Here is a 55,425-nt window from a genome sequence, read left to right on the forward strand (position 1 = left end):
GCGACCCGGGCTTCCGGCGGTAAATCGCCGCTTCGCGGTGCCTTCGGCATATTCCTTCCGGCTTATCGGGGACGGGCGGAGGTAACATCCCTGTAAAGCCCGCCCTCTCGGCGCATCCCTGCGCCTCGCCCCGGCCTACAGGAAACGCCTCAGCGATTTACAGCCGGACCGAGGCATCGCTGAAAGCCCTCAGTTATTCTGAGGCAACGTTATCGCTTTTGCTTTCAAATTACTTGGGATCCCTCAGCCCACGGGGAGAGGGAGAAAACATTAAAAAAGGCAACTTGCGTTGCCTTTTTGCGTTTATTTTGCGTCAGTCGCCGTGCCGTTGGCATGCCAGTCAAACACGCCGAACTCGAAGCCCTTCAAATCGCCCTTCTCATCCCAGGACAGCGGCCCCATCACGGTTTCCACCGAGTTCGCTTTCAGCCAGGTGGCAATCTCCGCCGGATCGGCTGACTGGTTCAGGCCCGCTTGCAGAGACTGCAACGCTGCGTAGGTGGTCCAGACGAACGCACCACTTGGATCCTGTTTCTTCGCCTTGATGGCATCGACAACAGGTTTGTTCGCAGGCACCTGGTCGTAGTTCTTCGGTTTGGTCACCAGCAGCCCTTCAGCGGATTCACCCGCGATATTAGACAGGGAAACGTTCGCGACACCTTCTGGCCCCATGAACTGCGTCTTCAGACCCGCCGCACGCGCCTGGCGCAGGATCTGCCCCATTTCCGGGTGGTAGCCGCCGTAGTAAACGAAATCGATATTTTCTTTCTTCAGACGCGCGACCAGGGTCGAGAAGTCTTTCTCACCGGCGGTGATACCGTCAAAGAACACCACGTTGGCGTTCGCTTTTTTCAGGTTATCCTGCACCGCACGGGCCAGGCCTTCGCCGTACTGCTGTTTGTCATGAACAATCGCGATGCGCTGCGGCTTCACTTTTTCCACGATGTATTTCGCGGCGGTTGGCCCCTGATCGGAGTCCAGACCGGTGGTACGCAGGATCAGCTTATAGCCGCGCGCGGTCAGCTCTGGCGCCGTCGCGGCCGGCGTGATCATCAGAATGCCTTCGTCTTCGTAGATGTCAGACGCGGGCTGGGTGGAAGAGGAGCACAGGTGACCGATAACGTATTTGATCCCGTCGTTTACCACTTTGTTCGCCACCGCGACCGCCTGTTTCGGGTCACAGGCATCGTCATATTTTACGATTTGCAGCTTTTCGCCCTTGATGCCGCCCTTAGCATTAATGTCTGCAACCGCCTGTTCCGCGCCGGTAAATTCCTGGTCGCCGTACTGTGCTACCGGACCGGACATCGCGCCCACCACAGCCACTTTAATATCGGCCTGGGCCATAGTGCTGAATGCCAACGCGATACATCCTGCCAGTAACGCTTTACCCTTCATGTTCATCCTGAGATTCCCCATTATTATGGTTATAACGATTGTTGTGATGTTGTTGTGTAGCGCTTTATTTCAGTTATAGGCGTGCTGTTCGCGCTTTTTCAGCATACTCTGCTAAAACATACCCCATTTTTATGATTTTGGAATAGCTAATTTGAAATGAAAATATGATAAGCCCAACTGTCATTTCAGCCGGGCTTTTGGCTTTATCGTGTCAGCGAGGCGGAAATAATATCCAGCGCTTTACGGAACTGCACTTCGGGGATGGTGAGCGGGTAGAGGAAGCGAATAACGTTGCCGTAAACGCCGCAGCTCAAAAGCAGCAGCCCTTCGTTCAACGCGCGCTCCTGAACCTGACGGGTAAATTCGGGCGACGGCTGTCCGGTTTGCGGATCGGTAAATTCTACCGCCACCATCGAGCCCTGCCCACGGATATCGGCGATATACGGACAGCCATCCTTCGCTTTATTCAGCACCTCGACCAGATGATGCCCGAGATGCGCCGCGCGGGTGCAGAGATCGTCCTCGTCAATCACATCCAGCACCGCATGGGCCGCCGCAATCGCCAGCGGGTTACCCGCGTAGGTTCCGCCCAGCCCGCCCGGGGCGGGCGCATCCATCACCTCCGCCCGGCCAGAGACGGCAGAGAGCGGCATCCCGCCCGCCAGGCTTTTCGCCATGGTGATCAGATCGGGCTTCACGCAGTGGTTTTCCATGGAGAACAGCTTGCCGGTACGGGCGAAGCCGGTTTGCACTTCGTCGGCAATCAGTAAAATCCCGTGGGTATCGCACAGGGCACGCAACGCCTGCATAAAATCAGCGGGCGCGACGTTGAACCCGCCCTCGCCCTGAACCGGTTCAATAATGATTGCCGCCACCTGATCGGGCGCGATATCGGCTTTGAAGATGCGCTCCAGGCTTTTTAGCGCTTCGGCGGTACTAACCCCGTGCAGGCTGTTGGGGAATTGTGCGTGGTACACCGAGCCGGGGAACGGGCCGAAGCCGAGCTTATAGGGCGCCACTTTGCCGGTCATCGCCATGGTCATAAAGGTACGGCCGTGGAACGCGCCGCCGAAGGTGATAATGCCGGGACGTCTGGTGTACGCGCGGGCGATTTTCACCGCGTTTTCGACCGCTTCCGCCCCCGTTGAGAAGAAGGCGGTTTTGGCTGGCCCCTCTATGGGTACGCGCTGGTTGATGCGCTCGGCAAGCGCCACATAACCTTCATAGGGGACGATTTGATAAGCGGTATGGGTAAAGGCGTGAAGCTGTTTTTCGATGGCGGCGATAACTTTAGGATGGCGATGCCCGGTATTCAGCACGGCGATCCCGGCGGCAAAATCAATATACTCGTTACCTTCCACGTCCCACACCGTGGCGTTTTCGGCTTTATCGGCATAGAAGTTACACATGACGCCGATACCGCGCGGCGTCGCCTGTAAACGCCGGTCGTTCAGTTCGTTATTTTTCACCCTGTCACCCTCTGAAAGTCGCCTGCTTAGCGCATCAGTAAGTGTTTGCCAGGGGGAAGAAATTCGCCAGAGCGGGCGCTAAAAAAACAAAACCCCCGAATTTGCATTCGAGGGTTCTCGGTGTACTTCGCGGAAATTACGCTTCGATAGCGGCGCGAAGTTTTTTCATGGCGTTTTTCTCAAGCTGACGCACACGTTCAGCGGAGACGCCGTAGCGGTCGGCCAGTTCCTGCAACGTGGACTTGTTATCTTCGTCCAGCCAGCGGGCACGAATAATATCCTGGCTACGCTCGTCGAGGCCTTCCATCGCGAAGGTCAGCTTGTTCGCCGCCTGGTCTTCCCAGTTATCCTCTTCAATGCCGTCAGCAAAGTTAGAGGTTTTATCCTGTAGATACAGAACCGGGGCCATCGGCTGGCTGTCGGACGCGTCGTCGTCGGCAGACATATCAAACGTCATGTCCTGCGCGGCCATACGGGATTCCATCTCGCGGACGTCTTTGCTGGAAACGCCCAGCTCGCGCGCCACCATTTCCACTTCATCCTGATTGAACCAGCCCAGACGCTGCTTGGTTTTACGCAGGTTGAAGAACAGTTTGCGCTGCGCTTTCGTCGTGGCGACTTTCACAATACGCCAGTTACGCAGGACGTATTCGTGAATTTCCGCTTTGATCCAGTGCACGGCGAAGGAGACGAGTCGCACACCCACTTCCGGGTTAAAGCGACGTACCGCCTTCATCAGGCCAATGTTACCTTCCTGAATCAGGTCCGCCTGCGGCAGGCCGTAGCCCGCATAATTACGAGCAACGTGAACAACAAAGCGCAGGTGAGACAGGATCAGCGTTTTAGCTGCTTCCAGATCGCCCTGGTAATGCAGCTTTTCAGCAAGCTCCTTTTCTTCCTCAGCCGTTAACATCGGCCAGGTGTTCGCAGCCCGGATGTAAGATTCCAGGTTACCAACAGGGGCTAAAGCTAAAGTTTGCATTTCTTTGGTCATTCATTCCTCTCAATGTTTCTTCTGGTCCAGGTTGTCCCCGTCAGGCAACAACCATGCCAAAGCGTTTGAGCAACGAGATTAGCATTCACTCTTTTATCAGACAGTGATTTTATCCACAAGTTCCAGGTGCAACAGTGAATAAATTACGCACAAAATGTGACATGAAGATGATTACAGGGGAAGTGACAACAGGGACGCTTTCCCTGCAAGCGAACATCTCGGTGCAGGGAAAGATTATATCACGCTTTTATTAGTCGGGAGTAAAGTGGCGTAAATGTTGAACCGTTGCCAGCCATGCCGCCACCCAGCCGATCATGGAGCACACCAGCAGCAACAGCAGGCACTCATCGAACCCTAAGCCACTGATATCAAACTTAGTTCCGAAAACCTGCGCCACTTCAGTCACGGCAGACGACAGCCGCATCACCAAAATTTCTGACAATATCAATGAAAGAAATGCACCAGAAAAACCTAATAACGCGCCGCCGTAAAGGAACGGGCGGAGGATGAAACCATCCGTTGCGCCAATCAGTTTCTGCACGTTGATGGTATCGCGACGGGCGAAGATGCTCAGGCGCACGCTATTACCGATGACGAGGAACACCGCCGCCACCATCAGCACGCCGATCATCGCCGACACGCGTCCTACCAGCCCGGTCAGGGCGGCAAGACGGGCAAACCAGCTGTCGTCCATGCGCACTTCATCAATCCCGTTAATGCGGGTAATGCGGTCGCGCAGGGTGTTGAGCGAATCCGTGCCCTGGAAATCGAGTTTCGGGATCACCACCGCCACCGCGGGCAGCGGGTTCTCTTCAAGCATATCCAGCGCGCCGCCGAATCCGGACCAGTTGCGGAACTCACCCAGCGCTTCATCGCGGGAAAGATAGTTCACCTTCTCCACGCCCTGCTCGGCCTGAATCTGCCCCACCACCTGAGCCGCCGCGTTATCGTCGAGGGCTTTATCCAGATAAACGGTGATCTGCGGCGACGGATAGTACTGGGACGCCGCCTGGTTTACGTTTTTGTAAACCATGTAGCAGACGCTGGGCAGCGTCAGGGAGATGGCAATCACCATCACCGTCAGGAACGTCGCCAGCGGTTTGCTTTTCAGATCCTGCAACGCGCCCTGGAAGGCGTACCGCACCTGCTCGTTAAAGACGTTGGTTTTGCGGGAGTTCGGTTTCGGTGCCGCTTTGGCACGCTTAGGCGCATTGCGATTGCCGTCCCCGCCGCCCTGAGGCTTGCGGAAACGGTCAAACCGGTTGCTGAACTGCCGAATCTGGTTCATTGCATCACGCTTATTCACCGTGGCCTCCGTGCAAATGCCCGTCGCTCAGGGTCAGCATGCGGTACGAACGGCGGGAGATCAGCCCCATGTCGTGCGTCGCCATCAGTACCGTGACCCCCACGCGGTTAAATTCCTCAAACAGACGCAGGATCCCTTCAGAGAGGGCATCGTCCAGGTTACCGGTCGGTTCATCCGCCAGCAAAACGGCAGGCTTGTTCACTACCGCGCGGGCGATACCCACGCGCTGCTGCTCACCGCCGGAGAGCTGGATCGGGAAGTTCTTCGCTTTGTCCAGCAGCCCGACCTTATCCAGCGCCGCAGAGACGCGACGGCGGATATCATCGTAACTGGCGCCGGCAATAATCAGCGGGATCGCGACGTTATCGAAAACCGTGCGATCCATCAGCAGGTGGTGATCCTGGAAAATCATGCCAATCTGACGACGCAGGAACGGCACTTCACGGTTCTTAAGACGGCTAATTTCATGGCCGCTGAACCAGATTTTCCCGGCGCTTGGCCGCTCGATCCCACAGATCAGCTTGAGCAGGGTACTTTTCCCCGCGCCGGAATGGCCGGTCAGGAATGCCATCTCGCCTGGCTGGAGGTGGAATGTCACCCCCTGTAGCGCTTGTCTCCCGCCGAGATAGGCCTTGCTGACGTGTTCAAAGCGAATCATTGTTAGTCCTCTCGGGCAAATAGTGCCTCAATAAAGTCGTCCGCTTTAAACGGACGTAAATCCTCAATACGCTCGCCCACACCGATGTAACGGATAGGAATGCCGAACTGGTCGGCCACGGAGAAGATCACCCCGCCTTTCGCGGTCCCGTCCAGCTTGGTCAGCGCGATCCCGGTCAGTCCTACCGCTTCATGGAACAGTTTCGCCTGGCTGATGGCGTTCTGTCCGGTGCTGGCGTCGATAGTCAGCATAATTTCATGCGGTGCATCTTCGTCCAGCTTCTTCATGACGCGAACGATTTTCTTCAGCTCTTCCATCAGGTGCGATTTGTTCTGCAAACGCCCTGCGGTATCCGCAATCAGCACGTCCACGTTACGCGACTTCGCCGCCTGGATGGCATCGAAAATCACGGACGCGGAATCCGCGCCGGTGTGCTGAGCAATAACCGGAATATTGTTGCGCTGGCCCCACACCTGAAGCTGTTCCACCGCTGCCGCACGGAAGGTATCGCCCGCCGCCAGCATCACCGATTTGCCCTGCTGCTCAAACTGGCGCGCCAGCTTGCCGATGGTGGTGGTTTTGCCCACGCCGTTGACGCCAACCATCAGGATAACAAACGGCATTTTGCCTTCAATATTAAGCGGTTCGTCAACTTTTGCGAGAATTTCACCCATCTCGTCTTTCAGCAGGCCGTACAGCGCCTCGGCGTCACGCAGCTGTTTGCGGCTCGCCCCTTCGGTCAGGTTGGCGATGATCTTCCGGGTGGTTTCCACGCCCACGTCCGCAATCAGCAGTTGCTCTTCCAGCTCCTCAAACAGATCGTCGTCGATCTTTTTGCCGCGGAACAGACTGATAAATCCGGAACCTAAGTTTTCTTTGGTTTTGAGCAGGCTGCGCTTCAGGCGCGCGAAGAAACCTTCTTTGGTCGGTTTTTCCTGCTCCTGAACGATCTCTTCTTCGGCCTGCGCTTCCACCGGCACGACGATGACCGCTTCTTCAGCCGCTTCCGCCGCCAGCGCCTGGGCTTCCAGCTCTTCGTCGGTCAGCTCTGGCTCAAGGGCCGCTTCTTCTTCCACCGCCTCAACAATTTCAACGGTTTCCGCTTCGGCCTGCCACTCTTCGGCAGAAACCTCTTCAGCTTTCACCTCTTCCGGCAGCGGCAGCTCTTCGTGTTCGATAGTGGCCTGCGGCGCTTCGTTAAGGGTTTCAACGATAACCGGCTCTGGTTTTTCGCTCTCCTGAACCTGTTCAGTAACCTCAACCACCTCTTCGGCAAAGGATTCAATCTCTTCTTTGCTGTGGGCTGGCTCTTCCGCTTCGACAACCGCAGCGGTTTCGACAGGCGTTTCAGGCTGTGACGGCTCTTCTACAACCTGCTGTTCTTCGGTTTTCTGTTCTGTTTCTTGCTCTTTTTCACCGAAACCCAACCAGGAAAAGAAGCCACGTTTTTTTTGTTTTGCCATCTGCGACTACACTCCTCGCGGCGCTATATACAGGGAAGCTAAAAAAATGATGAAATAGTCTAACACTTTACTTAATTGACATCACCGCCCGCAATCGCAGGGCAATGGTTAACAGAGCTTTCCTGAGATGAAGAAACCCACCCGCGCCCCGGCCGGTCAAATTCGCATTATCGGCGGTCAGTGGCGAGGCCGGAAATTACCGGTGCCGGACAGCCCCGGTTTACGCCCCACCACGGACCGCGTTCGCGAGACGCTGTTTAACTGGCTCGCCCCGTCTATGGTAGACGCCAACTGCCTGGACTGCTTCGCCGGAAGCGGTGCATTGGGGCTGGAAGCGCTGTCGCGTTATGCCGCCAGCGCCACGCTGCTGGAGATGGAGCGCGGCGTCGCGCAGACGTTGCAGCAAAATCTGGCTACGCTGAAGGCAACCAACGCGAAAGTGGTGAATACCAACACGCTGAGCTTCCTCGCCCAACAGGGGACGCCCTTCAACGTGGTGTTTGTTGACCCGCCGTTCCGTAAAGGGCTGCTGGAAGAGACATTATCGTTGCTGGAAAAAAATGGCTGGCTGGCAGACGACGCGCTGATTTACGTTGAAAGCGAAGTGGAAAATGGCCTGCCGCCCGTTCCCGTTCACTGGGATCTGCACCGCGAGAAGGTCGCCGGCCAGGTGGCTTATCGTCTGTATCACCGTCAGGCACAAGGAGGATCCGATGCCAGTACTGATTAACGTAGGGCGCGTGCTGATGCTGGGCGTCTGGGCATTTTTGATTTTGAATCTGGTGCACCCGTTCCCGCGTCCGCTGAATATCTTTATTAACGTGGCGCTGATTTTTACCGCGTTCATGCATGCCTTGCAGATGGTGATGCTGAAAAACGGTCTGCCGAAAGATGGCCCACCGATGACCGGCTGGCAGCAGCTGCGGGTGTTTATTTTCGGCGTGTTTGAGCTGCTGGTGTGGATGAAGAAGTTTAAGGCGCAGGTGAAGAAGTAAGGTGCGCTATTGCCCGGTGGCGCGCAGCGAGCCGGGCCTACGAAACACCATCACTGTGACGATACACCGTCCAGCTGGTCATTCAGTTTTTTGATATCTCTGGCTCTTGTTTTAAGCAGGTATTTCACCTGCGTGCAAATCTCTTCCGTTCTGGTGTAATACGTTCCCGAAAAGGGCCCTGGACGTTCACATAAGACATAGTTGGTTCCCAGGGGATAAAATATGACGATAAACGAGAGTAGCATGCCAATAATGAATACTACACCGAAATAGTGATAAGCAAGGGTTATTCCTTTCGCCAGGAGCTTGGGAGCCTGAAGGTTTTTCGTAAAAAACACAAATACAAACACAAATGCAAAATAACAAAGAGCAGGAATGAATAGCATGCCAATAAAGGAGCCCCAAAAATAATAAACAATGCTTCTTGATTCAACCAAATCAATGACATCAGGCATACTCGTATAGTAAGCCAACCATATAAACCCACAATAGAAAGTAATAACCAGAAATAAAAAACATCTTTTTTTTATGTTATCAAAACTAATTTTAACGTCCATATCATTAATTCCCATGGGAAAATGAATTTCCATATACCGAGTTTCGAGCGTTCCATGCTGCGATTTTTTGCTGCCCTTGCAGCGCATAAGCAATAATTACACCTAATGCAACCACACAGACTATTTGTCCCCAAACCGGAACAGCTGCACTCGCTATAAATGGTGATATAGCCAACGAGGAAATACTCCAAACCAATCTCGAAACAAAAATACCCACAATCACTTTCGCCACATCCATCGTCACATTCCCCCTCACTGCGTCGATACGCCGTCCAGTTGGTCATTCAATTTTTGGATATCTCTGGCTCTTGTTTTAAGCAAGTATTTTACCTGCGTGCAAATCTCTTCCGTTCTGGTGTAATACGTTCCCGAAAAGGGCCCTGGACGTTCACATAAGACATAGTTGGTTCCCAGGGGATAAAATATGACGATAAACGAGAGAATGTTGCCAATAACAAATCCTGCACCGATAACGTGAAAACCGACGATAATGCCTTTGGCGAAGAAGCTGGGTGGCTCCATGTTTTTCGTAAAAGTCATATAGACAATAACCAAAACGAAACAACAAGCAACCGGGAAAACAAACAACATAATAAAAGAACCCCAAAAAAAAATAAATAATGCTTCTGGATTCAATGATATCGGTTATATCTGGTACGCTAGCCCAATAAAAACCCCAAGAAAAAATACCAAAAAAGAAGATACAGAAAAATAAAAAGCACCTTCTTTTAATTTTATTAAGATTAATGTTAACGCTCATATCAGTAATTCTCCCAGTAAAATGAACTACCATTTACTGAGTTTCGGGCGTTCCACTCTGTGATTTTTTGCTGCTCTTTCATACCCTTTTCTATACAATCTATAAGTTTGTTTGATAAATCATACTGTTTGTCCAGCCCATTGAGCGCATTGGCAATAACTATACCTAATACAACCACACAAACTATTTGCCCCCAAACCGGAACAGCTGCACTGGCTACAAATGTTGATATAGCCAACGAGGTTCCTCCTCCAGCCAATCTCGAAACAAATACACTCACAATCACTTTCGCCACATCCATCGTCACATTCCCCAGGAATGCGGCGACGCCATGGTCAGATTTGAAGATCAACTCAACCAACCGCCAGCATGCGGAAAACCAGATGCAGAATCGGGCTCCTGACATAATGCCGTTTTGAAACCCGACGCTACCAATACCAACCTCAAGCACTTTGGGATGATTAATCCGGTAACGGGTTCCGTTAAGAATGCGTCGCAGAGAAGGGTAGCCCGTAATCTTCACATACATTTTTCCCTGATAAGCATACTGCGTTGCTTTGATCCCAAGACCTTTTAAAGTAAAAACAATCTTTCCGGCCTGCTGATAAGAAAATAGCTTCGACAGATTCTTAGTCGCAGAAACCGTCTCTTTGATGTTACCGGCATAGGTAGTAGAAAAGCCAACAGGCTGACTACCTAACAAATCGTCAATCACACCCTGCGCCTCGTCAGGCGTGAGCAGCATAATGTGGTTGGCATTGTTGCCCAGGCTATTTTTCAGCTGCTTGATTTCATTTTCGAAACGCAAATTACGCTGCCAGTTATTTCCTCTGAGAATATCTTCACGATGATCCCCTATCCAGTCATTATAACCTTCCATCATGGGTCCTTAAAAAATTCGCTCATGCCAGATACTGTAGGCGCTGGTTCCAGCAATACGATGCTCCCAGGCAATAGATTCGTATGACAATTCGATCATTTCTTCTGGCTGACCCGCACTGTCATCAATGGTATGCGGCACCTGTAGATGGAAGCTGGATATTCTGGCATTAATCAGTTTTAGTGAGTAATAGCATTCGTTTAAACCAGTCTGACTGGTGCGATAAAAGCTAAATTCACAGCTTAGCGTTTCATTGTCAGTAATGGCTTTCCCCAACAACGGCGAGGATTTATCCACAGGTTTAATAAACGTCAAACACTGATGATTTACGTTTTGCGCCCGACTCATTCCATGATTAATTGCCATGACCATAATCTGATCTCGATGGGCAGGCTGTGATTTATTCCCTATTGAATCTATCGAAGCACATCCAGCAGAAATCATTCCCTGCGATTGTCCCTTCAACGTCAACCACATTGTATTCGCCATCTAAATACCTTATCCATTTGAATTATAAATTTATATATTCATACAATAACAATGATAAGATCATATTAAGAAATGCTGGGTAAGATAGTGATGCAAACGATATTTTAAGTCACTAATGGGAATATAAAACAGAATATTTTTTATAAAACATAAACCACAATTATATTTACTCCACGCTATATATATCTATTGAATTTACGATCGGCACTGGTAAGAAGACTCAGCGCCGATCAACAGATTACTGCTCCGCCATGAACCCTTCAAACCGCGACCCTTTGTAGCTCAGCGTGCCTTTCTCCCCCACCGTCAGCTGGTGGTACTGCTGCGCCTCCAGGCGGAAGGTCATCTCCAGCCCGCCGGTTTCCGGCTTAAAGCTCGCTTCATAGCGCATCGTTGTGCCCGCTGGCGTCACCTGCTGCTGGCGGGAGCGGCGGTCGTTAAGCGGCTTCTCACGCTTGTTCGTCACCACCACGCGCTTTTGCATCAGCGGCGCGGCGTCATTGTCGGCCTTCTCACGGCGCTGCTGCACGAAGCGAAACGAGGCGGCAATGACGATAATCGCCACCACGATAATGAAAAACAGCGGCATCTTGCTCATTGAAAAATCCCATCAGATTATGCGGAATTCAGGATACCTCGCCTGCCCCGGCATTGCCAAACGCCCGCTCGCGTCACTACACTGGATCAGGAACTGATCATTCAGCCTTAACAGTTACAGGGAGTTAATATGCTTTGGTCATTTATCGCTGTCTGTTTTTCCGCATGGCTTTACGTCGATGCGTCTTACCGTGGCCCAGCCTGGCAGCGCTGGTTGTTTAAACCCGTCACGCTATTACTCCTGCTGTTGCTTGCCTGGCAGGCCCCGATGTTTAACGCCGTTAGCTATCTTGTCCTCGCGGGGCTGTGTGCTTCCCTGATTGGCGATGCCTTAACCCTGCTGCCGCGCCAGCGCCTGCTGTACGCCGTGGGGGCGTTCTTCCTGTCGCATCTGCTCTATACCATCTACTTTGCCAGCCAGATGACGCTCTCCTTCTTCTGGCCGCTGCCGCTGGTGCTGCTGGTGATTGGCGCCCTGCTGATCGCGGTGATCTGGTCGCGTCTGGAAGAGATGCGTCTCCCGGTCTGTACGTTTATCGCCATGACGCTGGTGATGGTGTGGCTGGCGGGCGAGCTGTGGTTCTTCCGTCCGACCGCTCCGGCAATGTCTGCGTTCTTTGGTGCCGCACTGTTGCTGTTGGGTAATATCGTCTGGCTGGGCAGCCACTATCGCCGCCGCTTCCGTGCGGATAATGCGATTTCCGCCGCCTGTTACTTTGCCGGACACTTCCTGATTGTGCGTTCGCTGTATATCTAAATAACGCTTGACTCTGGAGTCGACTCCAGAGTGTATGCTGCGGTTAATGAGAAAATTATCATTACCGGAGACTGCCATGTCGACTCCAGAAATACCTAAAAAAGTTCCCCAATTCTCGGCACTTAAGCTCAGCCCGGTTCCGCCAAAAGAGGACTGCTGCTGCGAGGGGGCGTGCGAAACCCGGACCGAAGCGCTGCCTGAAAACGGCAATCACTACAGCTGGGTGGTCAACGGCATGGACTGCGCGGCCTGCGCCCGCAAAGTGGAAAATGCGGTGAAGCAGGTGCCGGGTGTGAACCACGTTCAGGTGCTGTTCGCTACCGAAAAGCTGCTGGTCAGCGCCGAAAACGACGTCAGCAGACAGGTTGAAGCCGCCGTCAGCAAAGCGGGTTATACCCTGCGCAGCGAAACGGCGCCCGCAGAAAAAACGTCCCCGCTAAAAGAAAATCTGCCGCTCATTACCCTCATCATCATGATGGCCCTGAGCTGGGGGCTGGAGCAAATCAACCACCCGTTCGGCAACCTGGCGTTTATCGCCACCACGCTGGTTGGCCTGTTCCCGATTGCGCGTCAGGCGCTGCGTCTGATGAGAAGCGGCAGCTGGTTTGCCATCGAAACGCTGATGAGCGTGGCGGCTATCGGGGCGCTATTTATTGGCGCGACGGCGGAAGCGGCGATGGTGCTGCTGCTGTTCTTAATTGGCGAACGCCTTGAGGGCTGGGCGGCGAGCCGGGCGCGTAAAGGGGTGAGCGCGCTGATGGCGCTGAAGCCGGAAACCGCCACTCGCGTGATAAACGGTACTCGTGAAACGGTCGCCATCAACACCCTGCGCCCGGGCGACGTGATTGAAGTGCCCGCAGGCGGACGTCTGCCAGCCGATGGGACCCTCATTACCGCCACCGCGAGCTTTGACGAAAGCGCCCTGACCGGGGAATCCATCCCGGTAGCGCGCGCGGCAGGTGAAAAGGTGCCTGCGGGCGCCACCAGCGTCGACCGACTGGTGCAGTTGACGGTCCTTTCCGAACCGGGCGACAGCGCCATCGACCGCATCCTCAGGCTGATAGAAGAAGCCGAGGAGCGCCGCGCGCCGGTAGAACGCTTTATCGATCGCTTCAGCCGGATTTACACCCCCGCCATCATGCTGGTGGCGCTGCTGGTCACCGTCGTCCCGCCGCTGTTCTTCGGCGCGCCGTGGGAGGGCTGGATTTACAAAGGGCTGACGCTGCTGCTGATCGGCTGTCCGTGTGCGCTGGTGATCTCCACCCCGGCGGCGATTACCTCAGGGCTGGCGGCGGCGGCACGTCGCGGGGCGCTGATTAAGGGCGGCGCGGCGCTGGAACAGCTGAGCCAGGTTCAGCACATCGCCTTCGATAAAACCGGCACGCTGACCGTCGGCAAGCCGCAGGTGACCGGCGTGTATCCGCAGGACATCAGTGAAGACGCCCTGCTGACGCTGGCCGCTGCCGTGGAGCAGGGCTCCACCCACCCTCTGGCGCAGGCGATTGTGCGTGAAGCGAAGGGGCGCGGGCTGACCATCCCTCCGGCAACCGCCCAGCGAGCGCTGGTCGGGTCAGGGATTGAGGCTGTGGTCGAAGGCAAAAAAGTGCTGATCGCCGCGGCAGGCGCGTTCCCGAATCCACAGGTTGAGGCATTAGAGCAGGCCGGGCAGACGGTCGTTGCCGTGATGCAGGGCGGTGTACCGATGGGCATGCTGGCGCTGCGCGACACCCTGCGTGACGATGCGAAAGACGCCGTCGACGCGCTGCACAAGCTGGGGGTACAGGGCGTGATCCTGACCGGTGATAACCCGCGCGCGGCGGCGGCGATTGCCGGCGAGCTGGGGCTGGAGTTTAAGGCCGGATTGTTGCCTGTGGATAAAGTCAGCGCGGTAACCGAGCTGAACGGTCATGCCCCGCTGGCGATGGTCGGGGACGGGATAAACGATGCCCCGGCAATGAAGGCTTCCACCATCGGCATTGCGATGGGCAGCGGCACCGACGTGGCGCTGGAGACCGCCGACGCGGCGCTGACGCACAACCGCCTGACCGGGCTGGCGCAGATGATAGATCTTGCGCGGGCGACGCGGGCCAATATTCGGCAGAACATCGGCATTGCGCTGGGTCTGAAGGGGATTTTCCTGGTCACCACGCTGCTCGGCATGACCGGACTGTGGCTGGCGGTACTGGCGGATACGGGGGCGACGGTGCTGGTGACGGCGAACGCGTTGCGGCTGTTGCGCCGTCGGTAAAAATGCCCGGTGGCGGCTACGCCTTACCGGGCCTACAACATCTCCGAACCGTAACCGTAGGCCGGGTAAGGCGTAGCCGCCACCCGGCATAAAACGGCGTCACTGCATCCCTAGCACCCCCGGCAACCACAATGATATCGCCGGGATGTACGTCACCATCCCCAGCACCACCAGCAACATACCGTAAAACGGCAGCATCGCCCGCACCACGTGCTCGATCTTCTGCTTACTCACCGCGCTCGCCACGAACAGCACCGACCCGACCGGCGGCGTGATCAGCCCAATCCCCAGGTTCACCATCATGATCATCCCGAAATGCACCGGATCGATCCCCAGCGAGTTGGTCACCGGCAGCAGCACCGGGGTCAGGATCAGGATGATCGGCGCCATGTCCATCAGCGTGCCAATCAGCAGCAGCATGATGTTGAGGTACATCAGGATCACGTATTTGTTATCGGACAGCGACGTGAAGAATTCGGTGATGCGCATCGGCAGCTGCATGTAGGTCATTACCGCGCCAAACGCCGCGGCAAAGCCAATCAAAATCATCACGATGGTGACGGTTTTCACCGTGCGACACATTAGCTTCGGCAGTTCATTCCACTTGTAATCGCGGTAAATGAACATGGTGACGAAGAACGCCCACAGGCAGGCCACGGCGGCAGATTCGGTCGCCGTGAATATCCCGGACAAGATCCCGCCGAGGATAATCACCACCGTCATCAGCCCCCACAGAGCATCGAGCATGATTTTCAGCGCCTGCCTGAACGGGATTTTGTCCCCCTTCGGATAGCCGCGCTTGCGGGCGAAGCACAGGCAGAGCACCATCAGGCTCACGCCCAGCAGCAGGCCCGGCAGCACGCCCGCGATAAACAGCGTGGCGATGGAAACCGTTCCCCCTGCCGCCAGGGAGTAAATCACCGAGTTGTGGCTGGGCGGGATCAGGATCGCCTGCACCGACCCGCTGGCCGTCACCGCCGCCGCGTATTCGCGCGGATAGCCCTTCTTCTCCATCTCCGGGATCATCACGCTGCCGATAGACGCCGTATCCGCCACCGACGAGCCGGAAATCGCGCCGAAGAACGTTGATGCCACGATGTTCACCAGCGACAGCCCGCCGCGAATAAAGCCGACAAAAACGTACGCGAAGTTGACCAGCCGTCGGGCAATGCCACCTTCCGCCATGATCGCCCCGGCAAGAATGAAGAACGGGATCGCCAGCAGGGTAAATTTATTCACCCCGCTGGTGATCTGGATCATCAGCGCCTCCAGCGGCAGGTCAATCCACAGCGCGCCCGCCACGGCGCTTAAGCCGACGGCGAAGGCCACCGGCATCCCCAGCGCCAGCAAAATGGCGAGGGTGAATAACAAAACAAACGCATCCATTGTTCACCCCTTAACTGTGATTGCCGATCAGCACGACCGGACGGTTTTCCTGCGAGCCAAACAGCAGGCGTTCAAGCACAAACAGGATCAAAATGGCCGATCCGACAGGTAGCGGCAGATAGCTTTCGCCGGAGGTCAGAAGCGGAAACTCCGCCACCGGCTGCTCCCACAGCTCGACGCACAGCCAGTAGCTGTACCAGCACATCAGGCCTGAAATCATCAGCATCAGCAGATCCACCATCCGCGCGCACACTCTTTGCAGCGACGCGGGCAGGCGGTCGGTGAGCATGTTGACCGCAATATGCGACCCGGCGCGGTAGCTCACCGCCGCGCCGATAAAGGTAAACGTCACCATGCAGATAATGGCGATCGGCTCCGGCCAGGATTCGCCGCGATTAAGCACGTAGCGTGAAAAAATGCCGATGGGGATGACAATCGTCATCACCAACAGCGAAATACCCGCCACCGCCATGGCGAACAGATACAGACGGTCCATCCACTTCAGGTAGAGTTCGGACATACGTACTCCGGTTTACTGGACGTCAGCGATGGCTTTCATCAGATCCTGATGCTTATCGCCATACTGCGCGCGCACCGGCTCTGTCGCCTTGATAAACACCGTTTTATCGATGTCGTGGAACTGCACCCCGCCGGCCTTCATTTTCGCCAGCGCCTGGTCGTTATACGCATTCCACAGCTTGCGCTGCTCGAACTGCGCTTCGCGGGCCAGCGCCAGGATCTTTTGCTGTTCGTCAGCGCTGAGCTTGTCCCATTTCACTTTGGAATAGAGCAGCATTTCCGGGGTGATGAAGTGGCCGCTCAGCGTGTAGTTTTTGGCGACCGGCATATAGTTGTGGGCGATAAAGGTTGGCGGGTTGTTCTCCGCGCCGTCGATCACCCCGGTCTGCATGCCGCTGTAAACCTCGCTGACGCCCATCGCCACCGAGTTCGCCCCCATCGCTTTCAGCGTGGCCAGCGCCACCGGGCTGCCCTGCACGCGGATTTTCTTCCCTTTCAGATCGTCCGGTTTGACGATCGGCTCTTTGGTGATCAGGTTACGGGTGCCGGAATCCATCCAGCCAAGGAAGACCAGACGCGATTTCGGGTTGGCGGTGAGTTTGTCGCCGATCTGCTTGCCGATATCCCCGTCGATCACCTTGTGCATGTGGTCTTCATCGCGGAATACGTAGGGCAGCGTAAACACTTCGATATCCGGCAGAATGGCAGCCACCGGCGCCATAGAGACGCGGATCATGTCGATCGCCCCCATCTGCGCCTGCTCAATCATCTGCTTTTCATCCCCCAGCACGCCGCCGGGGAAGACCTTAATCTCCAGCTTGCCATCGGTTTGTTGTTTGAGTTTTTCACCCATGTGCTGAACCGCCACCACGTTCGGGTAGCCTTCGGGATGCACATCGGCGGCTTTGATGGTCTGGGCAGAAACGGAGCAGGCAAAAGCAGACAGGCACAGCGCGGCCAGTAACGGCTTGAGGGTCGTTTTCATTGAGTCAACTCCAGGGTAGTGAGATAAGCGTTAAAACGATGTTTTAGTTTTTGACGCTTAAAAATTAGACTACGGCTGGAAAAGGGAGGGTGAAGCGCCTCACAAAAGCGCGAAATTTTGAAACGATGGTTCGAAATTGTGATGAGTACTTGTCGGGTGGCGGCTGCGCCTTACCCGACCTACTACACCCGTAGGCCCGTGCAAGCGAAGCGCCGCCGGGCGTCAGGCCGCACTTACCCCTTACGAATCAAATACCGGTACGGCAAGGTCTCGGTTTGCTGCGCCACCAGTTCATGTTCCATAAAGGTACAAAAGCCGGGGATATCACGGGTGGTAGCCGGGTCGTCAGCGACGATCAGCAGCGTTTCGCCGGTCTGCATGTTGCGCACGGTTTTGCGCACCATCATTACCGGCTCCGGGCAGCGGAGGCCCTGAGCATCAAGCGTGTGGTCTGGGCTGGAAAACAGGTCGGTCATTTTCTTCTCGTTCAGGTAAAAACGGCTGTAGTTTACGCCCCGCTATCGCCAATGCAAACCAGGTTAACGATTGCGTGAAAATTAGCCATTGCAAAGTGTCGTCAAAGCAGTATCATGCGGCGGCTTTATTGGGTTCCCTCACCCCAAATATTAATCAAAAAGGTACAATATGAACTCCTTTACACAATCGCAGCGCGTCAAGGCGTTGTTCTGGCTTTCGCTATTTCATCTGCTGGTGATCATCTCCAGTAACTATCTGGTACAGCTCCCCATCTCCATTTTTGGTTTCCATACCACCTGGGGCGCGTTCAGTTTCCCGTTTATTTTCCTCGCGACGGATTTAACCGTGCGTATTTTTGGCGCACCGCTGGCGCGGCGGATTATTTTTGCGGTGATGATCCCGGCACTGTTTGTCTCCTACGCCATCTCCTCGCTGTTTTACATGGGCAGCTGGCAGGGCTTCGAAGCGCTGACGCACTTCAACCTGTTCGTCGCGCGTATTGCCACCGCCAGCTTTATGGCTTATGCCCTGGGGCAGATCCTCGATGTCCACGTGTTTAACCGCCTGCGTCAAAACCATCGCTGGTGGATGGCACCAACGGCCTCCACGCTGTTCGGTAACGTGAGCGATACGCTGGCCTTCTTCTTCATCGCCTTCTGGCGCAGCCCGGACGCCTTCATGGCAGAACACTGGATGGAAATCGCTCTGGTGGACTACGCCTTTAAGGTGCTTATCAGCCTGGTTTTCTTCCTGCCGATGTACGGCGTACTGTTGAATATGCTGCTGAAAAGGCTGGCAGATAAATCTGAAATCTCCGCATTGCAGGCAGGTTAAGGGTTCGCTTTATCAGTTGTGATAAGATGAACGAATGAGCCGTTATGGCCGTTTATCGAAAGGAAGAAGTCAATGCGCAATCTGGTTAAATATGTCGGGATTGGCCTGCTGGTTGTTGGCCTTGCAGCCTGTGATAACAGCGACACCAAAACGCCTGCTCAGGGCGCGTCAGCAGAAAGCAACGCCACCGGTCAGCCGGTGAGCCTGATGGATGGCAAACTCAGTTTCTCTCTGCCTGCGGACATGACCGACCAGAGCGGTAAGCTGGGCACCCAGGCGAACAATATGCACGTCTATTCCGATGCCACCGGCCAAAAAGCGGTGATTGTGATCGTCGGTGACGATACCAGCGAAGATCTGGGCGTGCTGGCCAAACGCCTGGAAGATCAGCAGCGCAGCCGCGACCCGCAGCTTCAGGTGGTCACCAACAAGTCTGTTGAACTGAAAGGCCACACGCTGCAACAGCTGGACAGCATCATCTCTGCCAAAGGCCAGACCGCGTACTCCTCCGTGGTGCTCGGCAAGGTGGACAATAAACTGCTGACCATGCAGATCACCTTGCCGGCAGACAATCAGCAGAAAGCGCAGACCGCCGCTGAAAACATCATTAACACCCTTGTGATCCAGTAATCGTTCACCGGGATGCCGTGGCCTCCGTCGCTTGCGCCGGGGGCCATTTTTTTGCCACGACTTTCAGACTAACACGCCAGACGAAGCCCATCCGGCGCACTACAATTAACACGCCCCCCGGAAAAAGGAATTCTTATGACTGCCAGCCCGCCCGACAAAGCCGGACTTCATATTTTATTAAAACTTGCCTGCCTGGTGGTTATCCTTGCGGGTATCCACGCGGCGGCGGATATCATTGTTCAGCTTCTGCTGGCGCTGTTTTTCGCCATTGTGCTCAACCCGCTGGTGACATGGTTTTTACGCCGGGGCATCAGCCGCCCGGTCGCGATTACCATTGTGGTGATGGTGATGCTGGTTGTCCTGACGGCGCTGTTCGGCGTGCTCGCCGCCTCGCTGAGCGAATTTTCCACCATGCTGCCGCAGTACAATAAAGAGCTGACGCGCAAGCTGGTCGATCTTCAGCGCATGTTGCCGTTCGTGAATCTGCATATCTCACCGGAACGGATGCTGCGTCGGATGGATTCCGAGAAGGTGATGACCTACGCCACCACGTTGATGACCGGGCTTTCCGGGGCAATGGCCAGCATTCTGCTGCTGGTGATGACGGTGGTGTTTATGCTGTTCGAAGTGCGCCACGTGCCGTATAAACTGCGTTTTGCCCTGAACAATCCTCAGATCCACATTGCCGGCTTGCACCGTGCGCTGAAGGGCGTATCAAAATATCTGGCTCTGAAAACGCTGTTAAGCCTGTGGACCGGCGTGATCGTCTGGCTGGGGCTGGTACTGCTGGACGTGCAGTTCGCGCTGATGTGGGGCGTGCTGGCCTTTTTACTGAACTACGTACCCAATATCGGCGCGGTGCTTTCCGCCGTTCCGCCGATGATCCAGGCGTTCCTGTTTAACGGTTTTTACGAGTGCATGCTGGTAGGGGCGCTGTTCCTCGTCGTGCATATGGTGCTGGGTAACATTCTCGAGCCGCGCATGATGGGCCATCGTCTGGGCATGTCGACGATGGTGGTGTTTTTATCGTTACTGATCTGGGGATGGCTGCTGGGTCCGGTGGGCATGCTGCTCTCCGTGCCGCTTACCAGCGTCTGTAAAATCTGGATGGAAACCACGAAAGGAGGCAGTAAACTCGCCATTCTTCTGGGTCCGGGTCGGCCAAAAAGCCGTTTGCCGGGATAACCGGGTGGAAAGGGTCAAAAGTGACGTTTATTCGCCAGCGCGACGACAACATTGTACGATGTGCGCAGCAAATCGCGCTGGCGAAGAAAAAGTCACAGAAACAGGTTTATCGCGGACGCGCGTAGATGAAATTTACACTTACCCTTATCGACTGGCAGGCAAGAGCGCCAGGACTCAGCGATGCCGACGAATGGCAGGCATGGTCACGCCGGTCTGACGCCATCGATCCCGCTGCACCGCTGGCGAAACTGACCGATCTGCCGATGATGACCGCCCGCCGCCTGAATTCAGGCAGCAGGCTGGCCGTCGATCTTGGCCTGATGATGCTGCGCAAACACCGCATCGATGCCGTCGTCTACAGCAGCCGTCATGGGGAGCTGGAGCGCAATTTCCGTATTCTCCAGGCCCTGGCGGCAGAACAGCCCGTTTCCCCCACCGATTTTGCCATGTCGGTACACAACTCGGCTGTCGGCAATCTCACTATCGCCGCGCGTCAGCCTGTTGTCTCTTCGTCGGTTTCCGCCGGTATGGATACCTTCCAGCAGAGCTTGTGCGACGTGCTGAGCCTGCTGCATGCGGGCTACTCCCGCGTGTTGCTGGTGGATTTCGACGGTCTGCTGCCTGATTTTTATCACGCCGGGCTGCCGCCGCAGATGCCCGTCTGGCCCTACGCGCTGGCGCTGGTGATTGAGGCGGGAAATACGCTCAGCTGTGAAACGCACGTCAACCGCACGCCTGAAGAGCCCGCGCTGCCGCAAAGCCTCCAGTTCCTGCGCCATTACCTGCGGGACGAGCGCCAGTTTACCCTGCCGGGCGAGCGCCTGCTGTGGCAATGGACGCGCCAATGAGAGGGTTACGTTCCCGCCTCGATCGGATATGGCGGATGCTGATGACCGGATTGTGCTTCGTCCTGTTCGGCCTCGGCGGGCTGACGCTGTCGCTGGTGTGGTTTAACCTGCTGCTGATTTTCCAGCGCGACCGCACTCAACGTCGCCGCCTGGCACGCCGCACTATTTCTGCCAGTTTTCGCCTGTTCCTCGCGGTGGTACGCGGTGCAGGGGTACTGGATTACCGTTTCAACAACCTGGACGTTCTGCGCGCCGAGCGGGGCTGTCTGGTGATTGCGAATCATCCCTCGCTGCTGGACTACGTTCTACTGGCGTCGGTGATGAACGAAACCGACTGTCTGGTGAAAAGCGCGTTGCTGCGCAACCCGTTCGTCAGCGGCGTGATCCGCGCGGCTGACTATCTGATTAACAGCGAAGCCGACACGCTGCTTGCCGCAAGCCAGCAGCGTCTGTCCCAGGGCGACACCCTGCTTATCTTCCCTGAAGGCACCCGCACCCAGGTGGGGGAAGCCATGACCCTGCAACGTGGGGCGGCGAATATCGCCGTTCGCTGCAACAGCGCCGTGCGCGTGGTGGTGATCCACTGTAGTGAACGGATGCTGGATAAACAGAGCAGCTGGTATAACGTGCCCCCCAACAAACCTGTTTTCACCGTGGATGTTCGCGAACGCATCAACATTCATGATTTTTATGATGCGAGTCAGCACGAACCCGCGCTGGCAGCAAGGCAGTTAAACCGGCATATGCAGCATCAGTTAACAACCGGTCTTCAATCTTTGTCAGGAACGAAAGATGCAAGCGCTCTATCTTGAAATTAAGAATCTCATTATCTCTACGCTGAATCTGGAAGAACTTACCCCAGAGGATATTGATACAGACGCCGCGCTCTTTGGCGACGGCCTCGGTCTGGACTCAATCGACGCCCTTGAGCTGGGGCTGGCGGTAAAAAATCAGTACGGCGTAGTGCTTTCTGCCGAAAGTGACGAGATGCGTCAGCACTTCTATTCCGTTGCCACGCTCGCGGCTTTTATCCATCAACAACGCGCCTGAGAATGACCGCTATGACAGAACAACAAACGATTTATCAGGAAGTCTCTGCGCTTCTTATTACGCTGTTTGAAATCGCCCCGGAGGATATTACCCCTGAGGCACGTCTTTACGAGGATCTGGATCTCGACAGCATTGATGCCGTCGATATGGTGGTGCACCTGCAAAAGAAAACGGGCCATAAAATCAAGCCCCAAACCTTCAAAGCGGTGCGCACGGTGCAGGACGTCGTGGACGTTGTGGAACAGCTTCAGCGCGACGCGTAACGTGCGTTCGATTCCAGTTCTTCCCGCCCTGACGGGGCTGATGCTGCTGGCATGGCCGTTTTTGATCGGCTTCGGGCTGGCGAATAATAGCCTGCACGGGATAGTGGCCGTGATGGCGCTGGTGCTGCTGTTGCGCGTCTGCCAGGCCCGTCGGCAGGGCGGCCCCCTGGGTTATCTGTTCGTGAGCGTGGCGCTGGCCGGCATAGCACTTTGCGCGGCGAGCTACGTCCTGCACGCGCACCAGTGGGTGCTGTTATATCCGGTGGTGGTGAATCTGGTGATGCTGGTGGTGTTTGGCGGTTCGCTGTGGACGGCAATGCCTGTTGTTGAACGGCTGGCGCGCCTGCGTGAACCGGATCTCTCCCCCGTCGGGGTACGTTACACGCGCCGGGTTACCCAAGTCTGGTGCGGCTTTTTTATTATCAACGGGGCGATCGCGCTGTTTACCGTATTACACGCCGATATCCGTCTGTGGACGCTGTGGAATGGGATGATTGCCTATCTCCTGATGGGCACGCTGATGGCTGGCGAGTGGCTGGTGCGACAACGGGTGATTAAAAACGATGCTTAACCCTCTTCCGCTTAGCCAGTGGCTCAGTGCGCCCCGCCCTGACGACTCCCCTGTCGCCTGGCAGGACGACCGCCTCTGGACGCTTGGCGATCTGCGCCACGACGTCACTCAGCTGGTCGACACGCTGCGTCGTGAAGATGGCGAACGCTGGGCGTTGTGCATCGAAAACGGTTATCTGTTTATTGTCGCGCTGCTGGCGACGCTGCATGCGGGTAAAACGCCGGTCCTCCCCGGGCACAGCCGGGCGGCGCAGCTTAACGAACAGCGGGCGCTGTTCAGCGGCGTCCTGAGCGACACCACGCTCGATTTTCAGGGGCGACAGCTGCGGGTGGCTTCCGCGCAGCGGGCAGGCCATCCCTTTTCACCGCTGCCAGCCATCGGTGAGACGCGCACGATCGAGCTTTACACCTCCGGCTCGACCGGCACGCCGCAGCGGGTAAGTAAGCCGGTGGTCAGCCTTGATCGTGAGGCTCGTCTGCTGGCGGCGCATTTTGGCGAGCGTCTGGCGGGCTGTCACGTCGTGGCTTCCGTGGTGCTGCACCACCTGTATGGCCTGACGTTTCGTGTTGTCTTACCCATGGCGCTCGGCCTGCCGCTGCATGCCAGCCTGCTCAACTATGCCGAGCAGCTCTCTGCCCTTCCCGACGATAAACGCTACCTTTTCATCAGCAGTCCGGCGTTTCTCAAGCGGCTGGACGCGTCGCTGACGCCGCCCCCCGTCAACCTGCTCGTCTCCGCCGGCGGCGCGCTGCCCTGGCAGGAGGTCGCCGCGGTTCAGGCCTGGCTCAACGTCTGGCCGGATGAAATATACGGCAGCACGGAAACGGGCGTAATGGCCTGGCGCTACCGTCAGGAGGAAAGCACGCGCTGGCAGCCTTTCCCCGGCGTGGCGTTTCACGGCGATCGCGTGACGTCGCCGCTGATCCCCGAGGCGGAGGGAATCGTGCTGGATGATATCCTGCACTTCACGGCTGACGGGCAGTTCAGCCTCGTCGGGCGTCGTGGTCGGGAGGTCAAAATTGAAGATAAGCGCATTTCACTCGATGACATTGAGCACCGCCTGCTGGCGCTGGACGGCATCCGCGAGGCCGCCGCGCTGACGGTGACGCGCGGCGGGCGTCAGGGCATTGGCGTATTGCTGGTGCTGAATGAAGCGGTGCGTCAGCAACACGAACAGAGCAAAACAGCGCAGGAGCTCGCCTGGCGACGCGCCCTTCGCCCCTGGCTTGAACCGGTTGCCGTACCGCGCTACTGGCGGATCGTTGATGAAATCCCGGTCAACAGCATGAACAAGCGCGTGACTGCGCAGCTACAGGAGTTGTTTCATGAAGATCCCTGAAATCGGGCGCCTCCAGCCCGATCCACAGCATCTGGAGATAACCTTTTATCTTGATCCTGACCTGCTCTGGTTTAAGGGACATTTCGCCGTACAGCCGCTGCTGCCGGGCGTGGCGCAGCTCGACTGGGTGATGCATTACGCCGCCGCGCTGGCGTCGGGCTACCGTTTTCACAGTATTCAGAACGTGAAGTTCGCCGCCCCGCTGTTGCCGGAGAACACGGTCACGCTGCTCCTTGCCTGGCAGCCTGAACGCCAGTTGCTGACCTTCAGCTACCAGCGCCATGCGGGTAACCAGCGCCACACCGCCAGCAGCGGGAAGATTCGCTTATGTCAGTAACCTTCCGTCCCTGCGTGCTGATCCCCTGCTACAACCACGGGGCGATGATGGCTTCGGTGCTAGCGCGCCTGGCACCTTTCGATCTGCCCTGTCTGGTGGTGGACGACGGCAGCGATGAAACCACGCGCCGCACGCTTGAAGCGCTGGCGGCGGATCGTCCGCAGATCACACTGCTGCGGCTGGCCGAAAACAGCGGCAAAGGCGCAGCGGTGATGCAGGGGCTGAAAGCCTGCGCCGATCGCGGCTTCACCCACGCCGTTCAGGTGGACGCTGACGGCCAGCACGCTATCGAGGACATTCCCAAACTGCTGGCGCTGGCCGGGCGTCATCCCGATGCGCTCATTTCCGGGCAGCCCGTTTACGATGACTCAATCCCCCGTTCGCGCCTGTACGGGCGCTGGATAACGCACGTCTGGGTCTGGATTGAAACCCTCTCCCTGCAACTGAAAGACAGTATGTGCGGGTTTCGCGTTTACCCGATAGCCCCGGTTCTGCGCCTTGCAGCAACCACGCCGCTCGGCAGGCGAATGGATTTTGATACCGAAGTGATGGTGCGCCTCTACTGGCAGGGCAACACCAGCTATTTTCTGCCCACCCGCGTGACCTATCCGCCGGACGGGGTATCCCATTTCGATGCCCTGAAAGACAACGTGCGCATCTCGTTGATGCATACCCGTCTGTTTCTCGGCATGCTGCCGCGCATTCCTTCCCTGCTGATGCGTCGCCGCTCACAGCACTGGGCGCAGCAGCAGGAGGTAAAAGGATTATGGGGCATGCGCCTGATGCTACGCGTCTGGCAGCTGCTGGGGCGAAAGGCGTTTACCGCCCTGCTGTGGCCGGTTACCGCCGTCTACTGGCTGACCGCCCGCTCTGCGCGTCAGACGTCGCAGCAGTGGCTGACGCGGGTTAAAACGGTGATGGCACAGCGGCAAATGCCGCAACCCGCGCGGCTTAACAGTTTTTTCCACTTCCTGCGCTTCGGTCATGCCATGCTGAACAAAGTGGCCAGCTGGCGCGGCGAAATGAAACTCCATCGCGATCTGGTCTTTGCGCCAGGCGCGCAGGAGACGCTGGGGCTCGACGATCCTCAGGGCAAACTGCTGCTCGCGTCGCATCTTGGCGATGTGGAAGCCTGTCGGGCGCTGGCCCAGCGCGAAGGGGCGAAAACCATCAACGCGCTGGTCTTCAGCGACAACGCCAGACGCTTTAAGCAGGTGATGGAGGAGATGGCACCGCAGGCGGGCATTCACCTGATGCCGGTCACCGACATTGGCCCGGAGACTGCGATCCTCATTAAAGAGAAGCTGGATCGCGGCGAATGGGTGGCGATCGTGGGCGATCGCATCGCCGTCACCCCGCAGCGCGGCGGTAGCTGGCGGGTGATATGGAGCGAATTTATGGGCCAGCCCGCGCCGTTCCCGCAGGGGCCGTTTATCCTGGCGTCCATTTTGCGCTGCCCGGTGGTGCTGATTTTTGCCCTCTGCCAGCAGGGAAAGCTGACTCTGCACTGCGAGCCGTTTGCCGACCCGCTGCTGCTGCCGCGCGGCGAACGCCAGCAGGCGCTACAGCAGACCGTCGACCGCTATGCGCAGCGGCTGGAGCATTACGCGCTCTTGTCGCCGCTCGACTGGTTTAATTTTTTCGATTTCTGGCAGCTGCCAGAGGTCAACGAGAAGGAGTAAAGGGTGCTGACCGATCCCCGCTTTACGGCTGAAGTTGAAATCACCGTTCCGTTCCACGACGTCGATATGATGGGCGTGGTGTGGCACGGCAACTACTTCCGCTACTTTGAGATTGCCCGCGAAGCGCTGCTCAACCAGTTTGATTACGGCTATCGCCAGATGAAAGCGTCCGGCTACGTCTGGCCGGTGGTGGATACCCGGGTGAAATACCGCGACGCGGTGACCTTCGAGCAGCGCATTCGCGTCCGCGCCCACATTGAAGAGGTTGAAAACCGTCTGCGCATCGCCTATCAAATCTTCGACGCGCAAACCGGGAAACGCACCACCACCGGCTACACCATTCAGGTGGCGGTGGAAGAAGCAAGCCGGGAGATGTGCTTTGTCAGCCCGGCCATTCTGTTCGAACGCATGGGGATCGCGCCATGAAATGGATAACGCTACTCGCGCTGCTGGTAAGCCCGCTGGTGAACGCGATCACGCTGGATGAACTGCAACAGCGGTTTGCGGAGCAACCGGTAGTGCGCGCACACTTCGAACAGATCCGCACGATCAAGGATATGCCTCAGCCCCTGCGCTCGCAGGGGGAGATGCTGATCGCCCGTGACAATGGCCTGCTGTGGGATCAAAAAGCGCCGTTCCCGATGACGCTGCTGCTGGATGACAAACGGATGGTGCAGATCGTCAACGGTCAGTCGCCGCAGACCATTACCGCCGACACTAACCCGCAGATGTTCCAGTTCAACCATCTGCTGCGGGCGCTGTTCCAGGCCGACCGCAAGGTGCTGGAAGAGAACTTCCGCGTCGATTTCAAAGGCCTGGGCGAAGGCCGCTGGTCACTGGTGCTGACGCCCGTCACCACGCCGCTGGACAAGATTTTCTCCACCCTTGATTTGAAGGGCGCGATCTATCTGGAATCCATTCGCCTGAACGATAAGCAGGGCGACACGACGGATATCGCCCTCTCCCGCCACCAACTGACGCCCGCCCGCCTGACCGATGCAGAACGCCAGCGCTTTGCCGCACCGTAACGCCCTGCGCCCGGCGCTGCTGTGGGCCGCGGTATGCCTGATCCTGCTGGGCGTGCTGCTGTCGCTGCTGCCCGGCGCGCGGCTGAACAGCAGCGTGCTCGCCATGCTGCCGAAACAGACGCTCGGCGCGATCCCTCCCGCTCTCAACGACGGATTTATGCAGCGCCTCGACCGCCAGCTCATCTGGCTGGTCAGCCCCGGCAAACAGCCGGACCCGCGCGTGGCGCAGCAGTGGTTAACCCTGCTGCAACGCAGCCAGGCGCTGAGTGTCGTAAAAGGTCCGCTGGACGCCGCCGGGCAACAGGCCTGGGGAGATTTCTTCTGGCAACACCGCAATGGCCTGGTCGATCCGGCCACCCGCGCCCGCCTGCAAAACGGCGGTCAAGCACAGGCCCAGTGGATCCTGTCCCAGCTCTACTCCGCCTTTTCCGGCGTGAGCGGCAAGGAGCTGCAAAACGATCCGCTGATGCTGATGCGCGGCGCGCAGCTCGCGCTGGCGAAAAACAGCCAAAAGATGCAGCTGATGGACGGCTGGCTGGTGACAAAAGATGCGGCCGGGAACTACTGGTATCTGCTGCACGGCGAGCTGGCGGGCTCATCGTTTGATATGCAGCAAACCCACCAGCTGGTGACCACCCTTAACGCGTTGCAGCAGACGCTGAAAAGCCAGTATCCACAGGCGCAGCTGCTCTCGCGCGGGACGGTGTTCTACAGCGATTACGCCAGCCAACAGGCTAAAAACGATATTTCCACACTTGGCGTCGCCACGGTGCTCGGGGTGATCCTGCTGATTGTGTCGGTGTTTCGCTCCGTGCGTCCGCTGCTGCTGAGCCTGCTCTCCATTGCCATCGGCGCGCTGGCGGGGACGGTCGTGACGCTGCTGCTGTTCGGTGAACTGCACCTGATGACGCTGGTGATGAGCATGAGCATCATCGGCATCTCGGCGGACTATACGATTTACTACCTCACGGAGCGGATGGTGCACGGCGCGGAACACTCGCCCTGGCAAAGCCTGGCGAAAGTACGTAACGCGCTGCTGCTGGCGCTGCTGACCACCGTCGTGGCGTATCTCTTCATGATGCTGGCCCCCTTCCCCGGCATTCGTCAGATGGCGGTGTTCGCCGCCGCAGGGTTGAGCGCCTCGTGCCTGACGGTAATGTTCTGGCATCCGTGGCTGTGCCGGGGCATGCCGGTCCGCCCGGTCCCCCTGAGAGGGATGATGCAGCGCTGGCTGAACGCCTGGCGCGACAGTAAATCCCTCTCTGTCGGGCTGCCGGTAGCGCTGGCGCTGCTCTCCGCCATCGGGATCGCCAGCCTGCGGGTGGATGACGATATCGCCCGGCTTCAGGCGCTGCCGCAGGACATTCTGGCGCAGGAAAAAACCATCACCGCCCTGACCGGGCAAAATGTCGATCAGAAGTGGTTCGTGGTGTACGGCGCGTCGGCTCAGGAAACGCTGGAGCGGCTGGAGGCGTTTACCCCGGCGCTGGCGCAGGCGCAAAAAGCCGGTGAATTAACCCGCTGGCGCACCCTGCCGCTGAACTCGCTGGCGCGGCAGAACAGCGATCTGCATCTTCTGCGTAACGCCGCGCCGACGGTGATGAAAATGCTGCAAAGCACGGGGCTGAACGCCGTCCCACCGAACCTGAACGCCATGCCTGTCAGCGTGGAAGCGTGGCTCGCCAGCCCGGCCAGCGAGGGCTGGCGTTTGCTGTGGCTGACGCTGCCGGACGGCAAAAGCGGTGTGCTGGTCCCGGTCGATGGCGTCAGAAACAGCGCCGCGCTCGGTGAGCTGGCCGCCCGCCATCCCGGGGTCGTCTGGGTTGACCGTAAGGCCAGCTTCGACAGCCTGTTTGCGCTCTACCGCTCGCTGCTGACGGGGCTGCTGGGCGTGGCGCTGGCGGTGATTGCCTGCGGCGCGATGCTACGCCTCGGCTGGCGAAAAGGGCTGGTGGCGCTGGTGCCGTCCGTGCTGTCGCTGGGCGGCGGGCTGGCGGCGCTGGCCGTGACGGGCCATCCGGTGAACCTGTTTTCCCTGCTGGCGCTGGTGCTGGTCCTCGGCATTGGCATTAACTACACGCTGTTTTTCAGCAACCCGCGCGGCACGCCGCTGACCTCCATGCTGGCGATTACCCTCGCCATGATGACTACCCTGCTGACGCTGGGGATGCTGGTGTTCAGCACCACTCAGGCCATCAGCAGCTTTGGCATTGTGCTGGTGAGCGGTATCTTCACCGCGTTCCTGCTCGCCCCGCTGGCGATGCCGTCTAACAAAGAGAACTTACCATGACCCGTTTCATTCGCCTGGCGGCAGTGATGATGGCCCTGTTGCTGGCGGGGTGTAGCCATACGACGAACCGCGATGACGCGCGCCCTCAGGCCTGGCTCCAGCCCGGCACCCGCGTCACGCTGCCCCCGCCGGGCATCACGCCTGCCATCCGCGCGCAGCAGTTGCTTACCGGCAGTTTTAAAGGCCAGACCCAGTCGCTGCTGGTGATGCTGAACGCCGACGGAGATAAAGTGACGCTTGCCGGCCTCTCCTCCGTCGGGATCCGCCTGTTCCTCGCCACCTACGACGACACCGGGATCCACACCGAGCAGTCGGTTGTGATGCCACAGCTGCCGCCCGCCAGCCAGGTGCTGGCCGACGTGATGCTGAGCCACTGGCCGCTCAGCGCCTGGCAGCCGCAGTTGCCGAAAGGCTGGACGCTGAACGATACTGACACCAGACGCGAACTGCGCAACCCCGAGGGCAAACTGGTCACGGAAATTGTCTACCTGAACCGTAACGGCAGGCGCGATCCGATTAGCATTGTGCAGCACGCTTTTCACTACCACATCACCATTCAATATCTGGGTGACTGAGATGATTTACCTTTCTGCCGTTGGCATGGTCAACGCGCTCGGCAACTCGGCTGATGAAATAGCGGCAAACCTGATCGCTGGCGTGGCCCCCGGGATGCGCCAGCGTGCGGGCTGGCTACAGGGCTTACCCGAGGCCGTGCTGGGAGGTGTGGAGGGTGAACTACCCCCTGTCCCCGAGTCTTTTTCCGCCCATCGCAGCCGTAACAACCAGCTGCTGCTGGCGGCGCTGGCGCAAATCCGGCCCGCCGTCGATGCGGCCATTGCGCGCGTAGGGCGCGACCGCGTGGCGGTTGTGCTGGGCACCAGCACCTCCGGGCTGGACGAGGGTGATGAGTACGTGCGCCGCGCGCAAAACGGCGAGAGCAGCCCGCAGTGGCAATATCCGCAGCAGGAGCTGGGCGATCCGTCGCGCTTTCTCGCCCGCTGGCTTGCGCTGGACGGCCCGGCGTATACCATCTCAACCGCCTGCTCCTCCAGCGCGCGGGCGATCGTCAGCGGTCGTCGTCTGATTGACGCCGGGCTGGTGGACGTCGCCATCGTCGGCGGGGCCGACAGCCTGAGCCGCATGCCGGTCAACGGCTTCAACAGCCTGGAGTCCTTCTCCCCAACCCTGTGCGAACCGTTTGGCCGCCACCGTCGGGGGATCACCATTGGCGAAGCGGCGGCACTGATGGTGCTGACCCGCGAGCCGGGCGAGGTTGCGCTCCTGGGCGCGGGGGAATCCAGCGATGCGTACCATATTTCCGCCCCGCATCCGCAGGGCGAAGGGGCGATCCGCGCCATCAACCAGGCGCTGAACGAGGCGGGCATGACGGCGGCGGACGTCGGCTATATCAACCTGCACGGCACCGCTACGCCGCTGAACGATCGCATTGAGGCGCAGGTGATCCACGATCTCTTTGGCGACCGCGTGCCGTGCAGCTCCACGAAACATCTTACCGGCCACACTCTGGGCGCAGCGGGGATCACCGAGGCCGCCCTGAGCTGGCTGATCCTGACCCGAGACCTGCCGCTGCCGCCGCAGGATTTTTCCCGCTACGCGCCAGACGACACCCTGCCAGCCTTCGGCCTGCTGCACCAGAGCGCACCGCTGAATAAACCGGCGATCCTGTCAAACTCCTTTGCGTTTGGCGGCAACAACGCCAGCCTTCTGCTGGGGAGGGTATGATGCGCTACTTACCTCCCGGGGATTATCTTCCTCACGACACGCCGATGCTGCTGCTTGAGAGCGTGGAAAACGTCACCGATGACCGCGCCGTTTGCAGCGTGACGGTGAACGATCGGGGCGTTCTGGCTCCGTTCCTGGACGCGGACGGCAACCTGCCTGGCTGGTTTGCGCTGGAGCTGATGGCCCAGACCGTGGGCGTCTGGTCTGAATGGCACCGGATGCAAAAAGGGCTGCCGCACTGTGCGCTGGGCATGGTGCTGGGCGCGCGCGAGCTGGTGTGCGACGCAGGGCATTTTGCCGCAGGCAGCACGCTGAACATCACCATCGAACGTCTGATGCAGGATGAACGCTTTGGCAGCTTCGAGTGCGCCATTCATGCGGATAGTGTCTCCCTCGCCACGGGCCGCGTGAACACCTTCCAGCCGAGCGAAGAAGAATTAACATCACTTTTCAATCAGGGAACGCCATCATGAGATCCGTACTGGTCACAGGTGCCAGCAAAGGCATTGGCCGCGCAATTGCCCTTCAGCTTGCGGCTGACGGTTTCACCGTGGGTGTGCATTACCACCGCGATGCCGCTGGCGCACAGGAGACACTCGATGCGATTGTTCAGGCGGGCGGCACGGGCCGTTTACTTGCTTTCGACGTGGGCAACCGCGAGCAGTGCCGCGCGGTGCTGGAACAGGAAATGGCGGACCACGGCGCATGGTATGGCGTGGTCAGTAACGCAGGCATCACCCGCGACGGCGCGTTTCCGGCGCTCAGCGAGGATGACTGGGACAGCGTGATCCACACCAATCTCGACAGTTTCTATAACGTTATCCATCCCTGCATTATGCCGATGATCGGCACCCGCAAGGGCGGGCGGATTATCACCCTGTCGTCGGTTTCTGGTCTGATGGGCAACCGCGGGCAGGTGAACTACAGCGCGGCGAAAGCCGGGATCATCGGCGCCACCAAAGCGCTCGCCACCGAGCTGGCAAAACGCAAAATCACCGTCAACTGCATCGCGCCGGGGCTGATCGATACCGGCATGATCGAGATGGACGAAGCTGCGCTGCACGCGGCGATGTCGATGATCCCGATGCAGCGTATGGGCCAGGCCGAGGAGTTCGCCGGGCTGGCGAGTTACCTGATGTCGGATAAAGCAGGCTATGTGACGCGTCAGGTGATTTCGATTAACGGAGGCATGCTATGACCCGCCGGGTAGTGATTACGGGCATGGGCGGCGTCACCGCGTTCGGCGAGGACTGGCCGACCATCTCGCGCCGTCTGCGCGAGTATGAAAATGCGGTGCGTACCATGACGGAGTGGCAGGCGTATGACGGCCTGCAAACCCTGCTCGCCGCGCCGATTGAAGACTTCACTCTCCCCGCTCACTATACCCGTAAGCGCATTCGCGCCATGGGCCGGGTGTCGCTGCTCTCTACCCGCGCCACCGAGCTGGCGCTGGAGCAGGCGGGACTGATCGACGACGCGGTGCTGACCAACGGTCAGACCGGCATCGCCTACGGCTCGTCGACCGGCAGCACCGGGCCGGTCAGCGAGTTTGCCTCTATGCTCACCGAAAAGCACACCCACAACATCACCGGCACCACCTACGTGCAGATGATGCCGCACACCACGGCGGTGAATACCGGGCTGTTCTTTGGCCTGCGCGGACGGGTGATCCCCACCTCGAGCGCCTGTACCTCTGGCAGCCAGGCGATTGGCTACGCCTGGGAAGCGATTCGTCACGGCTACCAGACGGTGATGGTGGCAGGCGGCGCGGAAGAGCTGTGCCCGTCGGAAGCGGCGGTTTTCGATACCCTGTTTGCCACCAGCCAGCGTAACGACGCGCCAAAAACCACGCCGTCGCCGTTTGACGTTCAGCGCGATGGTCTGGTGATTGGCGAAGGGGCGGGCACGCTGGTGCTGGAAGCGCTGGATCACGCCAGAGCGCGCGGGGCGACAATCTATGGCGAGATCGTGGGCTTTGCCACCAACTGCGATGCGGCGCACATCACCCAGCCCCAGCGTGAAACCATGCAGGTGTGTATGGCGCAGTCGCTGGCGATGGCGGGCCTTGGCCCTCAGGAGATTGGCTACATTTCTGCCCACGGCACGGCAACCGATCGCGGGGACATCGCCGAGAGTCAGGCGACCGCCGCCATTTTCGGCGACAGCGTGCCCATCTCATCCTTAAAGAGTTATTTCGGCCATACCCTGGGCGCCTGCGGCGCGCTGGAAGCCTTGCTGAGTCTGCACATGATGCGGGAGGGCTGGTTCACGCCAACGCTCAATTTAAGACAACCGGATGAGCAATGCGGCGCTTTAGATTATATTATGGGGGAAACCCGCCCGATTGATTGCGAATTTATTCAGAGCAATAACTTTGCCTTTGGCGGCATCAATACCTCGATAATCATTAAACGCTGGGCGTAACTATGTACCAGTTTGTACTGGGAAAGATCTCCACCCTTAGCGCGGACCCGCTGGCGTCAACGCTCGCAGACATGGCACCTCAGGGTGCACGACACGCTTCCTGGCTTGCAGGCCGGACGCTGCTCGCCAGAACCTTATCCCCCTCACCGCTTCCCGAGATAATTTACGGCGAGCAGGGAAAACCGGCCTTCGCTAACGGCCATCCGCTGTGGTTTAACCTGAGCCACAGCGGGGACGACATTGCCCTGCTGATGAGCGATGAAGGTGAAGTGGGCTGCGATATCGAAGTGATCCGCCCGCGGGAGAACTGGCAGGCGCTGGCGAATGCCGTTTTCAGCCTCACCGAACATGACGAGCTGGAACGTGAAGCGCCGGAAGAGCAGCTTTCCGCATTCTGGCGCATCTGGACGCGCAAAGAGGCAATCGTCAAACAGCGTGGCGGCAGTGCGTGGCAGATTGTCAGTATTGACAGCACCGCCCAGACCCTCCCGGTCAGTCAGCTACGCTTCGGCTCGCTGAGCCTGGCGGTCTGTACCCCTACGCCTTTCACCTTAACGGCGGAAGCGGTTACTTACTCCGGTATTTCTGCGGCATAAAAATGACCAGCACGCCGAGTATAATCAAGCCGACGCCCGCCAGCCCGCGCCAGGAAAAGTGTTCTCCCCAGCCGGGCAGTAAAATTGCAGCACTCCACACCAGGATGTAACTGAGGCTAAGCAAGGCATACGCTTTGCTGAGCGCCATACGATGCAATGCCAGATACCAGCAGCCCATTGAGGCGCAATAGCCTGTCAGCCCCAGCATCAGCGCGCCCGTACCGGGGGCTATATGCCAGAGGGCTGCCCAGAAAGCGTCGCCCATCGGGGGCAGCGTTAACATCGCATGACGCAGCAGCAGCTGCGCCACGCTGACTAACACTACGCTGCATAACGCCCAACACGCACCGTTCACAGGCTTCCTCCCAGCAAAATAACCCCGACGATAATCAACCCGACGCCCAGCCAGTGACGTAGCGGGACAGGCTCATGCCAGACGATTTTTGCCGCCAGCGTTACCCAGACAAAGTTAAGGCTCAGCATGGGGTACGCCACCCCGACGGGCAGATGCTGCAATACCACCAGCCAGGCAACCATCCCGCCACCCAGCATCAGAAGGGCCAGCCCAAGCCACAGGGCGACCTGCTGACCGCCGCCAGCCCGGGTCGCCTGTTTCTGGCACAGTTGACCTGCGCAGCTCAACAGGCTTGCCAGCACCAGCCAGATCCAGGCCATCACTGCGGCAGATATTGCAGGTAAGCCAGACGCCCCTGAATCGTCAGGTTGTCCGGTTTTGGCAGCCCGGCGCGGGCCAGGTCGTCGTTTTTCGACAGCAGGATCACCAGCGACACCGGTCCCTGCTGACGATGCGCTTCAAGCCAGTGCGCGATATCATCTTTGCTCACAAAACGCCCCTTAGCGTCCGGATAATCCAGACCGTATTTCAGCTCACCGCTCTGCCCATACAAAATGATGTCATTACGCTGAAGCTCCCACGCCAGCCCGGAGGCTATACCAACGTTGTTCGCCAGGACGAATTTACTCATCTGCAATGGCTCGCGAACGGAATCCACCAGCGACTGCGGCTGTTTGGAATCCACTACCCGGTCCGGGATCGCAAAACCCACCAGCAGGGCCAGCCCGGCAGGGCAAAGCGCCGCCAGCCACCAGCGCTGCGGATTTTTAAGGGTAAACCAGCCCACCGAGGCCCAGACCAGAAACGCCACCACGGCACAGAAGACTTTGTACAATTCGACCGGTGTCCAGACCGGATGTTTAGCAAGCCCCCATGGCGATACCACCAGCGCCGCCAGCATGCCAAGCACGCCAAACGCGATATTGATCCCACCGTTAATACGTAACGCTTTTTCGGCGACGGTGCAGGCGTAGCGCGCCATCAGGATCGCCAGCGGCGCAAAGCACGGCAGGATATAGGTCGGCAGCTTGCCTTTGGCGATGCTGAAGAACAGCAGCGGCATCACTATCCAGCCCAGCAGATAAAGCCCCGCCCTCTCGTTTTCTCTGTCTCGCCATCCCAGGCGTAGCGCGCCCGGCAGCATCGCCAGCCACGGCAGACTTCCCGCGATGAGGAACGGCAGATAGTACCAGAACGGCGCTTTATGCTGGGCATCGCTCCGGGCAAAGCGCTGGATATGCTCCACCCAGAAGAAGTAACGCCAGAAATCGGGTTCACGCTGAGCGATTGCCAGCCCCCAGGGCAGGACGATAAGTACGCAGCTGAGGATCGCCAGCCAGCCGAAAACCAGCACCTCCTTCCAGCGTCGTTGCGCAATCACCCACGGCAGCACGCCAATCACCGGTACCGCCAGCGCCAGGAAGCCTTTGGTCATGACGCCCATGCCGCAGGCCAGCCCCAGCAGAATGTAGCCCCCCGCTTTTCCGGCTATCGTTTTCGCCTGCGAAGCCAGCCAGAAGCTGCACATAGCCGCCACCAGCCAGAGGGTGATAATGGGATCCAGCACGGCGTAGGTGCCGATGCCATAGACCAGGAACAGGGTTAAGAAGATCAGGCCGGAGAAGATCGCCACCCGCTTATCCTGCCAGAGACGCCAGGCCAGCCAGATCACCAGCAGCGCCGTCAGCCCGGTGCAGAATATCGCCCCCGCGCGAACGGCAAAATTGGTGTGTCCAAATAGCCATTGCCCGATGCTGTTCACCCAGTAACCGGCAATGGGTTTTTCAAAGTAACGCAGCCCGAGGAAATGCGGGACCACCCAATCGCCGGAGGCCAGCATTTCGCGGCTGATTTCCGCATAGCGCGTTTCATCAGGCTGCCATAACAGGCGAAGGTTGACCGGAAGGAGGTAGTAAACGACAAACAGGGCGAGAAGCATCAGGCCATAGCGGACTGTTTTCATAGTGCCGGGCTCACGGTTTGTTGATAGCCAAGCCAGCCTTCCCGGCCAGCCATTTCACGACGGACGATTTTTCCCAGGGGCAGCGTGCCAGGATCGTCCGGCAACAGCTGGCTTAACGGGCAGAACTGAATGCCCTCCTGCGCCGCCAGCGCAAGCAACGCGTCAAAATCCTGCTGATACGCAATGCCTTCCACTTCGGCATGGATGGTATAAACCGGCGTACCGGCATCGCGGTGCATCGCATCCAGAATGTAACGGTTAAACCTGTCGGCACTCACCTCGCGCCCGACCACTTCATCCCACGTCGGAAGAGTGACCGGAATCTGCACCGTGCCGGTTCGGTTTTCCCCCAGCAGCGGTAAAAACGGTCCGGTGCCCCGGCAATCGCTGTTGTAGCGAAAGGCAAAGTGTTCTTTGGCCTTCACCACGCGCTGGTCGGCCCGCCATCCCGCCACGGCGGAACAGCGCACAGGCTGGCCGGTAATGGCTTCCAGCTCCAGCACGCCGCGCTCAACCTCACGCGCCAGGCGGGGGATATCCCACACGCCCGCCCAGGCCTGCCAGGCATGGTGATCCCAGGCGTGCAGCCCCACTTCATGATGCTGCGCGGCCTTGCAGATGATCGCTTCATTTTCCGCGCCGATGCGCCTGCCGGGCCATGCGGTTCCGGCCAGCAGGATATCCCAGCCGTAGAGCGATGCCGCGCGCGAGCGCAGCATTTTGAACAGAAAGGCCGGTTTAACCAGGCGCCACAGGTGACGCCCCATGTTGTCTGGCCCGACGCTGAAGAAAATGCTGGCACGCACGTCGTGCTTGCTCAGCAACTCCAGCAGCCGCGGCACACCCTCGCGCGTGCCGCGAAAGGTGTCGACGTCAATGCGTAAACCGACCTTTTTCATGATGCCTGTTCCGACAGCTCCACGGTGCGCAGGAAGAAGTCGAGCGTTTCATCAATGGTCTGCTCCATCTTCACCGTCGGCGTCCAGTTCAGGCAGCGCTTCGCATTGCGGATGCTCGGCTTGCGGTGCTCAACGTCCTGATAACCCTTGCCGTAGTAGCTGCTGCTCTCCACTTCGCGGAAACCGGCAAACGGCGGGAACTGGCTGCGCAGCGGGTGACGTTCAAAGCTTGCCAGCAGCATTTCCGCCAGCTCGCGGATGCTCGCTTCGTTGTCCGGGTTACCGATGTTGATGATCTCTCCGTTACAGCGGCCGTCTTTGTTTTCGATGATGCGGAACAGCGCTTCAATACCGTCGCTGATATCGGTGAAGCAACGTTTCTGTTTGCCACCTTCAATCAGCTTAATGGGCGAACCTTCCACCAGGTTGAGGATCAGCTGGGTGATGGCGCGGGAGCTGCCGATACGCGCGGCGTTCAGGTTGTCCAGGCGCGGCCCCATCCAGTTAAACGGACGGAACAGGGTAAAGCGTAGCCCCTCTTTCTCGCCGTAGGCCCAAATCACGCGATCCAGCAGCTGCTTGGAGACGGAGTAGATCCAGCGCTGCTTGTTAATCGGCCCGACCACCAGACTGGAGGTGTCTTCATCGAAGTTATTGTCGGTACACATGCCGTACACTTCCGACGTCGACGGGAAGATGATGCGCTTATCGTATTTCACGCAGTCGCGGATAATCTTCAGGTTCTCTTCGAAATCGAGTTCGAACACGCGCAGCGGGTTACGGGTGTATTCAATCGGGGTGGCAATCGCCACCAGCGGCAGCACCACGTCACATTTTTTGATGTGGTACTCGATCCATTCGGAATGGATGCTGATGTCCCCTTCAACGAAGTGGAAACGGGGATTAGTGAGGAATCGACCGATCGCATCGGGTCCGATATCGAGACCGTAGATCTCGTAATTGTCGTCTTCCAGCAGCCGTTCGGTCAGATGGTTACCGATAAACCCGTTTACGCCGAGGATTAAGACGCGCGTGCGGCGTTTGATCGCCACCACCGGCGCGCTGGTGATCAGCGCCCCCGCCACCAGCCCCAGAGACTGCGCCAGCTGCGCCCCCTGCACGTACAGCCCGTTATCCGTTTGTCCGGTGACGATCTCCAGCGCCTGCTCGCCGCAGCTCACAATCAGCGGAGAGACGGAGACGACGGTGCCCGGTTTTGCCGCCGGAATGTCCTCACGCACGCGGGATTTCCAGACGATAAATTTACTGACCCCGGCGAAGCTGTACGCGCCCGGCCACGGGTCGGTCACGGCGCGCACCAGGTTATGCAGCTGACGCGCCGGTTTCGCCCAGTCCAGTCGCCCGTCCTCCGGCGTGCGGCGACCAAAACTGCTTGCCTTGCTTTCGTCCTGCGCGGTTTCGGTAAAAGTCCCCTGACGGATCGTCGGCAGCGCGTCGCGAAGCAGGCTTTGCGCGGCGATGCAGAGCTTGTGGTGCAGCTCCAGCGCCGTTTCATCAGCGCCAATGCCCACTTTCAGCTGTGCCACGATACCGCCCGCATCGGCACGGCGTACCATTTTGTGCAGCGTTACGCCGGTTTCCATTTCACCGTTAACCAGCGCCCAGTTCAGCGGCGCACGGCCACGGTAGGCAGGCAGCAGCGAGCCGTGCAGGTTAAATGCGCCTTTTGTCGCCACGCTCAGGATGTCGTCGCAAAGCAGATTGCGGTAGTAGAAAGAGAAAATCACGTCCGGCGCAAGCTTCTGAATACGATCCACCCACAGCGGATGGTTCACATCGTCCGGGGCGTAAACCGGAATACCGTGTTCAGCCGCAATACGCGCCACCGAGCCGAAGAAGTGGTTTTCCCCGGCAACATCCGGATGGGTGAAGATGGCGGTAATGTCGAAGCCTGCGTCCAGCAAGGCTTGCGTGCCCGTGCAACCCATATCGTGATAGGCAAAGACGACGGTTTTCATGGGTGGTTTTCCTCTTGAGATGCCAGGTGCTCCTGACGGACAACACGTTGAATAAAATAGCGCGGACGCGCGCGAACATCGTTGTAAATACGGCCAATGTACTCACCCAGCAGACCCATACCGATGAACTGGGCGCCAATGAACGTGAACAGCACGGCAAACAGCATAAAGACCCCTTCCGCCGCCCACTGGGGACCAAAGACCAGCCGCAGAACGACCAGCAGAACGGAAAGCGCAAACCCGGCCAGCGCGATAACGCTGCCGAACACGCTCAGCAAGCGCAGCGGCGTGGTGGTCAGGCAGGTGATGAGGTCGTACATCAGGTTGATCAGACGCATAAAGCTGTACTTTGACTCCCCGTGCTCGCGCTCGGCGTGCAGCACCGGGATCTCCGTCGCTTTACGGGCAAAGGTGTTCGCCAGAATCGGAATGAAGGTGCTGCGCTCATGGCAGTGCAGCATGGCGTCGACGATGTGGCGGCGATAGGCGCGCAGCATGCAGCCGTAGTCGCCCATCGCTTTACCGGTGGTGCGCTGGATCAGACGGTTGATGGTGCGAGACGCCAGCTTACGGAACAGGCTGTCCTGGCGGTTTTGCCGCACGGTGCCGACCACGTCGTAGCCTTCGTCGGCTTTGGCGACCAGACGCGGGATCTCTTCCGGCGGGTTTTGCAGATCAGCATCCAGGGTAATCACCAGATCGCCCGTAACGTGGCTGAACCCGGCCATAATTGCCGAGTGCTGGCCGTAGTTACGGTTGAGCAGTACGGCAACAATGTGGCTGCCCTCCGCCTGCGCGGCGTCGGTCAGCATCCGCGCGGAATTGTCGCTGCTGCCGTCGTCCACCAGCAGAATTTCATAAGCTTTGCCGAGCGTCTCGCAGGCGGCAGTCGTGCGGCGGATCAGTTCCGGCAGGCTCTCCTGCTCGTTATAGACCGGGATCACCACGGAAACTTTTTGTACAGGCGGCGCACTGAACATATCAATGTCCTGCAAGCTGATGGAGCGCGGTAATGACGCGGGTTGTGTCGTCATGGGTCATGTCCGGGAAAAGGGGGAGAGAACAAATGCACGCGCTGTTCCATTCAGAGTTCGGAAGCGACACATCAGGGAAACGCTCGCGGTAGTATTTTTGCGTATGTGCCGCACGGAAATGCAGGCCCGTACCGATGCCCTGCTCCTTCAGCGCGGCCATCAGGGCATCGCGCGAGAGGCCGCACCGGGCCTCATCCACGCGAATTATAAACAGGTGCCAGGCGTGCAGATGCGGCCATGACGGAATGCACAGCGGCTGGAAAGGGGTATCCGAGAGTTCAAGCAGGTAGCGGTCGGCAATGTCGCGACGGCGCCTGTTGGCTTCGCCCAGCTTGCCGAGCTGCACCAGCGCCAGCGCGGCGTTGATATCCGCGAGGTTGTATTTAAAACCCGGGGTGATGACCTCGGCCTGCGGCGCGCGGCCATGGGTCTGGCGGTCATAGGCATCAACGCCCAGACCGTGGAATTTCAGGCTACGGATGTTTTGCGCCAGCTGCTCGTCATCCGTCACCACCAGCCCACCTTCGGCGCAGGTCATGTTTTTGATGGCGTGGAAGGAGAATATTGCGGTGCCCCGCCAGCCTACATGACGGCTGTGGTAGTACGTTCCGGCGGCATGGGCCGCGTCTTCAATGACAGGAATACCGTGACGTTCACCGACGGCGCGGATGGCGTCAATATCGCACGGCGCACCCGCATAATGAACCGGCACAATGGCTTTGGTGCGAGGCGTAACGGCGGCGTCGACCGCTTCAGGCGTCACCATCAGCGTGTCTCTGTCGACGTCGATCATCACCGGTATGGCACCCAGCAGCACGATCATATTCAGCGTCGATACCCAGGTCAGGGAGGGCGTAATCACCTCATCGCCGGGACCAATCCCCATCGCCATCAGGGTGACGTGCATCCCCGCCGTGGCAGAGGAGACGGCAATCGCATGACGGTTTCCCGTCAACGTACAGAACGCCTCTTCAAGCATCTGATTTTTCGGCCCGGTGGTGATCCAGCCGGAGGTTACTACCTCCTGTACCGCGGCGATTTCCTCCGCGCCCATTGAGGGCCGGGAAAAAGGCAAAAAATCACGCATTATTAATTTCCTTGAGTTATGCATGGCAACTTTTTGATATTAACCAAATGCCGATGCGTTTATTTCAACGAACCATAAACTCATCTCAAGGTAACGTTCATTTCTTAGGGAAAAATTAAGATGGTGATAAAAAGGAGGGGTGAATTGATATAAATTCATTATTAAACAATAGGTTAAGTAATTATGAATTATTTATTATGTGATTCCGCTCACCGTATTAAAGTCAATTATCTAAACCAAACATCAACAAATAAAAAAATCCCCGACCATTTCCAATAAATATGAAATAAGTCGGGAACTTTTCTTTTTAGTTAATTGTCGCGCTTATTTTAAATTATCAGGAAAGTTTTTTGGCAACTCGCTGGCCGCGCACGCAATAACGCTATCGTCATTCGCACCGCAGTCGCGCACGAAGGTGATGGTGGCAAATTCATCAATCACTTCGGTTGGATACGCTGGCCCGGCATCACGGTAGCTATTCATCAGTGGAATGTGATCGTTCTGGAAGCAGACGGTTTTTTCCGGATTATTCATGACCCAGCGCGGGAAGAAGATGGTGCCGTGGAACAGGCTGTCGCCCAGGTTCACGATCAGGCTCACGTCGGTACCGGTTGGCTCCGTCCAGGAAATTTTATAGATGCTCTCCCCAACACGAACAATGTAGGCCTGCTGATCTTTCACCCAACGGTTGCCCACCAGACCGCTGTGAATACGGTAGTCCAGGGTGTTTTCGTTTTTAACGTAAATTTCGTAGTTCCAGCCATTATCGTAGGTATATACCAGATGTTTGCCGACGAAGCCGCTTAAATCATGTTTATCGAAGGTGCTCATACGATGTCTCCTTTGTTTTGATGAGACGATCGTACCCCTTCAAAAAATGAATGAATAACGCTATGTTTGAATCAAATTCATCCAAAATTTAGATTAATTATGCACAAGACGACGCTCGAACAGTGGGCCTTGCTGGAGAGAGTCATCGAGGCTGGCAGCTTCGCTAAGGCGGCGGAAGAGACCCACCGCAGCCAGTCCTCGGTCAGCTATAACCTGTCGCTGTTGCAGGAGCGGCTGGGCGTGGCGCTCCTGATGACAGAGGGACGGCGTGCCGTGCTGACACCGGCGGGTGAGCTGTTGCTGAATCAGGTTAAACCGCTGCTGAAAGCCTTCGCCTATGTTGAAACGCGCGCTGCGACCCTGCGCAGCGGGATGCGAACCCGTATCGACCTGATGGTAGACAGTATTTTTCCGCGCAGCCGGCTGTTCGCGATTTTGCGCCAGTTTCAGCAGCTGTACCCGCAAACGCAGGTGCGGCTTACCGAGGTGCTGGAAAACAGCCGCGCGGATGCGCTCAATGATGAAGCCGACGTGATGGTCTTAACCCGCCGCCAGGACATTACCGGCCTGGGCGAATGGCTGATGAATATCGATTTTGTTGCCGTCGCGCATCACGCTCACCCGCTGTTTGCGCTGGATACACCGCTTAACGACGAGATGCTACGACCGTGGCCGCGCATTCAGATCGCAGACAGCCAGCCCACCGCTCACCCTACCGGGGAGTCTTGGACCTTCTCCACCATCGATGCCGCGATCGAAGCGGTGATGTATCAGGTTGGATACGGCTGGTTACCGGAAGAACGCATTCAGACCCCGCTCCAGCAGGGCATCCTTAAAACGCTGCCGCTCAGCCACGGCGTACGTCGCGCCACGCCGCTGCACCTCATCGTCAAACGCTCCCTCAGCCCGCTGGACGAGCAGGTTGAGACGCTGTTGCGCCTTTTTAAACAGGAGCCGTCATCGTCAAGTGCTACGCTTTAAGTTTTGAACCATAAGATGACAAGGAGCGAATGATGAAAATTGATTTAACGGGGAAAGTAGCGCTGGTGACCGCGTCCACCGGCGGTATTGGGTTTGCCATCGCCCGCGGGCTGGCGGAGAGCGGTGCGGAAGTGATCGTGAACGGGCGCAGCGTCGACTCGGTGAACAAAGGCATTCAGGCGCTACAGCAGGTGGTGCCGGGCGTACAGGTCCGTGCCGCCATAGCCGATCTAAGCTCGCAGGAGGGCGTTGACGAACTGCTCAGGGTCGCCTCGCACGTCGATATTCTGGTGAATAACGCCGGGATCTATGGCCAGCAGGATTTTTATTCCACCGACGACGAGACCTGGGAACGCTACTGGCAGACCAACGTGATGTCCGGCGTGCGCCTCTCCCGTGCCCTGCTGCCAGGCATGGTACAAAAGGGCTGGGGTCGGGTAGTGTTTATCTCGTCAGAATCGGCCTGCAATATTCCTGCGGATATGATCCACTATGGCGTGACAAAAACCGCCCAGCTCTCGCTGGCGCGCGGTCTGGCGAAGTTCGTGGCAGGCAGCGGCGTGACGGTGAACAGCGTGCTGCCGGGCCCGACAATGTCGGACGGTTTTGCCGCGATGATGAAAGACGAGATCGAAAGAACCGGTAAATCGCTGGAACAGCTGGCGAAAGAGTTCGTGATGGCGAATCGCCCCAGCTCGGTGATCCAGCGCGCCGCCACGGTGGAAGAAGTGGCAAATATGGTGGTATATGTCTGTTCCATGCAGGCCTCCGCGACTTCCGGCGCGGCGCTGCGCGTTGACGGCGGCGTGGTGGATGACATTGTTTGACCCGTCAGGCCACAGGTTCAGGAAAAAATGCGACCTGATATAAGGACTGTGAAGGTAAAGCAGGTAAACTAGTGAACAGAATGTGTATTTCAGCTAAGACGTATTTATGACCAATATGATTGCCGACGAAGCCGTGTCGAAGTCCAGCGTGCTCTCTGTCTTTGACTTTGATGGTACGTTGACGCACCACGACAGTTTTATCCCGTTCCTGCGCTTTGCCTTTGGCAAGCGCTACTTTGCTGGCCGACTGGTGCGCATGGCCCTGCCTACGCTGCACTGTGTGCGCCGCAAGCTGACGCGAGATGAGCTGAAAGAGGTGTTGATCAAAACCTTCCTGACGGGGGTGGATGAGCACTGGTTACGTCAGCAGGCGGAAGCCTTCTGTGAAAAATACTGGAACAAGCTGATGCGCCCGGAAGGTGTGCTGGCCGTCGCCAACGAGGTCAATTCCGGTGCGGAAGTGACGATTTGCTCTGCTTCCCCGGCGCTGGTATTGCAGCCGTGGGCCGATAAGCTCGGCATTAAGCTGATTGGCACGCAGCTGGAAGTGAAAGACGGCAAGCTGACCGGGCGGATCACCGGCCACAACTGCCGTTGTGCCCAGAAGGTGGCGAGGCTGGAGAAGGTGTATGGGGATTTGAACGCGTATCACCTGCGCGCCTGGGGCGACACGCGTGGCGACCACGAGTTGCTGGCGGCGGCGCAGGATCCACACTGGCGGCATTTTCATCATCCGAGCAAGCGCCGAAATTCACCAATTAAGGGTTAGGTGCGGCCCGGTGCCCTCACCCCGGCCCTCTCCCACAGGGAGAGGGAGAAAAGCGGTACATCAGGCCTCACGTTTTCCCGGGAACATCACGCTCGCAATAATCCCCAGCGCCAGTACCCCCAGCACCACAAACAGGCTTGCCGTGGCGCCGATGTTATAACCGTGATGCCAGAAGTGGTCGGTCGCATTCAGCCCCAGCTTGAACGCCACGAAGAACAGCAGTAACACCACCGCTTTCTCCAGATGCACCAGATACTGCTTCAGCGCTTCCAGCACGAAGTAGAGGGTACGCAGGCCGAGGATCGCGAACATCATTGCGCTGTAGATAATCAGCGGCTCACGGCTGACGGCAATGATTGCGGGTACGGAATCGAAGGCGAACATCACGTCGGACAGCTCCACCACCGCGACGCAGAGCAGCAGCGGCGTCGCGTAGCGCTTCGCCTTCTTCACGCGGCCTACCATCACATCCTTGTTTTCAGGTTTCTCCAGTTCGGCATCCACCTCTTTCTGGGTCAGGATAAACGCATGGCTGCTGATTTTTGGCCACACCGGGTAGAAGCGTTTCACCAGGCGGTACGCCAGATGGTTGGAGTAATCTTCTACTTCATCGCTCTCTTCATTGCGTTTCAGCATCATCACCGCCGTCCAGCCGACGACCAGCGCAAAAATGACCTCAACATACGGTCCCAGGCTCAGCAGGCTGGTGCCAATGGCAACAAAAATACCACGGAACACAATCGCCCCGAGCACGCCCCAGTAGAGCACGCGGTGACGATATCTATCCGGCACGCCAAACCAGGCGAAGATCGCCATCATCACAAACAGGTTGTCGACGGAGAGCACCTCTTCCAGCGCATAGCCGGTCAGGAACAGACTGGCCATCTCCGCGCCGTGGTGCACGTATAAGAATCCGGCGAAGGCCATCGCCATCATGACCCAGAAGATGGACCACATGACCGCGCTTTTCAGCGAGATCGGTTTATCGTGACGGTGCATGAAGAGGTCGATAAACATCGCCCCAACGGCCATCACCACGAAGACAACAACGGTTTCCGTCGGGAAACCGAGATGAGCAGCAGACATAGACAACCCTTTTAAGAAGACAAAACACCATGCACACAATAAAAAGCGTGGACCCGATAAGGACGCAGCACGCTAAAAAAATAAATATTAACCGTTCTTTTCAGCGAGTGCCTGCGCGCATGCCCAGGCACTCGCCCACGCCCACTGGAAGTTATACCCGCCGAGCCAGCCGGTCACGTCCATCACTTCACCAATGAAATAAAGACCCGGCACGTTGCGGGCTTCCATCGTGCGGGATGAGAGTTCGTTTGTATCCACGCCGCCCAGCGTCACTTCCGCCGTGCGGTAGCCTTCGGTGCCGTTTGGCTGTACGCGCCAGTTCGTCAGCGTCTCCACCAGCGTTTCCTGCTCGCGGCTGTTGAGCTGCTTGAGCGCGACATCCGGAATTTGCCCTAACACCTGCAAGCACTCCACGAGACGCTTCGGCAGCTGCATCGCCAGGGTATTTTTCAGGCTTTGATTCGGGTGCGCAGCGCGTTGCTCGTTAAGGAAGGCGTCCAGATCGCAGTCCGGCACCAGATTTACGGAGACAAACTCCCCCGGCTGCCAGTAGCTGGAGATCTGCAATACCGCCGGTCCCGAGAGTCCGCGATGGGTAAAGAGCAGATTTTCGCGGAACACCGTGCCGTCTTCGGCCGTAATGACCGACGGCACAGACACGCCGGAGAGCGTCTGAAGCTGTTCCAGCAGGGGCTTATGCAGCGTGAACGGTACCAGCCCGGCGCGGGTGGGCAGTACCTTCAGGCCAAACTGCTCGGCAATTTTATAGCCGAACGGTGAAGCGCCCAGCCCCGGCATCGAGAGGCCCCCGCTGGCGATCACCAGGTTATCGGCGCTGACGGTTTCACCGTTGAGTTGCAGCGTGTAGCCCTCCTCGTCACGGGCGACGTCCAGCACTTCGGTGCGCAGGCGCATAACTACGCCGCCATTCTCGCACTCGGCCACCAGCATATCGACAATTTGCTGCGCGGAGTCGTCGCAGAACAGCTGCCCCAGCGTCTTCTCATGCCACGCGATACCGTGTTTACCCACCAGCTCGATAAAATCCCACTGGGTGTAGCGCGCCAGCGCAGATTTGCAAAAATGACGGTTTTGGCTCAAATAGGCCGCAGGCTCGACATAAAGATTAGTAAAGTTGCATCGCCCGCCGCCAGACATCAGGATCTTGCGGCCAGGCTTTTTTCCGTTATCCAGCAGCAGCACGCGACGACCCGCTTGTCCGGCCATCGCCGCACAAAACATACCCGCCGCACCGGCGCCAATTACTACGGCATCAAACCTTTCCACGTCAAAATCCTCTTCGTTAACTGCCGCGGATTGTAAAGTTTCCTCAGTGGTCGCACCAGCGTAAAAAGATATTACAAAGCCATTTCATTGATATTTAAAGATTATCCTTTCAGGCACATTTCTCAAATCAGGTGGTATGTCAAAAAAAGTCTATATTTCACTTTGCCCGTTGCGCATTTGTCCTGGATAATGCGCCGCGTTCATGTCCTCAAAATGGCGTAACGTCCTATGCTACATTTGTTTGCCGGCCTGGATTTACATACCGGGCTTTTATTATTGCTTGCTCTGGTTTTTGTGCTGTTTTACGAAGCGATCAACGGCTTCCACGACACTGCAAACGCAGTAGCAACGGTTATCTACACTCGCGCAATGCGATCGCAGCTTGCGGTCGTGATGGCGGCGGTATTTAACTTTTTTGGTGTCCTCCTGGGCGGACTGAGCGTTGCGTATGCCATTGTGCATATGCTGCCAACGGATCTGCTGCTTAACGTGAGTTCCGGTCATGGCCTGGCCATGGTGTTCTCAATGCTGCTTGCTGCGATTATCTGGAACCTCGGTACCTGGTATTTCGGCCTGCCGGCATCCAGCTCTCACACCCTCATCGGCGCGATTATCGGTATCGGGTTAACCAATGCCCTGATGACCGGGACCTCCGTCGTTGATGCGCTGAACATCCCGAAAGTTCTCGGCATTTTCGGCTCTCTGATCATCTCCCCTATCGTCGGTCTGGTGGTGGCGGGTGGCTTGATTTTCATCCTGCGTCGCTACTGGAGCAACACGAAAAAACGTGCGCGTATCCATCTGACGCCAGCAGAGCGTGAGAAGAAAGACGGCAAGAAAAAGCCGCCGTTCTGGACGCGTATCGCGCTGATCATTTCCGCTATTGGCGTCGCCTTCTCTCATGGCGCGAACGATGGTCAGAAAGGTATCGGCCTGGTGATGCTGGTTCTGATTGGCGTCGCACCGGCGGGCTTCGTGGTTAACATGAACGCCTCCGGTTACGAAATCACCCGTACCCGTGATGCGGTGAACAACGTTGAGACTTACTTCCAGCAGCATCCTGATTTGCTGAAGAAAGCGACCGGCGTGGACCAGCTGATTCCTTCTCCGGAGTCAGGCGCAACGACGGCACCGGGCGAGTTCCATTGCCATCCGGCAAACGCGATTAACGCGCTGGAACGTGCGAAAGGCATGCTGGCCGATATCGAAAGTTATGACAAACTGGCTGTTGAACAGCGTGGTCAACTGCGTCGCATCATGCTCTGTATCTCCGACGTGACCGATAAAGTCGCGAAGCTGCCAGAGGTTAATGCTGACGACCAACGTCTGCTGAAGAAACTGAAAGGCGATATGCTCAACACCATTGAGTACGCGCCAATCTGGATCATCATGGCGGTCGCGCTGGCGCTGGGTATCGGTACGATGATTGGCTGGCGTCGTGTGGCGACCACCATCGGTGAAAAGATCGGTAAGAAAGGCATGACCTATGCGCAGGGTATGTCCGCGCAGATGACGGCAGCGGTATCTATCGGTCTGGCGAGCTACACCGGTATGCCAGTCTCCACCACCCACGTACTCTCTTCGTCCGTGGCAGGTACCATGATTGTTGACGGCGGCGGTTTGCAGCGTAAAACCGTGACCAACATTCTGATGGCCTGGGTGTTCACCCTCCCGGCGTCCATCCTGCTGTCTGGCGGTCTGTACTGGATTTCGCTGAAGCTGATTTAATCGGCTGAAGGCGACAAAAAAGCGGGTCAGGAAACTGGCCCGCTTTTTTTATGGCTGCTATTTGCCATGAAGTATTTGATAACATGAGGATTTCCTGAACATTTTTTGTTCAATTTTAACACACAGAAAAAACTATCATGGCGGCCAGAAGAAAAATCCAGACAAAGGAGAATGTATGGCTTCTGTCCCTCTCTCAGGACCGGGTTCAATCGTTATAGCGAACAATATGCGCGAGGCTCGCCTTAACGGAATGTCACGCAATATGGCCACGCCCTCAACGTATTATTGGTTCTACCAAAAAGTCCGAAATGGCGGTCCCTGGGATTATAAAAAATTCGACCCTTATTTTGCTGCATTTGGTAACTTCAACTTCGGAGCCGCAGGTACTGCGGCAGGTATCCCTGCAAACATCCTTCTTATGGGCGCAGGCTGGGCTCAAGGCCGGGCAGGTACCTCAAAACCGGAATGGGGAAAATGGTACGAAAAGCCTCCTTACGGAGACGACCCAACGGACCAACGCAACATCAGAGAAGGAATAGAATATGCCATTCAAAACGGCTATTAAATGGATTCATCGCCTTGTTACCGTTTCGCTTCTGGTTCTGGTCATTGGATTTCTCTGGTTAAACCATCAACCCAATCAGCGCAATAGCGATGAGCTACAGCGCGTTTATCAATTATCCGATAGCGTCTGGCTCTATATGACCGTGAACAATCAGGGTGGCACAACCGTACCACCAATTTACCGATACTATCTCTCTGGAGCGCTCGCAGGGAAAGACACTGACATTATCCATCAGCTGGCTATGAAGTATCCGGTCATCGAAGGTACAGGTACGATAACCTCAGCCAGTATTGATACAAGCGGGGAAGTGAAAATTGCCTATAGCGGAAAGGTTATTTCGATTGAGAACAATGTCTCCAGTCTCCGGTTCTCAGTTAAGCCCTGAGCCAGAGGAAAGAAGGCGGGGCTTTCCCCGCCTGCTGTGGTACTCAGTGCCAAATCATCAATGCAATCATACTGACCACGACCAGCCCGCACAGGGCACTGGTCAAAATGAACTGACGACGCAGGCGCTCGCAGCGACGGATAAACTCTTCATCGTGGTGATCGCGGTAGCGTTGGTAGTAGATATACCCCACCAGACGCATCTGCTTGCTGGGCTGTCCGTGCGAGGTGAAGAACCCTCCACCGTCCACATACTGATAAAGCAACGGATCGCAACCACGAAGTACCACTAACAGCGCACGTAACGATGAGAAGTAGCGCGCCATATTCACTATGCAAACCACGCATAACGCCCAAAACAATGCGACGGTGCTAATCATACATCCTCCCCGGCGTCCGCCCACGAAGCAAGGCTCCTGAGCTACCGCACCCCAATGCCCTGACAGACAGTTCAGTGAAAGAATGACCAAAAGTCGATCCGGTTCGCGTTTTAATATCCGAACGGCTCATTAAATAGTGTAGGAGATCCGTTAATTTTTTTGCCACAAGGTTAATCGTTATCAACACCAAAGCTTGAAAAATATGTTTAACTGGGCCGTAATGAAAGCATCAGACGACGGCTTTCCCATTTAGTCATCGATAACTTAAGGAAGGAGTAACACTATGGCTTACAAACACATTCTCATCGCGGTAGACCTCTCCCCGGAGAGTAAAGTGCTGGTTGATAAAGCAGTATCCATGGCACGTCCCTACAACGCGAAAGTTTCGCTGATTCACGTTGATGTGAATTACTCCGACCTCTACACCGGTCTGATCGACGTGAATCTCGGCGATATGCAGAAACGCATCTCCGAAGAGACTCACCACGCGCTGAGCGAGCTTTCTACCAACGCGGGCTATCCAATCACTGAAACCTTAAGCGGTAGCGGCGATCTGGGCCAGGTGCTGGTTGATGCGATTAAGAAATACGATATGGACCTGGTGGTATGCGGTCATCACCAGGACTTCTGGAGCAAGCTGATGTCTTCCGCGCGCCAGCTGATTAACACCGTACACGTGGATATGCTGATTGTTCCACTGCGTGACGAAGAAGACGAGTAAGTGCAAAAAAGCCCGGTGGCGCTAACGCTTACCGGGCCTACAAGCGGCACTGAATGTAGGCCGGGTAAGGCGAAGCCGCCACCCGGCTTTTTTATTCTGGCGTTCCCGAATAAATATCAAATCGGTGTCCTTTGGTGGTCACCGCGTTAGTGGTCGCAACGTCCGCCAGCGGCGGCGCATAGTCCGGCCGCTTCACCACCACCCGCTTCGTCGCCAGCTGACGAGCCGGCTCCAGCAGGCCATCGGCATCTAAATCTGGCCCCACCAGAGACTGAAACACCCGCATCTCTTTCTTCACCAGCGCGCTTTTCTGCTTATGCGGGAACATGGGGTCGAGATAGACTACCTGCGGGCGTGGGGTGATATCGGTCAGCGCCGTCAGGCTGGAGGCATGAATAAGTTGCAAACGTTCCTGCAACCACGGGCCGATTTCCGGGTCCGCGTAGCCCCGCGTCAGCCCGTCGTCGAGCAGCGCGGCGACAACCGGATTACGCTCCAGCATCCGCACCCGACAGCCGACAGACGCCAGCACAAAGGCATCGCGCCCCAGCCCCGCCGTGGCATCCACCACGTCCGGCAGATAGCTGCCTTTAATGCCGACCGCTTTGGCCACCGCTTCACCGCGACCGCCGCCAAACTTACGCCGGTGCGCCATCGCGCCGCCGACAAAATCGACAAAAATCCCGCCAAGCTTTGGCTCATCGCGCTTGCGCAGCTCCAGATGTTCCGGCGTCATCACCAGCGCCATCAGGTTGTCTTCATCATGTTCCAGCCCCCAGCGGGCCGCCAGAACAGATAAGGCGCCGTCCCCGGCGCCTGTTTCATCTACTAAGCAGATCTTCACGTAGCAATCAGCCTTTGATTCCGTAATGCTCCAGCATCGCATCCAGCTGCGGCTCGCGGCCACGGAAGCGTTTGAACAGCTCCATAGGCTCTTCTGAACCGCCGCGCGTCAGGATGTTATCAAGGAACGACTGACCGGTTTCGCGGTTGAAAATCCCCTCTTCTTCGAAGCGCGAGAAGGCATCTGCCGCCAGCACGTCGGCCCACAGGTAGCTGTAGTAGCCTGCGGCGTACCCGCCTGCGAAGATATGGCTGAACGCGTGCGGGAAGCGTCCCCAGGTCGGGCCTGGAATAATCGCGACCTGCTTTTTAATCTCAGCCAGGGTTTCGAGGATTTTCGCCCCCTGCTCCGGGCTGAACTCGGCGTGCAGGCGGAAGTCGAACAGGCCGAACTCCAGCTGACGCAGGATGAACATCGCCGCCTGGTAGTTTTTCGCCGCCAGCATTTTATCCAGCAGTTCTTTCGGCAGCGGTTCGCCCGTTTCGTAATGGCCGGAGATAAATGCCAGCGCGTCCGGCTCCCAGCACCAGTTTTCCATAAACTGGCTTGGCAGCTCGACCGCATCCCATGGCACACCGCTGATACCGGCGACGCCAGCGGTTTCGATGCGGGTCAGCATGTGGTGCAGGCCGTGACCGAACTCGTGGAACAGGGTGATCACTTCATCGTGGGTAAACAGCGCAGGTTTGCCGCTCACCGGGCGGTTGAAGTTACAGGTCAGGTAGGCGACCGGTTTTTGCAGGGAACCATCTGCTTTACGCATCTGGCCCACGCAGTCGTCCATCCACGCCCCGCCACGTTTGTTTTCTCGCGCGTAAAGATCCAGATAGAAGCTGCCGCGCAGCTCGTTTTTCTCGTCATACAGCTCGAAGAAGCGCACGTCCGGATGCCAGACGTCGATGTCGGTACGCTCTTTCGCGGTAATGCCGTAGATGCGTTTCACCACCTCGAACAGGCCGTTAACGGCTTTGTTTTCCGGGAAGTACGGACGCAGCTGTTCGTCGCTGATGCTGTAGAGGTGCTGTTTCTGTTTTTCGCTGTAGTACGCGATATCCCACGGCTGAAGCTCGTCCACGCCGAACTCCGCTTTCGCAAAGGCGCGCAGCTGAGCCAGTTCTTTTTCACCCTGAGGACGGGCGCGTTTCGCCAGATCGGTCAGGAAGTCGAGCACCTGCTGTGGGTTCTCAGCCATTTTGGTGGCGAGGGATTTATCCGCGTAGCTGTCGAAGCCCAGCAGCTGTGCCAGTTCGTGGCGCAGGGCGAGGATCTCCGCCATCACCGGGCTATTATCCCACTTACCGGCATTCGGCCCCTGATCGGAGGCGCGGGTGCTGTAGGCGCGGTACATCTCTTCGCGCAGGGCCTGGTTGTCGCAGTAGGTCATCACCGGCAGATAGCTTGGGATATCCAGCGTTAACAGGAAGCCTTCCTGCTCTTTCGCTTCGGCCTGGGCTTTTGCCGCCGCCAGCGCGCTTTCCGGCATACCCGCCAGTTCAGATTCATCGGTAATCAGCTTCGTCCAGCCCATGGTGGCGTCGAGGACGTTGTTGCTGTACTGGTTGCCCAGCTCGGACAGGCGCGCGGCGATTTCGCCGTAGCGAACCTGTTTTTCTTTTGGCAGGCCAATCCCGGACAGTTCGAAATCACGCAGGGCGTTATCGACCGATTTTTTCTGCGCCGTGTTCAGTTCGGCATAGTGGTCGCCGTCGCGCAGGTCGCGGTAGGCTTTGTAGAGCCCCTCATGCTGACCGACCCAGGTGCTGTACTCAGAGAGCAGCGGCAGGGTCTGTTCGTAGGCCTCACGCAGCTCCGGGCTGTTTTTCACCGAGTTCAGGTGACTCACCGGGGAGAAGATACGCCCCAGCACGTCGTCCACTTCGGCCAGCGGCTGACACAGATTTTCCCAGGTGTACGGCGCGCCCTGCGCGACCACGCTTTCTACCGCCGCACGGCAGTTGTTCAGCGACTGGGTAACGGCCGGAACCACATGCTCAGGGAGGATTTTAGAAAACGGTGGCAACGAAAAAGGCGTCAGTAATGGATTGGTCATAAACGCTGTCCTGTTGAAATAGATGAATGAAGCGCGCATCCGGCGCTGTGCATATTGTTCAGTAATGGGGTTAAGTGTAGAGGATTTCAATGCCGAAGGTTGTCGAAAAACGCCCGGTGGCGCTGCGCTTACCGGGCCTGCGGGTAATCTGTGCCGTTCTGCTGTAAACTGTGGCAAATCGTCAATTCAGCGGAATATCATTACCCATGCTCAGTTATCGCCACAGCTTCCACGCAGGCAACCACGCCGACGTCCTCAAACACACCGTTCAGAGCCTGATCATCGAATCGCTTAAAGAAAAGGATAAACCGTTCCTTTATCTGGACACCCACGCGGGCGCGGGCCGTTATCAGCTGAGCGGCGAGCATGCCGAGCGTACCGGTGAATATCTGGAAGGGATTGCGCGTATCTGGCAGCAGGACGATCTGCCTGCCGAGCTGGAGCCGTACATTGGCGTGGTGCATCACTTCAACCGCAACGGCCAACTGCGTTACTACCCGGGTTCACCACTGATTGCCCGCCAGCTGCTGCGTGAGCAGGACAGCCTTCAGCTGACAGAGCTGCACCCGAGCGACTTCCCGCTGCTGCGTTCTGAGTTTCAGAAAGATAACCGCGCCCGCGTGGACAAAGCCGATGGCTACCAGCAGCTGAAAGCCAAACTGCCGCCGGTTTCCCGTCGCGGCCTGGTGCTGATCGACCCGCCGTACGAAATCAAAACCGACTATCAGGCGGTGGTGACCGGCATTAACGAAGGTTACAAACGCTTTGCGACCGGCACCTATGCCCTGTGGTATCCGGTAGTGCTGCGCGCGCAAATTAAACGCATGATCAAAGACCTCGAAGCGACCGGCATTCGTAAAATCCTGCAAATTGAGCTGGCGGTGCGCCCTGACAGCG

Annotated in this window: 61 protein-coding genes and 1 pseudogene (1 of these 62 running past the window's edge); 33 read left to right on the forward strand and 29 right to left on the reverse strand. The window is 57.5% G+C overall.

Annotated elements, in window-relative coordinates; translation table 11 throughout:
• Positions 1 to 303: 303 nt before the first annotated feature.
• The 6 genes from livJ to ftsY all read right to left on the reverse strand — a co-directional run bounded on the left by livJ (position 304) and on the right by ftsY (position 7,288).
• Positions 304 to 1,404 (reverse strand): branched chain amino acid ABC transporter substrate-binding protein LivJ, encoded by a 1,101-nt coding sequence (gene livJ, locus INF61_RS06100; protein WP_015571474.1) that lies wholly within the window; start codon positions 1,402 to 1,404, stop codon positions 304 to 306.
• Positions 1,405 to 1,601: 197 nt separating this feature from the next.
• On the reverse strand, positions 1,602 to 2,867 hold the full coding sequence (locus INF61_RS06105) for a 4-aminobutyrate--2-oxoglutarate transaminase (protein WP_017693844.1): 1,266 nt from the start codon (positions 2,865 to 2,867) through the stop codon (positions 1,602 to 1,604).
• Between the two features lie 136 nt (positions 2,868 to 3,003).
• On the reverse strand, positions 3,004 to 3,861 hold the full coding sequence (gene rpoH / locus INF61_RS06110) for an RNA polymerase sigma factor RpoH (protein WP_000159624.1): 858 nt from the start codon (positions 3,859 to 3,861) through the stop codon (positions 3,004 to 3,006).
• 250 nt (positions 3,862 to 4,111) lie between these two features.
• Complete coding sequence (gene ftsX / locus INF61_RS06115; protein WP_017384126.1) at positions 4,112 to 5,167, reverse strand: permease-like cell division protein FtsX; 1,056 nt, start codon at positions 5,165 to 5,167, stop codon at positions 4,112 to 4,114.
• Positions 5,160 to 5,825, reverse strand: a complete 666-nt coding sequence (ftsE, locus tag INF61_RS06120) for a cell division ATP-binding protein FtsE (RefSeq protein WP_006812284.1) — start codon at positions 5,823 to 5,825, stop codon at positions 5,160 to 5,162. The genes ftsX and ftsE overlap by 8 nt, the downstream gene beginning before the upstream one ends.
• Positions 5,826 to 5,827: 2 nt before the next feature.
• Positions 5,828 to 7,288 (reverse strand): signal recognition particle-docking protein FtsY, encoded by a 1,461-nt coding sequence (gene ftsY, locus INF61_RS06125; RefSeq protein WP_015571476.1) that lies wholly within the window; start codon positions 7,286 to 7,288, stop codon positions 5,828 to 5,830.
• A 127-nt stretch (positions 7,289 to 7,415) separates the two neighbouring features.
• Here ftsY and rsmD point away from each other — a divergent pair, with 127 nt between their 5' ends.
• Together rsmD and INF61_RS06135 are read left to right on the forward strand one after the other, a co-directional pair.
• Positions 7,416 to 8,018, forward strand: coding sequence for a 16S rRNA (guanine(966)-N(2))-methyltransferase (gene rsmD / locus INF61_RS06130; protein WP_015571477.1), 603 nt, complete (start codon positions 7,416 to 7,418; stop codon positions 8,016 to 8,018).
• Positions 8,002 to 8,283 (forward strand): DUF1145 family protein, encoded by a 282-nt coding sequence (locus INF61_RS06135; RefSeq protein WP_015571478.1) that lies wholly within the window; start codon positions 8,002 to 8,004, stop codon positions 8,281 to 8,283. Before rsmD ends, INF61_RS06135 begins: the two co-directional genes overlap by 17 nt.
• A 50-nt stretch (positions 8,284 to 8,333) precedes the next feature.
• Here the strand turns inward: INF61_RS06135 and INF61_RS06140 are convergent, their stop codons facing one another.
• The 6 genes from INF61_RS06140 to INF61_RS06165 all read right to left on the reverse strand — a co-directional run bounded on the left by INF61_RS06140 (position 8,334) and on the right by INF61_RS06165 (position 11,567).
• Complete coding sequence (locus INF61_RS06140) at positions 8,334 to 8,855, reverse strand: DUF1240 domain-containing protein (RefSeq protein WP_227413455.1); 522 nt, start codon at positions 8,853 to 8,855, stop codon at positions 8,334 to 8,336.
• A complete protein-coding gene (locus INF61_RS06145) occupies positions 8,845 to 9,078 on the reverse strand; it encodes a hypothetical protein (RefSeq protein WP_126766096.1) in 234 nt (77 codons plus the stop codon). Before INF61_RS06145 ends, INF61_RS06140 begins: the two co-directional genes overlap by 11 nt.
• 14 nt (positions 9,079 to 9,092) lie before the next feature.
• Entirely contained in the window at positions 9,093 to 9,431 is a 339-nt protein-coding gene (locus tag INF61_RS06150) for a DUF1240 domain-containing protein (protein WP_227413456.1), read from the reverse strand.
• 170 nt (positions 9,432 to 9,601) lie between these two features.
• Positions 9,602 to 10,483, reverse strand: a complete 882-nt coding sequence (locus INF61_RS06155) for a hypothetical protein (protein ID WP_227413457.1) — start codon at positions 10,481 to 10,483, stop codon at positions 9,602 to 9,604.
• A 6-nt stretch (positions 10,484 to 10,489) separates the two neighbouring features.
• The gene (locus INF61_RS06160) at positions 10,490 to 10,969 is read right to left on the reverse strand and encodes an Hcp family type VI secretion system effector (RefSeq protein ID WP_126766101.1); all 480 of its coding nucleotides are present in this window, start codon (positions 10,967 to 10,969) and stop codon (positions 10,490 to 10,492) included.
• Positions 10,970 to 11,207: 238 nt separating this feature from the next.
• Complete coding sequence (locus tag INF61_RS06165; protein WP_045142179.1) at positions 11,208 to 11,567, reverse strand: DUF2500 domain-containing protein; 360 nt, start codon at positions 11,565 to 11,567, stop codon at positions 11,208 to 11,210.
• A 129-nt stretch (positions 11,568 to 11,696) separates the two neighbouring features.
• On the opposite strand from INF61_RS06165, the gene INF61_RS06170 reads away from it, so the two are divergent.
• Positions 11,697 to 12,323, forward strand: a complete 627-nt coding sequence (locus INF61_RS06170; RefSeq protein ID WP_003861515.1) for a lysoplasmalogenase — start codon at positions 11,697 to 11,699, stop codon at positions 12,321 to 12,323.
• A gap of 76 nt (positions 12,324 to 12,399) precedes the next feature.
• Positions 12,400 to 14,571, forward strand: a complete 2,172-nt coding sequence (gene zntA / locus INF61_RS06175) for a Zn(II)/Cd(II)/Pb(II) translocating P-type ATPase ZntA (protein ID WP_126495818.1) — start codon at positions 12,400 to 12,402, stop codon at positions 14,569 to 14,571.
• 99 nt (positions 14,572 to 14,670) lie between these two features.
• On the opposite strand, the gene INF61_RS06180 is transcribed toward zntA, so the two are convergent.
• The 4 genes from INF61_RS06180 to tusA form a co-directional block, all read right to left on the reverse strand.
• Complete coding sequence (locus INF61_RS06180) at positions 14,671 to 15,957, reverse strand: TRAP transporter large permease (protein WP_015571481.1); 1,287 nt, start codon at positions 15,955 to 15,957, stop codon at positions 14,671 to 14,673.
• A 10-nt stretch (positions 15,958 to 15,967) separates the two neighbouring features.
• Entirely contained in the window at positions 15,968 to 16,477 is a 510-nt protein-coding gene (locus INF61_RS06185; RefSeq protein WP_023295550.1) for a TRAP transporter small permease, read from the reverse strand.
• 12 nt (positions 16,478 to 16,489) lie between these two features.
• Positions 16,490 to 17,461: a TRAP transporter substrate-binding protein gene (locus INF61_RS06190; protein ID WP_047056087.1), complete on the reverse strand. Its 972-nt coding sequence runs from the start codon at positions 17,459 to 17,461 to the stop codon at positions 16,490 to 16,492.
• Between the two features lie 233 nt (positions 17,462 to 17,694).
• Entirely contained in the window at positions 17,695 to 17,937 is a 243-nt protein-coding gene (gene tusA / locus INF61_RS06195; RefSeq protein WP_017693840.1) for a sulfurtransferase TusA, read from the reverse strand.
• 169 nt (positions 17,938 to 18,106) lie between these two features.
• Between tusA and INF61_RS06200 the strand changes: the two genes are divergently transcribed.
• From INF61_RS06200 to acpT, 20 genes are all read left to right on the forward strand, one after another.
• Positions 18,107 to 18,772, forward strand: a complete 666-nt coding sequence (locus INF61_RS06200; protein WP_003861274.1) for a 7-cyano-7-deazaguanine/7-aminomethyl-7-deazaguanine transporter — start codon at positions 18,107 to 18,109, stop codon at positions 18,770 to 18,772.
• A gap of 72 nt (positions 18,773 to 18,844) precedes the next feature.
• Positions 18,845 to 19,402, forward strand: a complete 558-nt coding sequence (locus INF61_RS06205; RefSeq protein ID WP_003861272.1) for a DcrB family lipoprotein — start codon at positions 18,845 to 18,847, stop codon at positions 19,400 to 19,402.
• Positions 19,403 to 19,537: 135 nt separating this feature from the next.
• Entirely contained in the window at positions 19,538 to 20,587 is a 1,050-nt protein-coding gene (locus INF61_RS06210) for an AI-2E family transporter (RefSeq protein ID WP_003861270.1), read from the forward strand.
• Between the two features lie 125 nt (positions 20,588 to 20,712).
• Positions 20,713 to 21,435: a beta-ketoacyl synthase chain length factor gene (locus INF61_RS06215; protein WP_017384119.1), complete on the forward strand. Its 723-nt coding sequence runs from the start codon at positions 20,713 to 20,715 to the stop codon at positions 21,433 to 21,435.
• On the forward strand, positions 21,432 to 22,247 hold the full coding sequence (locus tag INF61_RS06220; RefSeq protein ID WP_094089568.1) for a 1-acyl-sn-glycerol-3-phosphate acyltransferase: 816 nt from the start codon (positions 21,432 to 21,434) through the stop codon (positions 22,245 to 22,247). Before INF61_RS06215 ends, INF61_RS06220 begins: the two co-directional genes overlap by 4 nt.
• Positions 22,228 to 22,485 (forward strand): phosphopantetheine-binding protein, encoded by a 258-nt coding sequence (locus INF61_RS06225; protein ID WP_003861263.1) that lies wholly within the window; start codon positions 22,228 to 22,230, stop codon positions 22,483 to 22,485. Before INF61_RS06220 ends, INF61_RS06225 begins: the two co-directional genes overlap by 20 nt.
• Positions 22,486 to 22,496: 11 nt before the next feature.
• On the forward strand, positions 22,497 to 22,748 hold the full coding sequence (locus INF61_RS06230) for an acyl carrier protein (RefSeq protein WP_193547619.1): 252 nt from the start codon (positions 22,497 to 22,499) through the stop codon (positions 22,746 to 22,748).
• Complete coding sequence (locus tag INF61_RS06235) at positions 22,720 to 23,319, forward strand: hypothetical protein (protein WP_193547620.1); 600 nt, start codon at positions 22,720 to 22,722, stop codon at positions 23,317 to 23,319. Before INF61_RS06230 ends, INF61_RS06235 begins: the two co-directional genes overlap by 29 nt.
• Positions 23,312 to 24,658 carry an acyl-CoA synthetase gene (locus tag INF61_RS06240; protein WP_193547621.1) on the forward strand — a complete coding sequence of 449 codons (1,347 nt, stop codon included), beginning with the start codon at positions 23,312 to 23,314 and terminating at the stop codon, positions 24,656 to 24,658. The genes INF61_RS06235 and INF61_RS06240 overlap by 8 nt, the downstream gene beginning before the upstream one ends.
• Positions 24,645 to 24,995 (forward strand): hydroxymyristoyl-ACP dehydratase, encoded by a 351-nt coding sequence (locus tag INF61_RS06245; RefSeq protein ID WP_033488080.1) that lies wholly within the window; start codon positions 24,645 to 24,647, stop codon positions 24,993 to 24,995. Before INF61_RS06240 ends, INF61_RS06245 begins: the two co-directional genes overlap by 14 nt.
• Complete coding sequence (locus INF61_RS06250; RefSeq protein ID WP_165468534.1) at positions 24,986 to 26,677, forward strand: glycosyltransferase; 1,692 nt, start codon at positions 24,986 to 24,988, stop codon at positions 26,675 to 26,677. Before INF61_RS06245 ends, INF61_RS06250 begins: the two co-directional genes overlap by 10 nt.
• A gap of 3 nt (positions 26,678 to 26,680) precedes the next feature.
• Positions 26,681 to 27,103, forward strand: a complete 423-nt coding sequence (locus tag INF61_RS06255; protein WP_006812302.1) for a thioesterase family protein — start codon at positions 26,681 to 26,683, stop codon at positions 27,101 to 27,103.
• Positions 27,100 to 27,705 (forward strand): outer membrane lipoprotein carrier protein LolA, encoded by a 606-nt coding sequence (locus INF61_RS06260; RefSeq protein ID WP_193547622.1) that lies wholly within the window; start codon positions 27,100 to 27,102, stop codon positions 27,703 to 27,705. Before INF61_RS06255 ends, INF61_RS06260 begins: the two co-directional genes overlap by 4 nt.
• Positions 27,674 to 29,995 (forward strand): MMPL family transporter, encoded by a 2,322-nt coding sequence (locus INF61_RS06265; protein ID WP_193547623.1) that lies wholly within the window; start codon positions 27,674 to 27,676, stop codon positions 29,993 to 29,995. Before INF61_RS06260 ends, INF61_RS06265 begins: the two co-directional genes overlap by 32 nt.
• Positions 29,992 to 30,570 carry a DUF3261 domain-containing protein gene (locus INF61_RS06270; RefSeq protein WP_049135003.1) on the forward strand — a complete coding sequence of 193 codons (579 nt, stop codon included), beginning with the start codon at positions 29,992 to 29,994 and terminating at the stop codon, positions 30,568 to 30,570. Before INF61_RS06265 ends, INF61_RS06270 begins: the two co-directional genes overlap by 4 nt.
• 1 nt (position 30,571) lies before the next feature.
• On the forward strand, positions 30,572 to 31,738 hold the full coding sequence (locus INF61_RS06275; protein ID WP_017384110.1) for a beta-ketoacyl-[acyl-carrier-protein] synthase family protein: 1,167 nt from the start codon (positions 30,572 to 30,574) through the stop codon (positions 31,736 to 31,738).
• Complete coding sequence (locus tag INF61_RS06280) at positions 31,738 to 32,211, forward strand: 3-hydroxy-fatty acyl-ACP dehydratase (protein ID WP_074173137.1); 474 nt, start codon at positions 31,738 to 31,740, stop codon at positions 32,209 to 32,211. Before INF61_RS06275 ends, INF61_RS06280 begins: the two co-directional genes overlap by 1 nt.
• The gene (locus INF61_RS06285; protein WP_193547628.1) at positions 32,205 to 32,936 is read left to right on the forward strand and encodes a 3-ketoacyl-ACP reductase FabG2; all 732 of its coding nucleotides are present in this window, start codon (positions 32,205 to 32,207) and stop codon (positions 32,934 to 32,936) included. The genes INF61_RS06280 and INF61_RS06285 overlap by 7 nt, the downstream gene beginning before the upstream one ends.
• On the forward strand, positions 32,933 to 34,162 hold the full coding sequence (locus INF61_RS06290) for a beta-ketoacyl-ACP synthase (protein WP_017384107.1): 1,230 nt from the start codon (positions 32,933 to 32,935) through the stop codon (positions 34,160 to 34,162). Before INF61_RS06285 ends, INF61_RS06290 begins: the two co-directional genes overlap by 4 nt.
• 2 nt (positions 34,163 to 34,164) lie before the next feature.
• Entirely contained in the window at positions 34,165 to 34,758 is a 594-nt protein-coding gene (gene acpT / locus INF61_RS06295) for a 4'-phosphopantetheinyl transferase AcpT (RefSeq protein ID WP_015571496.1), read from the forward strand.
• On the opposite strand, the gene arnF is transcribed toward acpT, so the two are convergent.
• The 8 genes from arnF to INF61_RS06335 all read right to left on the reverse strand — a co-directional run bounded on the left by arnF (position 34,730) and on the right by INF61_RS06335 (position 42,906).
• Positions 34,730 to 35,113, reverse strand: a complete 384-nt coding sequence (gene arnF, locus INF61_RS06300; protein WP_032655434.1) for a 4-amino-4-deoxy-L-arabinose-phosphoundecaprenol flippase subunit ArnF — start codon at positions 35,111 to 35,113, stop codon at positions 34,730 to 34,732. The genes acpT and arnF overlap by 29 nt on opposite strands.
• Positions 35,110 to 35,433, reverse strand: coding sequence for a 4-amino-4-deoxy-L-arabinose-phosphoundecaprenol flippase subunit ArnE (arnE, locus tag INF61_RS06305; RefSeq protein WP_015571497.1), 324 nt, complete (start codon positions 35,431 to 35,433; stop codon positions 35,110 to 35,112). Before arnE ends, arnF begins: the two co-directional genes overlap by 4 nt.
• Complete coding sequence (gene arnT / locus INF61_RS06310; protein ID WP_063135397.1) at positions 35,433 to 37,076, reverse strand: lipid IV(A) 4-amino-4-deoxy-L-arabinosyltransferase; 1,644 nt, start codon at positions 37,074 to 37,076, stop codon at positions 35,433 to 35,435. The genes arnE and arnT overlap by 1 nt, the downstream gene beginning before the upstream one ends.
• Positions 37,073 to 37,975, reverse strand: a complete 903-nt coding sequence (arnD, locus tag INF61_RS06315) for a 4-deoxy-4-formamido-L-arabinose-phosphoundecaprenol deformylase (RefSeq protein ID WP_032104187.1) — start codon at positions 37,973 to 37,975, stop codon at positions 37,073 to 37,075. Before arnD ends, arnT begins: the two co-directional genes overlap by 4 nt.
• On the reverse strand, positions 37,972 to 39,954 hold the full coding sequence (gene arnA, locus INF61_RS06320) for a bifunctional UDP-4-amino-4-deoxy-L-arabinose formyltransferase/UDP-glucuronic acid oxidase ArnA (RefSeq protein WP_193547624.1): 1,983 nt from the start codon (positions 39,952 to 39,954) through the stop codon (positions 37,972 to 37,974). The genes arnD and arnA overlap by 4 nt, the downstream gene beginning before the upstream one ends.
• Positions 39,951 to 40,934 (reverse strand): undecaprenyl-phosphate 4-deoxy-4-formamido-L-arabinose transferase, encoded by a 984-nt coding sequence (arnC, locus tag INF61_RS06325; protein ID WP_017384101.1) that lies wholly within the window; start codon positions 40,932 to 40,934, stop codon positions 39,951 to 39,953. Before arnC ends, arnA begins: the two co-directional genes overlap by 4 nt.
• A gap of 1 nt (position 40,935) precedes the next feature.
• On the reverse strand, positions 40,936 to 42,075 hold the full coding sequence (gene arnB, locus INF61_RS06330) for a UDP-4-amino-4-deoxy-L-arabinose aminotransferase (protein WP_063135399.1): 1,140 nt from the start codon (positions 42,073 to 42,075) through the stop codon (positions 40,936 to 40,938).
• A gap of 324 nt (positions 42,076 to 42,399) precedes the next feature.
• Positions 42,400 to 42,906: a phenolic acid decarboxylase gene (locus tag INF61_RS06335; RefSeq protein ID WP_017384099.1), complete on the reverse strand. Its 507-nt coding sequence runs from the start codon at positions 42,904 to 42,906 to the stop codon at positions 42,400 to 42,402.
• Between the two features lie 99 nt (positions 42,907 to 43,005).
• Here INF61_RS06335 and INF61_RS06340 point away from each other — a divergent pair, with 99 nt between their 5' ends.
• The 4 genes and pseudogenes from INF61_RS06340 to INF61_RS23115 all read left to right on the forward strand — a co-directional run bounded on the left by INF61_RS06340 (position 43,006) and on the right by INF61_RS23115 (position 45,476).
• A complete protein-coding gene (locus tag INF61_RS06340; RefSeq protein ID WP_017693822.1) occupies positions 43,006 to 43,887 on the forward strand; it encodes a LysR family transcriptional regulator in 882 nt (293 codons plus the stop codon).
• Positions 43,888 to 43,919: 32 nt separating this feature from the next.
• The gene (locus INF61_RS06345; RefSeq protein ID WP_017384097.1) at positions 43,920 to 44,714 is read left to right on the forward strand and encodes an SDR family NAD(P)-dependent oxidoreductase; all 795 of its coding nucleotides are present in this window, start codon (positions 43,920 to 43,922) and stop codon (positions 44,712 to 44,714) included.
• Positions 44,715 to 44,829: 115 nt separating this feature from the next.
• Positions 44,830 to 45,429: pseudogene (locus INF61_RS06350) on the forward strand (HAD family hydrolase); the annotation flags it as partial.
• The gene (locus tag INF61_RS23115) at positions 45,429 to 45,476 is read left to right on the forward strand and encodes a hypothetical protein (protein ID WP_223831791.1); all 48 of its coding nucleotides are present in this window, start codon (positions 45,429 to 45,431) and stop codon (positions 45,474 to 45,476) included. The pseudogene INF61_RS06350 and the gene INF61_RS23115, both read left to right, overlap by 1 nt.
• Positions 45,477 to 45,543: 67 nt before the next feature.
• Here INF61_RS23115 and INF61_RS06355 read toward each other — a convergent pair whose 3' ends face one another.
• Positions 45,544 to 46,569 (reverse strand): TerC/Alx family metal homeostasis membrane protein, encoded by a 1,026-nt coding sequence (locus tag INF61_RS06355; RefSeq protein WP_015571505.1) that lies wholly within the window; start codon positions 46,567 to 46,569, stop codon positions 45,544 to 45,546.
• A gap of 87 nt (positions 46,570 to 46,656) precedes the next feature.
• Positions 46,657 to 47,856, reverse strand: a complete 1,200-nt coding sequence (locus INF61_RS06360) for an NAD(P)/FAD-dependent oxidoreductase (RefSeq protein ID WP_058701002.1) — start codon at positions 47,854 to 47,856, stop codon at positions 46,657 to 46,659.
• A gap of 228 nt (positions 47,857 to 48,084) precedes the next feature.
• Between INF61_RS06360 and pitA the strand changes: the two genes are divergently transcribed.
• The 3 genes from pitA (at position 48,085) to INF61_RS06375 (ending at position 50,534) form a co-directional block, all read left to right on the forward strand.
• On the forward strand, positions 48,085 to 49,584 hold the full coding sequence (gene pitA, locus INF61_RS06365) for an inorganic phosphate transporter PitA (RefSeq protein ID WP_003861225.1): 1,500 nt from the start codon (positions 48,085 to 48,087) through the stop codon (positions 49,582 to 49,584).
• A gap of 175 nt (positions 49,585 to 49,759) precedes the next feature.
• On the forward strand, positions 49,760 to 50,149 hold the full coding sequence (locus INF61_RS06370) for a polymorphic toxin type 44 domain-containing protein (protein ID WP_033488096.1): 390 nt from the start codon (positions 49,760 to 49,762) through the stop codon (positions 50,147 to 50,149).
• Positions 50,127 to 50,534, forward strand: coding sequence for a hypothetical protein (locus INF61_RS06375; RefSeq protein ID WP_033488097.1), 408 nt, complete (start codon positions 50,127 to 50,129; stop codon positions 50,532 to 50,534). Before INF61_RS06370 ends, INF61_RS06375 begins: the two co-directional genes overlap by 23 nt.
• Before the next feature lie 43 nt (positions 50,535 to 50,577).
• On the opposite strand, the gene uspB is transcribed toward INF61_RS06375, so the two are convergent.
• Positions 50,578 to 50,913 carry a universal stress protein UspB gene (gene uspB / locus INF61_RS06380; RefSeq protein WP_003861224.1) on the reverse strand — a complete coding sequence of 112 codons (336 nt, stop codon included), beginning with the start codon at positions 50,911 to 50,913 and terminating at the stop codon, positions 50,578 to 50,580.
• A 283-nt stretch (positions 50,914 to 51,196) separates the two neighbouring features.
• Between uspB and uspA the strand changes: the two genes are divergently transcribed.
• The gene (uspA, locus tag INF61_RS06385) at positions 51,197 to 51,634 is read left to right on the forward strand and encodes a universal stress protein UspA (protein ID WP_003861223.1); all 438 of its coding nucleotides are present in this window, start codon (positions 51,197 to 51,199) and stop codon (positions 51,632 to 51,634) included.
• 91 nt (positions 51,635 to 51,725) lie between these two features.
• Here the strand turns inward: uspA and rsmJ are convergent, their stop codons facing one another.
• Complete coding sequence (gene rsmJ, locus INF61_RS06390) at positions 51,726 to 52,478, reverse strand: 16S rRNA (guanine(1516)-N(2))-methyltransferase RsmJ (protein ID WP_017384177.1); 753 nt, start codon at positions 52,476 to 52,478, stop codon at positions 51,726 to 51,728.
• A gap of 7 nt (positions 52,479 to 52,485) precedes the next feature.
• Positions 52,486 to 54,528, reverse strand: coding sequence for an oligopeptidase A (gene prlC / locus INF61_RS06395; RefSeq protein ID WP_032672211.1), 2,043 nt, complete (start codon positions 54,526 to 54,528; stop codon positions 52,486 to 52,488).
• A gap of 206 nt (positions 54,529 to 54,734) precedes the next feature.
• Here prlC and INF61_RS06400 point away from each other — a divergent pair, with 206 nt between their 5' ends.
• Positions 54,735 to 55,425, forward strand: partial view of a 23S rRNA (adenine(2030)-N(6))-methyltransferase RlmJ gene (locus tag INF61_RS06400; RefSeq protein WP_032672212.1) — the 5' portion only. The gene runs 152 nt beyond the window's last position; 691 of the gene's 843 nt are visible here — the first part of the coding sequence; its start codon is at positions 54,735 to 54,737; its stop codon lies off the right edge, out of view.

The organism is Enterobacter cloacae complex sp. P18RS, from assembly GCF_014982105.1.
Classification (GTDB): Bacteria; Pseudomonadota; Gammaproteobacteria; order Enterobacterales; family Enterobacteriaceae; genus Enterobacter; species Enterobacter hormaechei_C.

Bases quoted from the DNA above. Each gene is read 5' to 3' on its own strand.
- arnD (WP_032104187.1), bottom strand. From the start codon at position 37,975: ATGAAAAAGGTCGGTTTACGCATTGACGTCGACACCTTTCGCGGCACG.
- acpT (WP_015571496.1), top strand. From the start codon at position 34,165: ATGTACCAGTTTGTACTGGGAAAGATCTCCACCCTTAGCGCGGACCCG.
- INF61_RS06250 (WP_165468534.1), top strand. From the start codon at position 24,986: ATGTCAGTAACCTTCCGTCCCTGCGTGCTGATCCCCTGCTACAACCAC.
- tusA (WP_017693840.1), bottom strand. From the start codon at position 17,937: ATGACCGACCTGTTTTCCAGCCCAGACCACACGCTTGATGCTCAGGGC.
- INF61_RS06275 (WP_017384110.1), top strand. From the start codon at position 30,572: ATGATTTACCTTTCTGCCGTTGGCATGGTCAACGCGCTCGGCAACTCG.
- uspB (WP_003861224.1), bottom strand. From the start codon at position 50,913: ATGATTAGCACCGTCGCATTGTTTTGGGCGTTATGCGTGGTTTGCATA.
- INF61_RS06280 (WP_074173137.1), top strand. From the start codon at position 31,738: ATGCGCTACTTACCTCCCGGGGATTATCTTCCTCACGACACGCCGATG.
- pitA (WP_003861225.1), top strand. From the start codon at position 48,085: ATGCTACATTTGTTTGCCGGCCTGGATTTACATACCGGGCTTTTATTA.
- INF61_RS06170 (WP_003861515.1), top strand. From the start codon at position 11,697: ATGCTTTGGTCATTTATCGCTGTCTGTTTTTCCGCATGGCTTTACGTC.
- arnE (WP_015571497.1), bottom strand. From the start codon at position 35,433: ATGGCCTGGATCTGGCTGGTGCTGGCAAGCCTGTTGAGCTGCGCAGGT.
- INF61_RS06245 (WP_033488080.1), top strand. From the start codon at position 24,645: ATGAAGATCCCTGAAATCGGGCGCCTCCAGCCCGATCCACAGCATCTG.
- INF61_RS06200 (WP_003861274.1), top strand. From the start codon at position 18,107: ATGAACTCCTTTACACAATCGCAGCGCGTCAAGGCGTTGTTCTGGCTT.
- INF61_RS06225 (WP_003861263.1), top strand. From the start codon at position 22,228: ATGCAAGCGCTCTATCTTGAAATTAAGAATCTCATTATCTCTACGCTG.
- arnB (WP_063135399.1), bottom strand. From the start codon at position 42,075: ATGCGTGATTTTTTGCCTTTTTCCCGGCCCTCAATGGGCGCGGAGGAA.
- arnC (WP_017384101.1), bottom strand. From the start codon at position 40,934: ATGTTCAGTGCGCCGCCTGTACAAAAAGTTTCCGTGGTGATCCCGGTC.
- INF61_RS06355 (WP_015571505.1), bottom strand. From the start codon at position 46,569: ATGTCTGCTGCTCATCTCGGTTTCCCGACGGAAACCGTTGTTGTCTTC.
- INF61_RS06210 (WP_003861270.1), top strand. From the start codon at position 19,538: ATGACTGCCAGCCCGCCCGACAAAGCCGGACTTCATATTTTATTAAAA.
- INF61_RS06135 (WP_015571478.1), top strand. From the start codon at position 8,002: ATGCCAGTACTGATTAACGTAGGGCGCGTGCTGATGCTGGGCGTCTGG.
- INF61_RS06260 (WP_193547622.1), top strand. From the start codon at position 27,100: ATGAAATGGATAACGCTACTCGCGCTGCTGGTAAGCCCGCTGGTGAAC.
- INF61_RS06160 (WP_126766101.1), bottom strand. From the start codon at position 10,969: ATGGCGAATACAATGTGGTTGACGTTGAAGGGACAATCGCAGGGAATG.
- INF61_RS06375 (WP_033488097.1), top strand. From the start codon at position 50,127: ATGCCATTCAAAACGGCTATTAAATGGATTCATCGCCTTGTTACCGTT.
- zntA (WP_126495818.1), top strand. From the start codon at position 12,400: ATGTCGACTCCAGAAATACCTAAAAAAGTTCCCCAATTCTCGGCACTT.
- INF61_RS06215 (WP_017384119.1), top strand. From the start codon at position 20,713: ATGAAATTTACACTTACCCTTATCGACTGGCAGGCAAGAGCGCCAGGA.
- INF61_RS06205 (WP_003861272.1), top strand. From the start codon at position 18,845: ATGCGCAATCTGGTTAAATATGTCGGGATTGGCCTGCTGGTTGTTGGC.
- INF61_RS06220 (WP_094089568.1), top strand. From the start codon at position 21,432: ATGAGAGGGTTACGTTCCCGCCTCGATCGGATATGGCGGATGCTGATG.
- rpoH (WP_000159624.1), bottom strand. From the start codon at position 3,861: ATGACCAAAGAAATGCAAACTTTAGCTTTAGCCCCTGTTGGTAACCTG.
- INF61_RS06265 (WP_193547623.1), top strand. From the start codon at position 27,674: ATGCAGAACGCCAGCGCTTTGCCGCACCGTAACGCCCTGCGCCCGGCG.
- INF61_RS06140 (WP_227413455.1), bottom strand. From the start codon at position 8,855: ATGGGAATTAATGATATGGACGTTAAAATTAGTTTTGATAACATAAAA.
- INF61_RS06150 (WP_227413456.1), bottom strand. From the start codon at position 9,431: ATGTTGTTTGTTTTCCCGGTTGCTTGTTGTTTCGTTTTGGTTATTGTC.
- INF61_RS06190 (WP_047056087.1), bottom strand. From the start codon at position 17,461: ATGAAAACGACCCTCAAGCCGTTACTGGCCGCGCTGTGCCTGTCTGCT.
- INF61_RS06155 (WP_227413457.1), bottom strand. From the start codon at position 10,483: ATGATGGAAGGTTATAATGACTGGATAGGGGATCATCGTGAAGATATT.
- INF61_RS06180 (WP_015571481.1), bottom strand. From the start codon at position 15,957: ATGGATGCGTTTGTTTTGTTATTCACCCTCGCCATTTTGCTGGCGCTG.
- INF61_RS06340 (WP_017693822.1), top strand. From the start codon at position 43,006: ATGCACAAGACGACGCTCGAACAGTGGGCCTTGCTGGAGAGAGTCATC.
- arnA (WP_193547624.1), bottom strand. From the start codon at position 39,954: ATGAAAACCGTCGTCTTTGCCTATCACGATATGGGTTGCACGGGCACG.
- arnT (WP_063135397.1), bottom strand. From the start codon at position 37,076: ATGAAAACAGTCCGCTATGGCCTGATGCTTCTCGCCCTGTTTGTCGTT.
- INF61_RS06370 (WP_033488096.1), top strand. From the start codon at position 49,760: ATGGCTTCTGTCCCTCTCTCAGGACCGGGTTCAATCGTTATAGCGAAC.
- INF61_RS06185 (WP_023295550.1), bottom strand. From the start codon at position 16,477: ATGTCCGAACTCTACCTGAAGTGGATGGACCGTCTGTATCTGTTCGCC.
- INF61_RS06230 (WP_193547619.1), top strand. From the start codon at position 22,497: ATGACAGAACAACAAACGATTTATCAGGAAGTCTCTGCGCTTCTTATT.
- uspA (WP_003861223.1), top strand. From the start codon at position 51,197: ATGGCTTACAAACACATTCTCATCGCGGTAGACCTCTCCCCGGAGAGT.
- rsmD (WP_015571477.1), top strand. From the start codon at position 7,416: ATGAAGAAACCCACCCGCGCCCCGGCCGGTCAAATTCGCATTATCGGC.
- ftsY (WP_015571476.1), bottom strand. From the start codon at position 7,288: ATGGCAAAACAAAAAAAACGTGGCTTCTTTTCCTGGTTGGGTTTCGGT.
- INF61_RS06335 (WP_017384099.1), bottom strand. From the start codon at position 42,906: ATGAGCACCTTCGATAAACATGATTTAAGCGGCTTCGTCGGCAAACAT.
- livJ (WP_015571474.1), bottom strand. From the start codon at position 1,404: ATGAACATGAAGGGTAAAGCGTTACTGGCAGGATGTATCGCGTTGGCA.
- ftsE (WP_006812284.1), bottom strand. From the start codon at position 5,825: ATGATTCGCTTTGAACACGTCAGCAAGGCCTATCTCGGCGGGAGACAA.
- prlC (WP_032672211.1), bottom strand. From the start codon at position 54,528: ATGACCAATCCATTACTGACGCCTTTTTCGTTGCCACCGTTTTCTAAA.
- INF61_RS06270 (WP_049135003.1), top strand. From the start codon at position 29,992: ATGACCCGTTTCATTCGCCTGGCGGCAGTGATGATGGCCCTGTTGCTG.
- INF61_RS06165 (WP_045142179.1), bottom strand. From the start codon at position 11,567: ATGAGCAAGATGCCGCTGTTTTTCATTATCGTGGTGGCGATTATCGTC.
- INF61_RS06290 (WP_017384107.1), top strand. From the start codon at position 32,933: ATGACCCGCCGGGTAGTGATTACGGGCATGGGCGGCGTCACCGCGTTC.
- INF61_RS06345 (WP_017384097.1), top strand. From the start codon at position 43,920: ATGAAAATTGATTTAACGGGGAAAGTAGCGCTGGTGACCGCGTCCACC.
- INF61_RS06240 (WP_193547621.1), top strand. From the start codon at position 23,312: ATGCTTAACCCTCTTCCGCTTAGCCAGTGGCTCAGTGCGCCCCGCCCT.
- INF61_RS06145 (WP_126766096.1), bottom strand. From the start codon at position 9,078: ATGGATGTGGCGAAAGTGATTGTGGGTATTTTTGTTTCGAGATTGGTT.